We start from the raw sequence: 57,671 nt of genomic DNA on the forward strand, positions 1-57,671 counted from the left end.
GCGCAGGCCTTTCCGGCGTTGGCTGATACCTGTCTTATTGCTGCTGTTTATTATCGCGGTATTACTTTGGGGTAACCGAAACCCTGGCAGCTTTGCAGGCTACATCGTCCTGCGCAGCATGGCTATGGTTATCCTGCTGTTCTTTGTGTTGCGTCCCTTGCTCAACCGGCTGATCCTTTACTGGCTGCGTACCCGCGACAGCGGTACCCGGCAGCAGGCCGCAGAGCTGATCGGTATGCTGCCCGGGCTGCAGCGCTTCCTGCGGCCCTCCTGGCAGCTGGCCCGCAACCATGGCGGCAAAATACGCCGGCTGTCTTTTTTTATCCTGAGCCTTGTTATTCTTTCCCTTTATGAAGAAGCCCGACCTGATCCATATCCTGGCCGGCCCGGTACGCTCGGGTAAGACAACACAGCTGCAACGCTGGCTGGAAAGCGGCGTCAGCGCTGCCGGTATCCTGACACCCGATGCCGAAGGCGTTCGTATGCTTTACGATATCGGGCGGAAGCAATATCATCGCTTCGAAGTATCCGAAACCTATGGGGGGGAAAAAGTGACCATCGGCCGGTTCTGCTTTGCCCGGCAGGCTTTCGACCGGGGCAAGGCCATACTGGAGCGCCCTTATCCCGCCACTGCCGCCTGGCTGGTCATCGACGAGGTAGGAAAGCTGGAAATAGCACAGGGAGAGGGCTGGGAGCCCATGGTCCTGCGCAGCATAGCTGCCTGCCGGGAAGGCCGCCTGGGCTGCCGTTTGCTGCTGGTGGTACGGGATAGCCTGCTGGGGCAGGCCTTGCGGAAATATGACCTGGAAACATCGGCGGTGATCACCACGCAATTTCCCTTATGACAGATCCATCCTGCATCGGCATCGTGGTCTGTGGCGGGCAAAGCCGCCGCATGGGGCAAGACAAAAGCCTGATGATCTATCACGAGCTGCCGCAACGTTACCACCTGGCGGCGATGCTGCAGTCCTGCTGTAACAAAGTGCTGCTTTCGCTCAACCCGGTACAGGAAGACAATAGCGCATACCCGGTGCTGGTGGATGCCGCGCCCTATCACTACGCCGGCCCGGCAGCCGCTCTGCTGACGGCGTCGGCCGCTTTTCCGGGGCGTGATTTCCTGCTGCTGGGCTGCGATTATCCCTTGCTGGATGAACAGGAGCTTCATCGTTTTATAAAGACCTTGCAACAACAAACTATTGCGGCGGCCTTTTATAATGAAGCGGCTGGGCTCTATGAGCCGCTCCTGGCCTACTATTCAGCCGCCGCTGCCCACCTGCTGCACGCGCAATACCTTGAGGGGCAGAGCTCCCTGCAGCGGCTGCTGCACAAGGTCGGCGCCGATCGCTATTTTCCGGGGCACAGCGATACCATCTTCAGCGCCGATAACCCCGATGCTGCGCGGCAAGCCCGGGTGCTGCTGGCTCAAAGAAAAAAGGGCGGGGACCTGCAATAATGCGGAACTAATCCTACTTTTGGTTTATGCTGAAGGACTGCGTTGCGAAGACCGGCATTATCCGGGTAAGCGGCTGCCGGCAGGCGGTAGCAGAGGATGTGCTGGCGGTGGAAGAGCCGCTGGAGATCCGGCTGCTGTATCACGATCCGCAACCGGTATTGCGCAAGCTATCGGTAACGATGCGTACACCCGGCCATGATGCCGACCTGGCTGCAGGCTTCCTGTTTACCGAAGGCATTCTGCAAAGCAACGCCCAGATCGAAGCGCTGACCCAACCGGAGGAGAACGTCATACAGGTAGCGCTGGTTCCCGGGGCCAGGCCCGTGCTCTCCCGGGCGGACCGCAATTTTTATACGACTTCCAGCTGCGGCGTTTGCGGCAAGTCCAGCATCGATGCGATACGTACGGTATCGGCTTATGCCGAGCAGCCTGATACGCTTTCGGTCCCGGCTGCGCTGCTGTACCGCTTGCCGGAGCTATTGCGGGCACAGCAGGAAGTATTTGAAAGCACCGGTGGCCTGCATGCTTCGGCTTTGTTTGATACAGAAGGCAGGTTCCTCGACCTGAGAGAGGATGTGGGGCGGCACAATGCCCTGGACAAGCTGATCGGCGCGGCTTTCAGGGTACAGCGCCTGCCACTGGACCAGGTGATCCTGCTGCTGAGCGGAAGGGCCAGCTTTGAGCTGGTGCAGAAGGCTGCCATGGCGGGCATCCGCGTGGTTGCTGCTGTGGGCGCGCCTTCCAGCCTGGCAGTAGCGCTGGCGGAAGAGCAGGGGATGACCCTCGCCGGCTTCCTGAGAGAAGAACGTTTTAATATTTATACCGGCGGGCATCGGATCACTTTTCCTGCCGGCGCTTAAATGGTTTTATGAAAATAAGGATCAAAGGAAATTCAGTGCGTTACAGGCTGTCCAAAACAGATGTTGCCCTGCTGACCGAACAAGGTTATTGTGAAGAGCAAACGGTTTTCGGACCTTCGACGCTGACCTATACCCTGGTGCGCAAAGCAGAGAATGACGGGCTGACGGCCACCTATACTGATCATAAAATTACCGTAGCTATACCGGATGCCCTGCTACAGGGCTGGGCCGATAACCAGGTGGTGGGCTTTGACCGGCATATGCCTTTAGGTAATGATGCTTCCCTGTACCTGCTGGTCGAAAAGGATTTCAAATGCCTGGACGATACTACCGAAGATCAATCCGATAACTACGACAACCCCAACCAAACCTGCTGATCTATGGAAGAGGAGCTGAGTGCCTTGCCCGATGCGGAAAACCCGGAGGAATTCACCGGCCTGAAGCTGGGCCGGATCAAAAAAACGGCGGCCGGCGTACCGGCGGTGCTGTCTGCATTTAAAATGATGCTTTCCGAAGCCGGGCTCTTCCGGGGCAACAAAGCCTTGTCCCATCTCAATAAAAAAGGCGGCTTTGACTGTCCCAGCTGCGCCTGGCCCGATCCTGACGATGAGCGTTCCGGCATTGCCGAGTATTGCGAGAACGGCGCCAGGGCTGTGGCAGAAGAAGCAACAACCAAAAAGCTGACACCGACATTTTTTGCCGAACATTCCGTATCCGATCTTTCGCTGCTTTCCGATTACGAGATCGGCGGCAAGGGACGCATTGCGCAGCCCATGTACCTGCCCAAAGGGGGCAGCCACTACCAGCCTGTCACCTGGAAAGAGGCTTTTGAAAAGATCGCTTTGCACCTCAATATCCTGTCTTCGCCCGACGAAGCGGCCTTCTATACTTCGGGTCGCACCAGCAATGAGGCTGCTTTCCTGTACCAGCTGTTTGTAAGGGAATACGGTACCAATAACCTTCCCGATTGCAGCAATATGTGCCACGAGAGCAGCGGCGTGGCGCTGGGCGAATCGCTGGGCATCGGTAAAGGCTCGGTAAAGCTGGAAGATTTTTATGAAGCGGAAGTGATCCTGATCCTGGGCCAGAATCCCGGGACCAACCATCCGCGTATGCTGTCGGCGCTGCAAAAGGCCAAACGTAACGGCGCCACCATTATTTCAGTCAATCCCCTGCCGGAGACAGGCCTTATGCGCTTCAACAATCCGCAGCAGCTGAAAGGCGTGCTGGGAATAGATTCGGCGCTTACCGATCTTTTCCTGCAGGTGCGTATCAATGGCGATATGGCTTTGCTGCAGGCGATCAGCCAGCTTTTGTTTGAAGAAGAGCTGCGGCATCCCGGTACCGTATTCGATCCCGCTTTCATAGACAAGCATACGGAAGGTTATGCCGCCTACGCCCAACATATAGCTGAGCTCGATTTCCATGCGCTGGTGCAGGCATCGGGTGTGGCGGAAGATGAGGTGCGGGAAGCGGCTGCACTGCTCCGCAATAAAAAGAAGATCATCGCCTGCTGGGCTATGGGCCTTACCCAGCACAGGAATGCGGTGGATACGATCAAGGAGGTCGTTAACCTGCTCTTGCTTAAAGGCAGCATTGGTAAGCCCGGCGCCGGTACCTGCCCGGTGCGTGGGCACAGCAATGTGCAGGGCGACCGCACCATGGGCATCTATGAAAAGCCTTCCGAGCGCTTCCTGCAGGCGATCGCCGGGCAGTTCGGCTTTACGCCGCCGCAGAAGCATGGTTATGATGTGGTGGAGAGCATCAAGGCGATGCATGAGGGCAAGGTGAAAGTGTTTATCGCCATGGGCGGTAATTTCCTGAGCGCAACCCCCGACACGGTATATACGGCGGAAGCCCTCCGCCGCTGCAGGCTTACCGTTCATGTGTCGACCAAGCTGAACCGGAGCCACCTGGTGCACGGCGGGGAAGCGCTGATACTGCCCTGCCTGGGGCGGAGCGATAAGGACATGATCAATGGCGAAAACCAGTTTGTGACCTGCGAGAATTCCATGGGTGTGGTGCAGGCTTCCAAAGGTGTGCTGAAACCGGTATCGCCCAGGCTGCTGAGCGAGCCGGTGATCGTAAGCCGCATGGCCCGCGCGGTGCTGGGTGGCTTCAGTAAGGTGAACTGGGAAAAGTATGCCCAGCATTACGACAATATCCGAGACGATATCGAAAAGACCATACCCGGCTTTGAAGATTATAACCGCAGGGCACGTGAGGACGGCGGCTTCTACCTTCCCAATTGCAACCGCGACGGCCGCTTCGATACCTTCAGCGGCAAGGCGCAGTTCAATATCGCCCAGCCGGAGCATATGGCGCTGGCCGATGACGAGCTGATGATGATGACCATCAGGAGCCACGATCAGTTCAATACGACCATCTACGGGCTCAATGATCGTTACCGGGGTATTTATAACGAGCGCAGGATAATCCTCATGAACCAGGCCGATATGAACGAACGCGGTCTGCAGCAGGGCGATGTGGTCGACCTGTTCAACCACTACGGTGGCAGCACGCGCGTAGCCCATAAATTTATTGTGGTGCCTTATCCTATACCCCGGAAATGTACCGCTACCTATTTTCCCGAAGCCAATGTACTGGTGCCTGTAGACAGCGTTGCCGACAAAAGCAATACGCCTACTTCCAAAATGGTGATACTTACCTTGCGTAAGCATGAGGAACTGCCGGCTTCCTTCACAGGTAGCCAGGCATAGTCCGGCCGCGCCCGGTTTAATGCTGCCCGGCCCGGGCATTCTGCTTACATTTGGGTGCGTATATTGTCCATGGACCAAAGCCAGCATACTTTAAGGAAGATCATCCATATCGACATGGATGCTTTCTATGCTTCCGTAGAGCAGCGAGACCATCCCGAATACCGGGGCCGGCCTATCGTGGTCGGCGGTGCGCCCGACCGGAGAGGCGTTGTGGCTACAGCCAGCTATGAGGCCCGCAAGTTTGGTATCCGTTCGGCAATGTCGAGCCGCAAGGCGCAGCAGCTTTGCCCCGAAGTCCTTTTTGTTGTTCCCAGGTTCGATGTCTATAAAACCGTCTCCCGGCAGATCAGGGACATCTTTCACCGTTATACCGACGTCATTGAGCCGCTGTCGCTCGATGAAGCTTTTCTTGATGTGACCAGCGACAAGCAGGGCATCGGTTCCGCGCTCGAGATTGCCGGTCTTATCCGGAAAGCGATCAGGGAAGAACTGCAGCTTACCGCTTCTGCCGGCGTATCGGTCAATAAGTTTGTGGCAAAGATCGCATCGGACATGAACAAGCCCGACGGGCTTACGTTTATCGGTCCCTCCCGGGTCGTTGCTTTTATGGAGCAGCTGCCGGTAGAAAAATTCTTTGGCGTGGGCAGGGTAACGGCGGAAAAAATGAAGCGTATGGGTTTGTTCACCGGCGCCGATCTGAAACGGTTATCCGAAGAAGAGCTGATCCGGCATTTCGGTAAATCCGGAGGCTTTTATTACCGCATGGTGCGGGGCATAGACAACCGGCCGGTACAGCCGCACCGCGAGATCAAATCGGTGGCTTCCGAAGATACTTTTGAACGGGACCTGGACCAGCCGGAAGACCTTGACCGGGAGCTGGAGAAGATCGCGGGCAGGGTAGTGCAGCGGCTGCAGCGCTACGAGCTCAAAGGCCGCACCATTACGCTGAAAGTAAAGTTCGGCGATTTCAAACAGCTGACCCGCAACCAATCTTATCCTCAGCCGGTCAGCGATTACGATACCATCCTCGATGCAGCCAGGACACTGCTGCAGCGCCTCGACCTGGAAGGCCGGAAAATACGGCTGCTCGGCATCTCGCTGTCTCATTTCGAAGCGCCGGGCAGCGGCCCGGAAAAGCCGGGCGCTACCCAACAGTTGACGTTATTCTGAAGATGACCCCGTTCCCGTTCAGTCTTGGGCGAAAGCCAGTATCTTTAGGCAAAAAAGACATGATCGTAAAAACACTACTGGGTGAGTTCCTGCACGAAGCAGAGAATACCCGCCGCCTGCTGAAAGCCATTCCAGACAGCGCTTTGGGCTGGAAGCCTGCTGAGCACAGCTGGACTACGGCGCAGCTGGCCTCACATATCGCCGAAATCTATAACTGGTACCCGGTTACACTGCAGCAAAAGGTATTTGATATGGGCAATTACCGTTATGACAAAGGCGATATCAGCAATATGGCCACCATTGTGGCTAAGTTTGAAGAAAATGTAAGTAAAGCGCAGGAAGCATTGCAGTCGGCGAGCGAGGAATCGATGATGGAGACCTGGCGCATGGAACGCGAAGGTCAGCTGCTGATGCCTGAGCTGCCCCGTGCAGCAGTAGCCCGCGGTTTCCTGATGAATCACCTGTACCATCACCGGGGCGAGATGATCGTTTACCTCAGGTCGACCGGCAACAGGGTTCCCGGCTTATACGGGCCGGTATGGGAGGACCGCCAGTCTTGACAGCCTGGTCTGCCAGGACAGGGGAGAACTTGCAGCCGGGATCGCTACATGGATTCGTGATTTCATGCTTTTTTTCTTTGTTAGTTTCTATTTTGTTGATAACTAGCAGCTTGATTTTGACTATCCCTTCTGGTAAGGACGATAATCTGTTTTTGGCACGCTTTTTGTTCTTATAATCTTGGTTAAATTTTCATAACACCATCCTCTGGTGTGTTTGGTTTATTGGTTTTTGGTTTCGCCCTCCCTCCAAGGAGGGCTACCTTTTTGGGGTATGTCCTGATGAAAATCCGGGGGCATCGGTTCAGAGCCCAGAGGATGGAACGCTTCACTCTTATGGGTGTACTTGTACCCCACCTGCACGGTCAGGCTGGTCGGGACGGGCAATGCCTGAACGGCGGCAGGTTACAGATTTTTCTTAACTGCTTGATTTTGCTTCTACGGAGCAAGTTTATGTTTGTTCATGGTGATGCTACAAACGTTTGGCTCCTACGGAGCTGTAGCGTGGACGGACAGTACAGCTGTCATCCAGGCCGCTGTCGCGTCCCCGACCGGCTTGCCGGGTGAGGCTCGAGTGAGCCAAACGTTTGTACGCAATAAGGAATCGCGTTCTTACCTCGTAGGAGCAAAACAAAAAAGAAGGAGGATACCGTGCTCAATTGCCGGATGTACAGGGCAAACCTTTCCGCAGCCCTATACCAAAAAAGTCCCGCAGCAAACCGCTGCGGGATCTTCTGATGAAAATTCAAAACATGTTATTGCTTCACAAAGCGCCAGGAGCCTTGCTGCGGGCCGCTGACCACACGGAAGGTGTACACGCCCTGTGCGAGTGTGCTGACGTCGACTTTTTGCGGGTTTTGGGTAATGATTACTTTTTGCAAACATTTGCCGGTGACGTCGAAGAGCGCCAGTTCGGTACCCGGCTGCGCCCGTTCGACAATAACGGTTTGCAGCGCCGGGTTGGGATAAAGCAGGATATCCGTTGTGCTGGTAATGTTGTCTATGCCTACACCATTTTGAACGGTAACCTGCCGGCAGTTGCTGTCCACGCCGCAGGTATTGCTGCTCTCGACACAAATCCTGTAGTCGCCTGCGTTACTGTAGGTATGGCTTGCCGTGGCTCCTGTTGCCGACTGGCCGTCGCCGAAACGCCATTTGATCGCAATTGCCGGCGTGGTACCGGTATAGGTGAACTGCAGCGCTTTCCCGTTGGCAGTATAGCTGAAATCGGCTTCAGGCGGGGGACAGGTGAGGGTTACCGGCTGGCATGCAGTATCGCTGCCGCAACCTTTATAGGCGATCAGGCAAATGGTATAGGTGCCGGCGGTATTATAGTTATAGCTGGCAGTATTGCCGGTAGCCGTTTGTCCTGGGGCAAAGATCCAGCGGACACTATCTACTGGTGTGCTACCGGTGTAGCTTACATTGACGGTAGTATTGCTGGCGCTGTGCGTAAAGGCAGCGTTGGGTTGGGGACAGCTGATGGTCACCGGCTGGCAGGTGGTATCGCTGCCGCAGCCCCTGAATGCCCTTACGCAGATGGTGTAGGTTCCGGCTGTATTGTAATTGTAGCTGGCGGTATTGCCGCTAGCAGTCTGTCCCGGTGCAAAGACCCAGCGGATGCTGTCTGTTGGGGTGCTGCCGGTATAGGTCACATTCACTGTAGTATTGGTTATGGTATAGCTGAAGCTGGCATTGGGTTGCGGACAGGTGATCACTACAGCCTGGCAGCTTGTGTCCCTGCCGCATTCTTTATAGGCGATCGCGCAAACGGTGTAGGAGCCGGCTGTGCCATAGTTATACGACGCAGTATTGCCGCTAGCCGTTTGTCCCGGTGCAAAGATCCAACGGACGCTGTCTACAGGTGTGCTGCCCGTATAGGTTGTATTGACCGTAGTGTTGGCGATGGCATAGGTAAAAGCTGCTGTGGGTTGGGGACAGGTGATATTAATGGGCTGACAGCTTTGGGTACCGCCGCAGGCATTATAGACGGTAAGGCATACGCTATGGTTGCCTGTGCTGAAGGTATGGCTGGGGTTAAGCGCAGTGCTGGTGCCGCCGTCGCCGAAGTTCCAGCGTACGCTGTCGGCGCCGGGTGTGCCCGTGTAGGTAAAGTTCACCAGGCCCGCGGCATTGGGCGTCGTATGGGTAAATGCCGATACCGGCGGTGTACAATTGCAGTTGTAGCCATACTTGGCGAGGAAAAAGTCGGTAGGGCCGCCATGGGTCTTGTAGCCCGAATTGCCCAGCCAGATGCTGTCCTTCATAGCGCCGCCGATATAAATATTATCATTGAAGCAGGCAATTTCTACGCCATTTTCTCCGCCTCCTTGTCCTGCAGGATCATTGTTGCGGATGTAATCCATCTTCTGGACATTGCCCATCGTATCCAGGATCACAATGGGGATCTTGCCGGTAACGCCGGGTGTCGTCATTGAATCGTTCCCGATGATAATATCTTTAGCAAAACCGGTAATGATCAGTTTGCCATTGCTTAAGTTTTCATACATAGTAGTAGGGCCCGAGCCGGCAATGCCGATGCCGTCGATCTCTTTTCTCCAGATAAGATTATTGCTAAGGTCCATCTTCATCAGGAAGCCGAACCGGCCGAGGCTGCCGCCGGGGTTGATAAAGCTTTGACCTTTGAACGTACAGTCGGCACCGAAATAGCTCCCGAAATAATATTGCGCATTGCCGTACCGGAAGCCGCAGGCCTTTTGGCCTATGTATGCCATACCGGTTGTAGTGAAGGTATCCAGGGCAATCAGGTTTCTTGATGCATCAAAAGTGGCTACACCGTAGGAACCGGTCTGCGACTCGTCTACGATAGGAACATAAAGGGTATTGCTGGGCTCATGGAGGGAACAGGGATTGTCCATATTGATGATCACCATCGAGTCGTTGATAGGAAGTCTGGTGGCGCTTAGCAAGTTGCCCTGCGGCGTATAGACAAAATCGTAAATACCCCGCTGGCTGATAACGGAAGGCATAAGCGGCACACCGCTGGCCCTGACCACCTTGATGTAATGGACCAATGTATCGCGGAGCAGCAGCTTGCTGTAGTCATTGCCCAATGCAGCGGCGGAATTGATGGAATTATCGCCCAGGGTCCGCATCCATTGGTAATGGCCGGAAGTGTCGTACTTAATGAGCCAGGAGCTGTAGAAGCTGGAGCTCATGGTGCTGTCGGGACCAAAATAACGGATATTGGTGGTGCCTCCGCCGGGCGATGAGCCGGAAATATAAACATTACCGTCTTTGCAGGTTAGCCCCGCAAACCGGATATCGTTGGTGCCCTCCAGTATTTTTCCCCAACGGATACGCCCTTCGCAATTATAGCTGAGCAAGGCTGTTTTGGCCCGGAACTGCTGTGCGAGACCGGTTTGGATAGGAAAGGTAATGCTGTCGATCGTGATGCTGCCGTATCCCATCAATTCGGTGAGCATGTAGACATTGCCGTTTGCATCTGTAGCTACTTCCTTTGGCAATTCTCTAGCTGTATAGCCTGATGGAGCGGTAAGCGCAGTGCCTCCTCCCGATACCCATTTACCTTGCTGCGCGTGCGTGGAAAACGTTCGGGGTACGAACAAAGACAGGCATAGGAAACATGCCTTTATTGAAAAGTGTAGCTTTTTTGCCATTCGGGGTTTGGTTTGGTCCTATAAAAATAAAATAACAAAACCGCTTAGACAAGCGGTTTTGTTATTTTTTTAGGTACTAAGACTAGTGGGTTACAGACAATCGTTGAACGTGCAGGGTCTCTCCGTCCGCCTCCATGCGGATCAGGTACATACCCGATATCCATTCGTGGGTTCCCATAATCCATTTACCTCTGGACTCAGTTACCTTATGCTCTGCTACTTTGCGTCCGGCAATGTCGTACACTACGATCGAGCGTTCGCCCTTGGTGTGAGCACCATAGTCGTAAGATACGGTGGCTTGCTGGCCGGCAGGGTTGGGATAGAGCTCCATAGCATCCAGAACAGTGAAGCGCTGGCTGTCGTCGCCGGTTTCTGCTTCACCTGCAGGACGCTGGGGATCCCAGCTGCATTGCGGTACTTTTACGTCAACAGAACGGTAGCATTTCCGTCCGTCGTCGTACATAAACAACAGCTGGATCTTGATCGTCGCCGGAGGCGGGATCGAAAGACTGTTGAACGCTATGTTAAGCGAAACGCTGCTGAAAGGTCCAACACCGCCGACAGACGGCAGAACAGGTCCATAGTCGCTGCCCAGGTAGAAAGTGCCAGGCAGGCCGTAGTTGTTGAAGATGGAGATATCGAGGAAATACCTGCCTGGGATGCTGGGATCGCACTTGAGCCTTACTTCCCTTATTGCACCTTCACAATCCATACACTGAGCATCGCTGATATCCATAATGCCGGATTTATCGGCGCACATGCCGTTGTCCAGCATTTCCTGGTACTGGCCGAAGCTGGGTACTTTGTAAGGCAGCACGGTGCTGTTGAAGCCGTTCATGTCCACGCCGCCGTTCCTAAGCCACTCCCATTGCTGGAACGCGATACCCGGAGGGCCATAGAGATAGAGGTCGGCAACCTGCGCCTTACACATTGAATAGCAGCCTGAGGGGAAGTATTCGAAATACTTCTCCGGAGCCTGGGGTACATAGATGTCCCTGTGGCTGCGGCAGCCCACGCTGTTGGTATACCATACGCGGTAAGGTCCGCCCTGGTAAATGGTGTTCACTGCTCCGTTGGTGCCGTTGCTCCAGGTAAAGGTGCCCGGGCTGCCATGGCTGGCGGTCAGGGTCATCTCGTTGGTAGCGCAGTTGACGATTACCGGGCCGCTGATAGACGGAGGTCCGGGCAGCGGGTTGATGGTCACCGAGATAGATGCATTGTCGCTGCAGCTGACACCACTGATCGGATCAGTATTGGTTACCTTCAGCTGGTAAGTGTAAGTACCCGGGCTGAGGCCGGCATCGCTGAGGGTAGCTGCGGTGCTGATCACCGAACCGCCATTGCGGCGCCATTCATAAGTAGTGCCTGCGCCTACGAAGCCGTTCAGCTCTACAGCATCGCCGTCGCAATAATCCACATCGCCGCGTATCGTAGCAACAGGGCTCTTGATGATCATGACGTTATCGGTACCTGTGTTCAGGCGGCACTTATGCACATCGAACACCTGCACCCAATATGCACCGGATTGTGTCGCACTGAATGTAGGGGTTGCAGATGGCACTGAATTGTTATCCCAGTTCCAGAAGTATGGTGCAACAGGAGTTCCTGTGTTGCTGACATAACTAAGCGGTACGGGTGTGCCGGAGCATACAGTATCGCCGCCTGTTACAAACCCACTCAGGTTGTTGGCGAAAATATTCACCCCGGTATTGCCTGTTGCAGTACAGCCGTAAGCATCGGTAATGGTCAGGGATATCGGCACCGGACCTGCAGGAGGGAAGGCCGTTGACGGGAACTGTACTGTGCTGGTACCGTAACCCGCTCCTGAGTTGAAATTCCACAGGTAGCTGGAAACCACTGTAGACGACGGTGTCACTACTGGTGCAAAAGAAACCGGAAGTCCCTCGCAGCTATTGGGGCCAAAGCTGGTAATATTGATCCCCACTGTAGGTTTGGTCGGCATTGTAATGGTACGGGTCGCTGTACAGAAGGTGGTGGTGCTGCCCGGAGGAGGACTGGTCACCCCTACTGTTTCGGTAATGGTATAGGTCACGCCTTGCTGCAGTGCGGAAACAAAGGTATTACCGGTACCAGTAGCCGGAGATGCGCTGCCGGCAGGGGTAATGCTCCAGCTGACGGGGCCGATCACAAAGCCGGTAAGATAGGCCGTACGGTCTTCAAACGTCACGTTATAGGTATTACCCGGTCCGCAGGCGATCTTATGGTAGAAGTCGGCTTTGGCGCCAATCTTCACCTGTACGGAGGCCCTGGAAGCGCAAGTCGTTCCGCCCCAGCTTTCAGTGTACGTGATCGTATAAATACCAGGAGTGGTATAGCCTACAGTGGTGGTATTGATACCTGATGTGGGCAGGGTGGAATAAGACCAGGACTGGGTAGCGCCGGGATTCGCGCTGGGTGTCAGGGTCACTACATTACAGTTAACCGTTGCGCTCAGGGTAGCGGCATTGGCAGGAGGCGTACAGCCGGGACCGCCAGGTCCGCCGCCGGAGCCGCAGCTGCTCAGCGTTGTGATGTTCACCGCATCAGAAGTATCGGTACAGCCATTGGCAGCCGTGGCGATGAATACGAAAGAGCCGCCGATCGAGGTAGCCGTATCGGGGCTGGCCGTAGTCGGTACCGTATAAGGGCTACCGTTGCGGAGCCACCTGAAGGTCAGCGGCGGGGCGGCATTATTGGTATAGGTACCAATGAGCTGGGTCACCGCACCGGGGCACAGGGCCAGCGGGCCGGGTGAGCTGGCATAGGCTACAGGGCCAGGCAGTATATTGATCGTGGTCGCTACAGTACCCTGGGGCGGGCAGGCAACCATTGAAGCGGTTCCTGAAGCCGTTACCGAAATGGTATACACCACAGGGGTGGAACCATTATTATAGGGGAACGGAACCGTGATCGTGTTGGAAGTGGTCAGGCCGGAGAATACGCCGGGGATGTTCCAGGTATAGTTGGCCGCACCAGGTGTAGCGGACAAGGTTACGAAACCGGGACAGGCATTGACCGGTGAGGTCAGTACAGGCAGCGGTGAAGGATTGACAGTTACGTTGTAAGTAGTCGTATCGGTCTTTCCACATTTGGTTACGACAAGAGAAACCGTCGCTGCGGTAGGCGCGCCTACATTTTTCCAGAGAACGGTTGCGCTCTGTCCGTAAACAGGGCCCGTAACGCTTCCTGCGCCTACAGGTGTTACACTCCAGTAATAGGTGTCGCCGCTGGTATAAGCGGTTGTGTAATTGCTATAACCGTTGCCGCAGCCTGTGGCAGGACCGGAAATGGTTGGGTTGAACGGATCCTGGGTAATGGTCATGGATTTAACCGGGCCGGCACAATGAGGGTCTTCGATCTGCTCGCGCCATACGTTCAGCTGCTTGAAGCCGCCGGAGGTCCATACCACAGTTACCTCGTCACCGTTGCCGGGGGTTACGGTACCGCCGACCGCCTGCCAGGTAAATACCGAGTTGGGATCGTTGGCTGTAGCCTTATACGTGTAGGGGACATTGAGACACACCGTGTCTTCGCCGGTCATGGTATTTACGATGCCGGGCAGTTTCTGTACTTTGATCGTAATCGGATCGGAGCAGAAGTTGCCGATAGCGTTCAGCACATAAGTACCGGGAAGCGGGAAGGAGGCCGAGAAGTTGGTACCGCTGCCGGATTGCGGCGCGGGGCCGTCCAGTATCCAGGTGGCAAAGTCGCCGGTATTGAGCGTATAATTCTTGCTCTCACCCTGGCAGGCAAAGTCGTCGCCTAAGATCACGGAAGGATCAACTACAGTTACCTTCAGCTGGGCATCGCCGCCACAGAGGGTTACTCCGTTCTGATAAGTACCATGGATGGTATAGCTGCCGGGGTTGGTGAATTTTACCACAACCCTGTAGTCGGTACGGATACCCTGCACAGCGCCGGGCTCGTTGATCACACCCCAGTTCCAACGGGTGCCGGGCCACAGTGGCAATGTGTATTCATACTCTTTATTGGTACAAATGACCAGCGGGCCGTTGATCTGGGCGTTAAGGCTAACAATCGGCACTTTAATGGTGGTTGTGCCGGGACAGACAGCGCCACAGCCGGGAGTCGTAAGGCTTACATAGCCAAAGTCAACGCCGCCCCAGACCACTTCAACAAAAGGATCGCCGGGGCCGCCGCCGTTAACGATGCTGCCGCCGGTTACCTGCCATTGATAGTTGCCGCAGGAAACACTGGTCTTATAAATTGCTTTTTGCTTTTCGCACACCACCGAGGGACAGATGATGTCGGGACCCTGCAGCGGGCTAACGTCCACTTTAACCTGGTAAACATCGGTACAGTTACAGGCATTTTTAACCGTAAGTGTAATGAGGTAAGTACCCGCGGTGTTGTAGGCATGGCTTGGGTTTTGCTGGGCCGAGGTATTGCCGTCGCCAAAATCCCAGTACCAGCTGACGATGGGCGATTGCGGTGTGCCCACAGACAGGTCCTGGAATTGGATCAGGTTATTGACGCAGGCCTGGAAATCATGTGCAGGGTTGGGATCGGGCATTACGGCAAAAGCTGCTTTGGGCTTGGCCGTTACCTGTACACACAATTCCTTGTCGTAATCGGCGCAAGGCGTTACAGCATGCAGCGATATGGAGCCGGAAGTTCCGGGCGCTCCCCACTGCACTTCGATGCTGTCGCCCCAGTTGTTGAGCACGGTCGCGCCTACCACGTTCCAGGTGAAGGAACCGCCGGTAACGCCGGTGGCATAATAACGTACAATGCTGAATTCACAAACTTTAATACAGGGACCATCGGGTTCCATGTCCTGGTTATTGCCTCCCTGCTCCTCTTTGCGTACCGAGTCGATCGCAAGACTCTGGCAGCCTACCTCGAAATTGGAGGTAATGGCCAGGTCGGGAGCCGGAATAACAACAACAGTTTTGGTGGCATAGCCTGGTGGCGGACTGAAACCGGGAAACAGGACGGTAACGTTGCCTGTGGTGGTAGGGGCATTGAAAGTGATCGTTGCCGTACTGGTGGTAGACGTCGGCGTTACGGCAGGATTAGCCAGCCAGGTATAGGCACCCGTTACACTGGGTGTTGCGGTGAATACCGACGGCACACCTACGCACACCGTGTCCGGCCCCGTGACCACTTGTCCCCGGGTGGTATGCCCCAATGCCGTAAGAAGGCAAAGGAGGAGCACATGCCTGGTGAATAAGATAATTTTTCTCATGAGGTTTTATGTTTTGGTGAAAATGTTATTTTCTGTTTGGTTTTTTCAGGCACGCCCGCGTCAGGGAGGATGGCTGCTGAGCGAGGGTGCGGGAATATTGATCCTGATCCCTTGCTGCTGACGGTTGTTGCGGTTGAGCAGGCAGCAGGGCGGGGTGGAGCAAGCTGCATTGGAGATATGAAAGGCCCGGCGCCACCGGTAGCGGTAGAAGAGGATTTTACAACTGGAGCAGAAAAGCTGTAAAATGGTGATCGCCTGTATAGTATGCAAGGCATGCTGATACATGAGCCTGGTTTTTGGTGTTCTTGCTGCTTTGCTGGCTTACCGGAAGGCACAGCGGCAAGTATAGGATTAGGTTAATGATCATTTACTGATGGAAATCAATAAAAATGATATAGCCGGATATTTTTATCCGATAAGCAGGTGTCAATGGGTTTTGTTAAGTAAACCTTATTGAACTGTAAAAATATAAATCAATAATTGCATTCAATACAGATATTAAACTTGATTTTTTTCAGGCTTTTGCCTTTGAATATTATGCAATTTTCAACTACATGAAACATGCTCTATAACGATCTCTTATATGTTGAAATGATGTCTGATAGCGAATTAAGGTTATTGTCGCGAGCAGACTAAAGCATGAAGTCGAGATATAATGCAAGCAATCTGGTAACACGGAATTGTTAGGAGAACTTAAAGGCCCTGTTTATTATAAGCAAAGGGCATGGTAAACTACCGTTAAGAGAGAGCCAGACTTTTAACATTTTTGCGAATGCTGAGAAAAAGGGCAAATATCACCTGGATCTGAACCGGCTTTGTAACTGGGTATTGCCTGGTCCGGATTGCCGTATTGGTTTGCTATGCGGATAACAATCGTTTTTGAATGTCACCGTAAATAGGCTTTTGGTTTTTATACTGTCTTTCACTGCATATTTCCTGCAGCGCTGATCCTGATCTTTAGACCTCACATTAAAAACCAAAACCGAATGAAAAAGAAAGTTTTAAGTACCAAGTTGTCTCTCAAGAAAATGAAAATTGTAGCATTGGACAGTGAAAAAGGTAGCGCCATTCTTGGTGGTACCGGCAATGATCTCTGCATCGAAACCCTGCAGTGTCCCACCGCCCAGCTGTGCCCGACAAACGACTGCCCTGTGCAAACAGCCGATTGTCCTTTCACTCAAACCTGTCAGCCTACCTGGCAGCGGTATTGCTCGGTCCAGCTGTGCCCCACGCCGACAACGATCAGAGGTTGCGCTTCTTATCCGCAAATTTGTACGATATAATCAGTCGTAATTTATCTTGCATTGCCTCCGATAAGCAGATGCTTATTGGGGGCATTGTTGTTTACACGAGATCGTCTCTTTTTGTAATGGGATGGAACGCTTCACTACTTAAGGGTAAGCAAGTACCGCAGCTGCACGGCCGGGCCGGTCGGGACGCGCAGCGGCCTGAACGGCGGCTGGATGCATATTTTGCTTAGCAATCCTGGTTTTGCTCCTACGGAGCAATTTATGTTTTTTCATGGCGCTGCAAACATTTGGCTCCGTAGGAGCCCTATAACGCGAATAACTATAAGATCATCTGCAAACCTTTTTCCGATCCTTTGGGACTAAGAAGTTTTGAGTATATGCAGTCTGGGCCGGAGCGCGCTATCTTATTTGATTGAATAACCTTTCGTACGCCTTCTGTAATCCCCAGATTTTCCGATTGATCCGCGATACCGCTGTGCATTCACGCGGTGCTGTTGCTGTCAGACCTGTAGAAGCCATTCACCGGTTTGTAAAAAGAAAAAAGCCGCAGATGCGGCTTTAAGGAAAATTGCTGGTGGCCTCGTCAGGAATCGAACCTGAATCTGGAGCTTCGGAAACTCTTATACTATCCATTGTACTACGAGGCCGGTACCGGAAGTCCGCAAAGGTAAGGTTTCGTATTTATATCACCAGCAAAAATTTTATACCGTCCATATTTTTTATCCGGACTGATGAAAGTGCTGGAAGGGTGTCTCCGGAACTATTTGTTTCTTCTTAACTTCAAAGCTGCGGTATTTTTTAAAACAACCGATCACCTATGAAAATAAGGCGAAGCATAATGGGTATTGCCGGCATCTCATTGCTTAGTGTCGCCCTGCTGGCGGCCAAACCTGCTGAAGAATCCGACCGGATAAAAACAGGAGATAAAACCCTTTTCAGAGGACATACTTTTTCATGGACACCAGAAAGCCGGGACACGGATATCGTAGAAGATCCGGTTACCGGGGAGATGGTAAATGTAATAATGGTCGGGCTACCGAGAATCGATGCGATGGACGACGATAAAGTTTATCGCAATAACGATGAGACGCTTCAGCCGGCAGGCTTCGGCGGTAAGGATGCTGATGCCTTCTATGCTTATGTTGCCGCGCAGTTCAGCGCGCGGTTCGGACAGCTCCCCGATGACCTGCACAATATCTATATTGACAACCTCGTGATCGATGAGCGGGGAAAAGTCAGGTATTACGAGATCAAATGCAATACCGGACAGAACACCTATGATATCAGCCAGGGCGATTCTCCTTACCAGCGCTACGCGGCGGCCATCAGAGGCATTATCGATGCGAGCCCTGGCTGGCAGCCTGCTGCATTGCGGCGCCGGCTGGTTAAATCGGGCCTGGAGGGCTTTTACGTTTTTAACCGGTCTACTACACGCTAAGCCTTAAGGGGCAAGGCTTAGCGGTTCAACGCTCAGCATCTTCATCCTACTGTAACAATTATAACGTCAAAGGGTAAAATTTTTTGAAAAAAGTTGCCCTTTGACGTTTTTATTCGTTTTATAACGTATTTTTACGTCAATAAACTAAAGAAAGCGTTATGCAAGCACTTACCAAAGCAGAGGAACAGGTAATGCAGGTGATCTGGCAAAAAGAGCGTTGCCTGGTCCGGGATATTATCGAAGCTCTTGGTGATCCCGATATCCCTCACAGCACGGTGTCTTCGGTGGTCCGTATTCTCGAAAAGAAGGGATTTGTAGGACATAAGGCCTATGGCAAGACCCATGAGTACTTTCCCCTGATCGCGAAAGAAGATTATACCAAAACGGGGCTGAAACAATGGATCGGCAGCTATTTCGACGGTTCGCCCAGGCAGCTGGTGTCTTTCCTGGTGGAAGAAAACCAGATCAACCTTAAAGAGCTGAGCCAGCTGATGAAGCAGCTGGAAGCGCTTAAATCTAAAAAGTAACGGTTGCAAGAAAAAGGCCGTAGCCGGAATGGCTTCAAAATACAGCGCATCTGAGCTACCTGCTGAGCATGCCGTACAGCCTGTATATGTGGCTGATGCCGGTATGAGCGTGCTTGATTCTACGGCGCCGGATCTCAGGGCTACAGTATCGCAAAAACCACTTCTAAAAACTTTCAAACACCTCCTACACTATGGCAACCTATCTCATCCAGGTTACTTTCACATGGGCCCTGCTGCTGGCGCTTTATGAATTGCTTTATCGCAGCCGCCCGGCGTTCACGCTCAACCGGCTGTATTTGCTGTCGGCTTTACTCGCCGGCGCGCTCTTGCCCCTGGTCCCTATTACATTGCCGGGATCGGCTGCGGCTGCCACCGGCAATATTGCTGCCAATGTGCTGCAGTCTGCGGATCCTGTTGTTCAGAAGGCCACACCGGTGCCGGGGACCGGCATGGCCGGTATGAGCTGGGCTGCGGTGGCCGGTTGGATTTATCTTACCGGAGCGCTCCTGATGGCCGTGGTCAGCCTGCGCGGCCTCGTCTATATCCTGCGTACGGCTATTTACGGCAGCTTCAGGCAGGTGAAAGGCTATCGCATCTTTCACAGCAGCCGGAGCGTGCATGCGCCGTTCTCCTTCATGGGCTGGATCTTTATTGCCGATCCGGATCAGTACAGCCAGCAGGAATTGCTCTTTGTGCTGCGGCATGAAGATGCGCACAACCGGCGTCGGCATTGGCTGGATGTCTTGCTGGTACAGCTTTTCTGTGTCGTCTTCTGGTTCCATCCCCTGGTATGGCGTTACCGCCATTGTCTGAAGCTCGTTCATGAATATGAGGCCGATCGCATTACCGCTGGTAGTGCCGGTTATGATTACGGCCATTTTTTGCTGCGGCAAACTTTAATGAAAGGAGTTCCCCCCATTGCGCATTCTTTTCACTTTTCACCAATAAAAAACAGGATCACTATGTTAACACAACCAAGAAAAAAACAAATATGGAAGTATAGCTTCTGGCTGCCCGCTATCTGTGCCTGCCTGCTGCTGGCGGCCCGTCCGTCCGAAAGCGATGAGCGGGTAAGGGTAGGCGATAAGACCCGTTTCAGAGGACACGATTTTTACTGGGCACCTAATGCTGTTGACAGCGTAATGATAGAGGATCCCAGAACCGGCGAAATCATTGTAAAGCGTCTTGAAAGAGAAGGCGGGATCAGCCGGATGGATAAGGATAGCGTATACAGCAATGATGATCCGGCGGTTGTAAAGGCACATTTTAATAAAAATGGAAAAGAGATTTACGACTATGCAAATGATTTGTTCCATCGTCAATTTCCCAATATTCCTGATAGCTTTTTCACCATTGCTGTACACAATATTGTGATCGACGAAAAAGGAAAGATCCGCTATTATGATATACAGTGTGTAACCGATAACGCAGCTTTTGAGAATGGAAGCACGCAGCCGCTTATTGCCGGTTATATCCGAACACTGGGAAAGATCATGGATGAGAGTCCGGCCTGGCAACCCGGAAAGGTTGGCAATAAAGAAGTTAAAGTTCGCCTGGAAGGAGGGTTTAATGTCCATTTCAAGCCGCTTACCATAATGCCGGTTGAAAACATAAAGCGGTAGCGATGCCGGATATCAGGCTTCTTCTTCCTCAATGGCGGGGATGCCCATAATCTCGGGGTCCTTCTTGGCGCGAAACGAAATATGCCTTTGGAAAAAATAGCTGAATACCGCAAGGATAGCCGTGGTCAGCGTTTGTGATGGTGTGGCCCAAAAGCCGCACCATCCTGCAAAAAAGTGCAGCAGGTAATAGTTGAGCACGATATTGAGGAATTGCAGCGTGGCATAGCGGAACAGCTGCACCCTTCCTTTAAGATGGGATTCCTGGAAAACGACAAACTTCGACAGGAAGAAGCCGACGGGAAAACCGACCACGAAGGAAACGACATAAGCGGCGATATATCGCGTCATTGTAAGGCCGTCGCCCAGCGGTAATACCTCCTCGCTTTTGCCATTGACGATCCGGGTCTGGAGATAAGGTGGAATCAGGTAATTGTAGCTGATGAAAAACAGCAAGAGACCAAGCACGGTTACGCCGCCGCCGCAGGCAAGGTAGCGGAAGGTCTGGATGGGTATCCAGCGGCGGAACGGAGGGTGGAAGAAATCGATCACCTTAAGGATCGTATTCCTTATAAAATGAAGCACCCGGCTGTCTTTATAATTTTTCACAGGTCGGCAAAAGTAAGAAAAATGCGATATTTTTGACCGGCCTGCCTGCGATTAACCAGGGTTAAACAAATGGCCGCCTCCCTTTGCCGGTACTAAAGTGGATATTGTACACCAGTCTTTTTGCTGCATGCTGTGCAGTGGGCTTATGCATGGCTACCGAAAAGCTGCTTACCGGTTATGCGCCTTCGCTTTGCTCTGCGCTCCATGGATTTGTGGCGGCCAATACGCTGAGCATCTATAATATCCACTACTATATCAAGAAGATCCCACCCGGTGTTTCCGACCGGGCCGATTGGTCGGCAAAGCATCGCTGGGTGCACCCGCTGCTGATCCTGGCCGGAGGGTTGCTTTCTTTGTTTTGTCTTTTCTTCCTGCCACTTAAAGTTATCGCCGTTAGCGTTGGACTCGGGCTGCTTTCGCTCGGCTATTCTTTGCCCGTATTGCCTTTCCCGCAAAAAAAAAGGTTGAAGGACTGGGGTATACTGAAGCTGATCCTGCTGTCGCTGGTATGGACCTGTGTTACGGTGCTGATGCCTATGTTTGACTACGGCAAGAGCTTCCGGGCCTACGAGGTGGAATTCCTCCTGCGCTTCGTGCTGATGCTGCCGCTCTGTATTGCCTTCGACATCCGCGATATGGAAACCGACCGTGAGAACAGCATTTATACCTTGCCCAACGCGATAGGCCTGCAGGCCAGCTTCCGCCTTATGGATGCCTGCCTGGTCGTCTTCTGCGCGCTGGCTGTATGGCAGTACCTCCGTTATCCTATTGTTTCAAGGCTGGTAGGTGGTTTTGTGATCACCTTATGCACCAAAGCGATGCTCCTGCTGTCGCGGAAGGTGAACACCGATGTGTTCTACCTGCTCTGCGTCGATGGCATGATGTTCCTGTATGCGGCATTCATTCTCCTGGCCTGAACGTTCTTCCGGCAAATTATAAGAAACCTTTAAGCCGTAAATCTGTTTTCAGCAGGTATGGCAGACAAGCACGGGACAGCGCAGGGAACAATCCACATCGGTACTTCGGGCTGGAGCTACAAGCACTGGAAAGGGGGCTTCTATCCCATTACGCTGCCGGCCAAACAATATCTCGCTTATTATACGGAGCATTACGACACCGTTGAGATCAACAGCAGCTTCTATCACCTGCCGCTGGAAACAACTGTGCTGAACTGGATAGCGCAGGTTCCCGAAGGCTTCCGGTTTTGTGTCAAAATGAGCCGCTTTCTTTCCCATATGAAGAAGCTTACTGAACCCGGCGAACCGCTTGCGCGGTTTTTTGACCTGTTTGCTCCCATGAAAGCATTTATGGGGCCGGTATTGATCCAGCTGCCGGCTAATCTTCCTTTTGACGCTGGTGTGGTGCATCCTTTCTATGAAGCGCTGCAGCGGGATTATAAAGATTACCGTTTTGCTATGGAAGTGCGGCATACCAGCTGGCTGGAGCGGGAGAGCTTTGCTTTAATGGAGCATTATGGTATCATCCTGGTCTTTGCACAGGCCCGGGGATTTCCATACACGGAGACGATTACCGCAAAGGATATTTACCTCCGCTTGCATGGACCGGGTAAGCTGTACGATTCCGGCTACGACGAAAAAGCGCTTGCGGCCTATGCCCGTAAAATAGAGCAATGGCAGGCACAGGGACAGGAGGTATGGGTATTCTTTAATAACGATATGCATCACCATGCGCTGGAAAATGCAGACCGGCTGAAACAATTGCTGAAACTGACCTGAATCTAAAACAATACAATCGTTATGCCGGAGGGACCATCAATAGTTATTCTGAAAGAAGCTGTACAGGCCCTGCACCTGGAGGGTAAGAAGATCGTCCATGCTGAAGGCAACAGCAAGATCGGGATCGATAGGCTGGAGGGACAGAAAGTGACAGCTTTCCGTTCCTGGGGCAAGCATTTCCTTATCTGCTTCGACGCTTTTTTTCTACGCATCCATTTCCTGCTCTTCGGTACCTACCGGATCAATGAACGCAAGGGTGTACCGGAGCGGCTGCGGCTGCAGTTTGCTAAAGACGAGCTGAACTTTTATGCCTGCTCAGTGCAGCTGGTCGAAAAGCCGGTGGACGAAGTATACGATTGGTCGGTAGATGTGATGTCGGAGCATTGGTCGCCGGGCCGGGCATTAAAGAAGCTGCAGGCGGCGCCGGAAATGCTGGCCTGCGATGCTTTGCTGGACCAGGACATTTTTGCGGGGAGCGGCAATATATTCAAGAATGAAGTGTTGTTCCGGATAAGGGTGCATCCCCTGAGCCGGATCGGTAAGCTGCCGGAGGCTAAAGTAAAGGCCATCGTAAGGGAGGCGCGGAAGTACGGTTTCCAGTTCCTGGAATGGAAGAAGCAATTTGTGCTGAAGCAGCACTGGAAAGCGCACCGGCAAAAAATATGTCCCCGATGCCATATCCCTTTTCATAAGGAATACCTGGGAAAGACAAACCGGGTCAGCTATTTCTGTACCGGCTGCCAGGTGAATTACCATTGACGATCATGTTGCTTTTGCCTCATAAGCAAAAGAGCTGTCCGTGATAGAACAGCTCTTTTATCGCATTAAAAGATAGAAGATCATTTCAGGTTATTCAGCTTGCTCCTGCGCCGGCTGTATCCAAAGTAGATAATAAAGCCGAGCAGCAGCCATACGATCAGGCGCAGCCAGTTTTCCCAACCCAGGCCGAAGATCATGAGGGCACAGGCAATAATGCCCAATATGGGCACCAGGGGCACCAGGGGTGTACGGAATTGCCGGGGCAGGTCGGGCGCGCTCTTGCGCAGGATGATCACGGCGGCGCATACCAGGATAAAGGCGAAGAGGGTACCGATGCTGGTCATGTGGCCGACAACACTACCGGGGATAAAGGCGGCAAAAGCACCCACCAGGATCAGGATCACCAGGTTGCCCAGGTAAGGGGTTTTGAATTTAGGATGCACTTTTGAGAATACGGCAGGAAGCAGACCGTCCCTGCTCATCGAGTAGAAAACACGGCTTTGTCCCAGCAACATTACCAGGATCACGGAAGAGAAGCCGGCCAGGATGGCTACGGTAACCGATTTGCTCAGCCAGCTGTAGCCGGCGGGCATCCCGGCGCGGATAGCAGCGACTACAGAAGCTTCTCCTCCTTTGTTGGGATCGCGGAAGAACTCCAGCGGTACGAGGCCGGTCAGCACATGGGCAAACAGGATATACAATACCGTACACACCAGCAGCGACCCCATAATGCCTACGGGCATGGCCTTCTTGGGATTTTTCGTCTCCTGGGCGGCTGTGCTTACAGCATCGAAGCCGATAAAGGCAAAGAACACCGTTCCGGCAGCACCGAGGATACCCAGGATGCCACCGAAGTTATGGCTCACACCTTCGTGGTCCACATATTTGGATGGCGGCGGGATATAAGGTACGTGATAGGAGGAATTGATATAACCCCAGCCCAGCACAATGATGAGCACTACGATGGTTACTTTGACGATCACGATGAGGTTATTGACCAGGGCCGATTCGTGCACGCCTTTAATCAGCAGCAGGCTGATCAGCGTCACAATGCCCAGCGCAGGTATGTTCATAATGCCGCGTACGCCATCCGGGGAGACCTGGAAGGGGCTGTGGCACCACTGATACGCAATAGGCTTCATATGGAGCACTTCGACCAGCAGGTTGTTGAGGTACTCGCTCCAGGCTATGCCTACCGTGGCGGCGCCAACGGCATATTCCAGCACGAGGTCCCAGCCGATGATCCAGGCCAGCAGCTCGCCCTGTGTGGCATAGGTATAGGTATAAGCGCTGCCGGAGATGGGGATGGACGAAGACAGCTCGGCATAGCACAAACCGGCCAAAGCACAGCCTATGGCGGCCAGGATAAACCCGATCGTAACGGAAGGACCTGCACTCTGCGCAGCAGCAGCAGCAGTCTGGACAAACAAGCCGGCGCCTATAATGGCGCCGATGCCCAGGGCGATCAATGCGCCGCCGCTGAGGGTACGTTTCAGCCCTTTTTCGTTGTCTGCCGCTTCCGCGAGCAAAAGATCAAGTGGTTTTCTTGTAAATAGACCCATCTGGTATTGTTTAATTGCAGATTTAAGCTTCAAACCTAATGTAAAATTGTCAAAAAACACAATTGTAGGCATCCCTAAAAACGGAAATGGTTTTAAGATCGGGTAAAATGCGGGAACGGATGGAAGGGGTAAAAAACAGCAGGCTGCCTTAAAGACAGCCTGCAGCCTATGGTACTCCATACTTCTCAATTCGCTACTTTGGTAATTTTGATCGTTGATCTTGTATTGCCGTATTGAACGATAATGCTATACACGCCATCGGCCATTCCCCTGGTGGATATCGTTGTGATGGCCGACGCTATTTTTGCGCGTTGATGCTCTTTTCCAAGCTGATCCAGCAGTATCAGCACAGCATTGCTGTTCAGGATACCTTGTGAAACGGTTACATTGAAGTTGTCATTGGAAGGATTGGGATACACTTTTAAGTCCTCTCCGTTTATCTCAGCTAAGTCTTTCGTTGCTTCAGCTAAGTTGCCTGCATTGTTCTGCGGCTGCTCGTCCGGGGCAGGGCGATTGACGACATACTCCCTGAGGTTGCGGTTGCCGTTCTCGTCGTAAGAGATCAGGATCTTAGGCGTTTGCGCTTTTGCAGCGAAGCAGCCTATGCTTAAAATCAAAATGGAAATTATCTTTTTCATAGGTTGTGGTTTATGATATTGAATGAATATAAACACTCCGTTGCCGATATACAGGGGCATGTACAGCGCAATCAATGTAACCTGCCATCATCTTCCATCTTCACAGTATAAGCATCAGGACGGGCATGCTTTATGCCGGGACCGGTAACGTCTGAAGCTATTGGATTGACTATCTTAAACTTATTTTTATGCCAGATGCTATAAGTATAATTGGAAAAACCGAGCAATAATAAATTGCGGGATAGTTCGATAATGGATACTACCTGTCTGTTCACCATGTTTACGCCCATCAGCAGCTTTAATTCCCGGCTATTGGCTTTGTCCTTGACTTCTATATAGAAGAGTTTGGTTAGCACATGTTCCCGGAGCTTAATTTCACCCATGGAATATATGGAGAACGGAACATCCTGCCGGAACAAAGCGGGATCGTATTGAAACCTGGCTATCCAATCCTTTATCATTTTAATGCCCGCAGGATCAGTCATTGCCTGTTTATTGGCCATGTCTTCGTCGTAAATGCTGAACTTTTTAGCAGTGTCACGCACATAAGGTACAGCCTGTGAAGCTTCCTGCAGCCATTGATACGTCGTTTCACCAGTTGAGCTATTAAAAAAATGGACGTAGTGCTGCGGGTCCCCTTTAAAAGAAAATAAAGCGGTTGTTATGAGGACGAGCAGGAGCGATCTTATTGCCATGGTCTTGTTGTTAATATCGGGAATCCTTCCAATTTATAAAAACTATACCGGGGTCTTAAATACCTGGATACTTCATTGTATACCTCTTGCAGCTCATTAACTTTATAATTCCATGCCTGTCCTTGTCTAAGCATCCACAGCCTGGCGCTGGCTTCTTGTTTGGCATCGTTTTTTAATTTCAGGTTGTTGAAAGTAACATGCATATATTCATGGCGCATCACCAGGTATAACTGTTCCTTTGAGCTGAATGCGGCTTTATACAGGTATACGTCCCATTTACCCCGAGCGGCAAGGTGTGTTATTCCCTGAACCTCCCCATTTTTACCAACGGCATAATCTCCGCTTAAAACATAACCTTTGGGAACACTGCCATCAGCGTATATATTGTTTAAGCCTTTCGGATCATAATAGATATACTTGCAGGAGAATTCTTTTGCCGATTCCGTTGAATATTCAACCGCCTCGCTTCCACCTTCAACCTGGAAATGTCCGCTAAGTTCAAAAGTGGCTCCGGTGCCGGTTAAAAAGTTTCCGCCATGGTCCATGGCGCGAACGCCGGCAATGGTTCCGCCCAGGATCGCACCTGTGCCCGCTCCGAGGGCAGCCCCTTTCAATCCACCCATAAAAGGATTGGACGATCCACTCAGCATAGCACTGTTGATCCCGCCTAAAAATCCGCCCACTGCTCCGGAGAAGGCCCCGGTGACAGCTCCCTGGTAAAACCCGATACCGATAGATTGGGGTAGTGAAGCACCCAAAGCAGCGCCCGCGCCACCCGAGATCAGACCGGTTATCATTCCGGTTCCCACCGAGTATCCGAATTGGCCCCAGTTCCAGTTGCTGAAGCCACCATCGCTCCATGCGACAGATGCCGTGTAGGAAAGGGCGCTGACAGCTGCGCCAATAGCCAAAGCAACGATTAGCGGGTGATCTCCGCTCGGATCGTTGTATTTCAAAGGATTGTTTAAAGCGTAGCTATACCGGTTGTATCCCTGGAAATTGTCGGCCCCGATAATATTGACATCCGGGCTGAACATCCGGCCCATCACCGGGTCGTACAGCCGGCTGTTCATATTGATAATACCATAGTAAGGTAAATGTTCATGGCTGGTATAACCCCGGTCAAAACGTTGTTGCGGCTGTCCGGCATCGATATTAGAGGCATAAGGTTCCCAGGTTTGCGGGTTGCGCAGGCGCCCCCAGGCATCAAAGCTTTTTTCTTCCACTAAATTGCCCCAGTCGTCTACGATCTGGGTAAAGCTGCCAAGATAGTCGGTCAGCACAAAATAATTGGCGATTCCCACGGGACCGCTGGCCTGCATCCCTACTATGATTCCTTCCGGGCTTTTAATATAGGTGTAAGCCCCTTCATCGCCCGAAGCCGTGCTGTATTTGAATTCCATATCGGCGGCATACATTTTGTATTCCCGGTCTCCCGTTACATTGTTAGTCGTAACCATCATGCTGCGGTTGCCGTCGGGCCAGTAATGAAAGTCCGTACGGTAAGGGCCTTCGTCAATAGTTTTTACCCGGTCAAATGCAGTATAGTCCAGCTTCTGGGTAACATGCGGTATGTTCTGCGGCAGCAAGGGGTCAAGGACGATCTTGCTCAGGCGATTGGCCTGGTCATAGCCAAAGCTGCCGCCGGCATCCGTTTTTTCCATGATGTTACCACGTTCATTGTATTGCATCTGTATATCCAGTGCAGGGTTGTTCGTATTGCTGATGTCTGTTAACCGTAGCAGGTTGTCATTATACCCGAACTTTTCTTCCAGTCCGTATTTGTTGTCCATGCGGCTCTGCAGGTTTCCGCTGGCGGGATCAAAGTCGTAGCTCATGTCCCTGATCGTACCAGCACTATTGGACGTTTTTTGCCCGGTCAGCAGGTTGGTAAAGGCATCATAGCCGTTTTCCGTAGTGAGGTCTGTACCGCCTGGACCACTTCTTTGCTTATAGCTCGTTGTTTTACCATCGGCATTATCGCTTAATTTTTCATAATAGGTCGTACCGGTGCTGGCATCGTTAATTGTAATTAGCTCGCCGTTGGCGCCATATTCATAAGTAAAGCCAAGCCCTGTCGAGTATTCCTTCGACATCAGCATACCGTAGCTATTGTAGCTGCAGTTATAGTTGTAGTTTCCATAATTGGGAACGCCGGTGAGCCCTGCGGCCAATCCGATATCATCATAGGTGGTGCTGTTTATTTTGCCACCCATACCGTAATCATAGACGATCTTGCCTTCAGGTCCTTTCAGGATAGTCAGCTTGTCACAATTTGGTCCGGGATTATTTTCGAATATATAATCATAAGCGCCTTCGGGACCTGTTTTCTGATACATCCTGCCCAAAGCATCGTATTTGAAGCTATACGCCTGATTCTTGGGATCGGTCTGGGTCAACAGCTGCCCATAGGTGTCGTAGGTATATTTATAGGTGCCGTAGTTGGGGTCCCAACGTTCCGTAAGACGGCCGAAATTATCATAAGTGTACGTCTGCAGCATATTGCTGCCATTGGATACGCTTTTAATACTGCCATTGCTATGGTAATTATAAGTCAGCACCTGATTATCCGCATCAGTAACATTTACTTTGGCGCCGCTGGCATCTGTTTTTACTGAGGTTACCTGTCCCGCCGGGTTGGTTGTCGTTACGGTAAGATAGTTACTGCCGGCTGGACTGTAGCTGAAGAGGGTCATACCCGACGGATCATCAGTCCAGGCTAATCTTCCGTAAACATCATATTCATTGTGAAGCTGAGTGCCGCCGCTACCGGGCGTAAAGTAAGCTTTTGAAATTGAGCTCAGCTGACCGATCGGGTTATATTGCTGATCAATATTCACCCATTGCCCCTGGAAATTTTTATACCTGGTTTTCAATTTCCGGCCCAAGCGGTCGTAAGCGGTATAAGTGACCGCCCCAGTGTTTGTTGATTCCGCTATATAGTATTTACCATTGGTAACGCCGCCGTTGCCGCCCGGAACGCTGGTTCCCCAGTTATAGGTTGTTGTTGAGCTTAAGCCGTTATTATCGCTTATTGAGGTTGCCCGGCCAAAGCCATCATAAGTATAAGTCTTCCTGAATCCGTCGGGCTCCGTTTCTGTCAGCTTATTGCCGGTAAGCGCATCAAAGGTGGCGCTATTCTGAATAGAAGGATATGCGGTAAAGTAAGAGTTGATAACATACCGGTTACTGGGATCATAGGTAAACTCTTCCTGCTTCATCAGCACGCCCGTGCCAAAAGTATTTTTGGTTTTGGTATTACCGTAATCATCATAAAAGAACATCTCATATAGCTCGTTAGCAGTATTGGGGTTGCTCACTTTCTGTGTCAGCAGGCCGGTAGCATTGTCATAGCTGAAGGTAGCAGTGCCGGTATAGCTGGGCTCGCCCTGGCGCGTATTGGTGGTTACTACCTTATACGGTTTTGAATTGATATAAGTCTGGCCTGCGTAAGGTTCTCCTGAATTGGCTGCTGCATTGGAGGGCAACCGCCAGGGAAAAGAAAAGGTTTGGGTCGAGATGTGTAAGCCGGACCCTTTATTGATGGTTATAGAGAATGGTTTGCCGCTGTAATTGCTTCCTGCATTTCCCTGGTCACCAAAGGAGCCGGGCGTATAAAAGGAATAATTATTGGTTGTCGTGGTAATTTCACCTGTTAAAGCATTACTCTCCTGGGTCGTTGTCAGGTAAGAAAAGATCCTCTTATTGCCGTAATGATAAACGCCATAAGTATTCGACTTTGATGTTAAAACTTCTTCTGTAATATTATTGGGCTGTAAATATTTAAGATAAGCCGTCTGCAGGTAGGATAGTGCATAAGTTGTATTTACAGCAAATTCCTTATCAGTAACCATGCGGGTAGAGACATCGAACGCTCTTACATTATCAAACCCTAATAAGCCCTTTCCATGTACATTATACTTTAACCCCCGGTAAGTATAATTGGTTGTATTGCCGGTAGTGTTGATGCCGTTGTCGTTATTGATGCTGGAAACAACCTTTATGGGTACAGGCTTCTTAATGTAAGGATAAGTGTAGGTGTTTACACTCTGGTTATTGTATACCGTATTATTGGTTAAGGGCAGGTAATTGACTGTAGTTATTGCGCCCAGGCCATTTTTTACCTGCGAAAGCAGATCACGCGTTTCATTTGGTCTGAATAGAAATTCGTAAGGCGTGTTGTTGTTTTCCTCCGACTTGGTAATAAAGTCGACCTGGCCATCACCGTTGAAATCGCCCATCCAGTAATTGTGGGACTTTTTACCGATTTCAAAAAGGTTGAATAAAGAAGGTATGTTCTCCTGGGCGAAAGTGTTGTTGCCGGTTGAGTAGAAAAATTTATAATTGGCGCCCAGGTTGCTGCTGTAGCCGCTATGGTTATTGTAGATATCGAAAATATCATCTTTCCCGTCCCCGTTGAAGTCGGCAATAATGATCGGCCTTGTCCCGTCAACAAAAGTCTGGCCGGGGTAATAAGGAGACTGCTGTATCATATTGGCAGGTGCAGCCACTATTTCGTTCATCATGCCATTACCCTTGCCATACGCAATCTTCCAGCTATCGCTGTTTTTGAACGTCAGGTAGTCGGTTATACGGTCACCGTTAAAGTCGCCGGTAAAAATATCGTGGCTTAAGGTAGGATAATTACAATCCGCTATTGTTATAAAAGCGGGGTTGCCGATGACGGGGTTGTTATTCGCATCAAAGGTCACATTCAGCGTCATGGTTTGTGCATGATCGGTGTTGGTGGCATTATCGTGCCATATAGACAGGATATCGCTTTTCCCGTCGCCATTATAATCGACAACAAGAATCTTGGACTCACCCGATGAAAGGTAGCTTGCATCGAAGCCGATGTTGCCCAGCTCCCTGGGCTTGAAGGCAGAATACCCATAGGTGCTGACGGGTGTACAATATTTTTCTCCGGCCAGGTAGTTATTGGGGCTTGGCGTGGGTTGATTGGGTATGGGCTGACGTGTGTTCAGCAGCAGCACTTCGCTTTTCCCGTCACCATCAAAATCGCCGGAGAACGGCAAGGTATAGCCAAATACATAAGGGTTGGTAACACCGGAAACACTTGTCCGTACCAGTTTTCCGAGACTGGAAATCGTACTGCCCGAGGAAGTATAGATCCAATAAGCTTGTTGCGACACGCCGGAACCATTGACAAATTTCTGCATCCGAACAAAGTCGGATTTTCCATCACCGTTATAGTCAAAGTACATGAGGTTGGAACGATCTTTATCAATGGCATTCTCAATGGCGTAGTTACCGAAGCCGTTCTCAAAATTTCCTATCTGCGCCTGGGTATAGCCCGATGACTGGTTCCTGAGCAATAACCGGAAATCGCCGCCATCAGCGGTCGAATAATCAATCACATCAGATAAGCCGTCGCCATTGTAGTCGCCAACGGCATAGCTCCTTCCCTGGGCAGCATATAAGTCGCTTTTGGCCGTTACATAGAGCGTAAAAGAAGAGCTGCCATAGGTAAATTCGGTCGGAGGCAATGCTTCAGCTTCATCCGTGCCTTTCTCCGTGATCTTTGTCAGATGGGTATAAAAGTCATTGATATAAGTAGGTGTATACGACCGGTAATACCGCCAGCTTGATCCTACTTTTTGAATGGAGGATATTTTATTGATCCTTTTTGTATTTTTAATATTACCCCCTGCAATATAAGCAAAGTTGGGATTCACGCCCGTTTCATAAGAGAAGGCGACGTAGGATTGAAAAGCAAGCCCTGTATTCTGGTTGCAGTTGTATTTGATGATCAGTGGTACCACTTCGCCATTGACATTGGTGTATTCATACGTCATATAATTGCCCTTCAGGTCCTTTACTTTATTCAGGTACCAGGTAGTGGCTTCTGTCTTGCCCACCGGCACCTGCCGCGAGTCGGCTGTATTGCCGTATTCGTAAGTCCAGCCGTTCTGGTCCGTTACCGTAAAGGATAGCGGGCCGTTACCCAATGACCCGTTGGCAGTAATATCCCTGAAGGTTTCTGATTCTGTCCTGTATGCTGAGGTTGCCGCACCGTAGGCGCCGAAGGTCAGGACAAGCCGGTTACCATCCAAAGCAAATTTATCTTCATTGGAGAGCGATACACCATCGACTTTACCATCATGATAAATGGTGCTCCCGGATCTTGAAATAGCGGAAAGGCCTGAAACGGACCAGCCCATTCCCAGTGGGCCGTTGCCGCCCTGGCTATTGTAGACCAGTGCCAGCGCGGGCTGCATACCATTAATACCATCAGGCACTTTGATCGGAATATTGTAATTGGCTGCTCCCAGGTCGGAAACATTAAAAACGCCTTCGGTAGTGCCCACAGATTGGGCGAAAGACGTACTGGCATACAATGCCATCAGCGTAAGCAGGATACTTATCTTTTTCATGGTGGTGTTGGGATTGTTGCATTAAAAATATAAATATCATTTAAAAAAACTAACTATATTTTGTATATTTTTAATTTAAAATTGTTTTCGACTGTGGTTAATCAGGGAAGCTGTCTCCTGCAAAAATGCTTAGCCCTTACAGGGCTAAGCATTTGATCGTCTCCCTACAATTGCAGGGTACAAGAGTCCACCTGTAACAATTTGGTTAGGGATAAATACAAAAGCAGCTGCCCGGCTTTGCGTGCAGCTGCTTTTGTATCGGATACAGAATTATAAAGGAATTATTTGGCGATCACCACTTTTTCTACCTTACGGCTATCGCCTGCATTGTAGATCAGGGAATAGATACCTGCAGGCAGATGACCCGTTGGGACCAGGATCTGTTGTTCGCGGGTCTGACGGGTATATACGATTTGGCCCAGGGCATTCACCAGGCTTACAGTTGCTTCTTTGCCACTGATACCTGACACGCTAATATGGATCTGGTCGCTGGCGGGGTTGGGGTATACCAAGATACCATAGCTGGTTGCCAGCTCGTCGATGCTGGATGTACCGGCGCTGGTGACATAGAAATACTGTGTGTATTCGCAGCCAAAATCATCATGCTCGCCCCGGTCGGTCAGGGTGCTGCCGGCATAGGTATAGCCTTTCATAGGCAGGTTGGTGCCTGTCAGGTCTTTTACGATCAGCGCACCGGGCTGCAGGCTGGAGCCGTCGTAGGGCCACCAATGGAAACCCATGCAGAAAGGGGTGCTCAGGGTTATCTTATAGAAGCCGGGGGCAGGCATCGCTACGGTATCGTTATAAGTAGCATTGCAGGAAGCGTCGTTACGTTGGCGCACCGTATTACCTGCCATATCGGTGATCTTCCACACACCGTGCCAGGGATTCTGGTTCAGGTTACCATTAGCGCCCAGGTTGCCGGTGCGCAGGTTGAGCACGACATCGCCGGGCCACTTAGGCGCTGCTACAAAGGTAGAAGAAAGCGAATCATTAGTGGCATCTTCATCCGCCTGGCCGTTCACGCTGGTGATCTTTGCACGGAAGCCGAAGGTGCCTGATGCGCCGCTATTAGATAAGCTGGTAAGGGTACTAAGCGCCGGGAAGCTGATCTCAGCATCGGCCAGCGGAGCCAGGGTGCCGTTCCAGGTATATTGCTGCTGCGCCGAATCTTTTACGCCGTAGGAGAATTGCAGCGAGGTGATGGGCGTGCTGCCGGAATTGTGCACTTTCACCTTAGGTGTATTGCTGTTGGGATTTTCCCGGAAATGATCGGGGTACACCGACGGATTGATGATATCTTCCAGGGAAGCGTCAAGCGTTTTGTTAATGGGACCATAGTAAATAACTGCAGCATGCGCTTCATAGCCGCCATAACCCTTAGTAGAAGGTGTGGCTGTGTAGTCGGCAAATTTAAGGTTGATGCTGTAGCTGCTACCGGCTGCTATACCGGGCAGCTTGTGCACGATAGGATCGACCAGGGCGCCGGGACACCAGTTGGAACGGTCGTAGACCCAGGTGCCGCCTTGCGGGTAAAGGGGATTAACGCCACAATTGTCGCGCCATATCGCTTTATTTGCAACTGATGTATTGTTCAGGAGCACATCATAAGTGCGGTTGTCGAATTCACAGCATTGGTTAATGGTATCGCTGCCATGCCCGGTAACCAGGAACTTCAGCTCTGCCGATGTGGTACCTGCGGGAGCAGTCTTGTTACGGACAGGGAAATGGTTATTGATGGGATCGGCTGGATTACCATACGCGAAATAGCCCTCGTACAACTTGTCATAACCAACTACGTTGCGGTCGGGTGTGCCTTCGATAAAGGCAAAACGGATGTTGGCAGTGAAGCCGCCGGAATAACCGGAATAATGGATGCGTATAGAAGCGGTATTTTTCAGCAGGGAAACATAATCGGTCACATCAAAAAGATAAGGCTGCTTCCAGGTGTTGGGAAAGCGGGACCAGCCTGAATTGGCAAAAGGGGTAATGAGCCTGCTGAGCTCGACAGTGTCGCCGGCAGGTGTCATCACATAGTTGAGCACAGTATAGTCCCATTGGTGGCAATACTGGGTACCGGCAGGGCAGGCATAGGAACCCAGGGTGAATTCCATCAGCACCTTACGGTAGGTAACGCTGCCATCGGGAAAAGTTACGGTTGTGTCAAAGTTGTTGAAGTAATCGAGCCGCACATTATTGGCCTGGACCCAGGTCGTGTCGCCCGGATTGGCCTGCGCAAAGCCCAGCACTGCAAAGAAAGCGATAAGACTTGTAGTAAATTTTTTCATGAAATGTTATTAAAATAAAAAACAAGACACTCCCTTTTTCAAGGGTAAATAAGAAGGAAAAGTTAAAAAGCAAAGATGAGTAAAAAGAAGAACGCGGCCTACTACATAATCATGTAATGCTGTCGTCGCCGGCGATGAATTTCAGGTTGCGCTGTATGCCTTTCCATTTGCTGCGCTTGAGCGGAGAGTGCCGTAGCAGCGTACGGAAAGTATCCTCGTCCATGGCTTCCCATTCGGATGTGCTCAGGTTCAGCAGCCGGGGTATGGGCTGTAGCTCCTCCTGCTGGTGCGGACGTGAAAAGCGGTTCCAGGGGCATACATCCTGGCAGATATCGCAGCCAAACATCCAGCCTTGCATTTTGTCCCTGAATTCGGGGGCAATCAGCTCCTCCTTCAGCTCTATGGTAAGGTAAGAAATGCACCGGCTGCCATCGACCACGGCCGGGGATACGATCGCATCGGTAGGGCAGGCGTCGATACAGCGCCGGCAGCTGCCGCAATAATCTTTAGCAAAAGGATCGTCGTATTCCAGCTCCAGGTCGGTGATCAATGTTGCGATAAAGAAATAGGAGCCGGCCTGCTTGTGGATCAGGTTGCCGTTCTTGGCCACCCATCCCAGGCCGCTGTTGACGGCCCAGCTGCGTTCGAGCACGGGCGCGCTGTCGACAAATCCGCGACCGTCAATATCGCCTACGGCTTCCCGCAGCATTGCCAGGAAGGTATTCATCCTGGCCCTGATCACCTCATGGTAATCCTGGCCGTAGGCATATTTGGCAATCTTAGGGCTGTCGTTCTCCTGTTTCTGCCCGGGGAAATAATTAAGCAGAACGGTGATCACCGATTTGGCGCCCGGTACCAGCTTTGTGGGGTCTATCCTCAGCTCGAAGTTTCGTTCCATATAGCCCATACCGCCCTGGTAGCCTTTCGTCAGCCATTGCTCCAGCCTGCGGGCATCTTCGTCCAGCTGGCGGGCACGGGCGATACCGCAGTAGTCGAAACCGAGCCTGCTGCTGATCTGCTTTACCAGGGCTGTATGTTGTCGGGCGTTTGAAATAGGATCTATTTTTTGGTTTTGGGTTGCCGGGGAAGGGGAGTTCAATGCCTTCCAGCAGCTTGTTCAGATAAGAGGAGCAACAGGAAAAGGACTATTTTTTCATGGGGGCATGTTCCGGTTAAAGGTACAGAATTTATTCCTGGTGCCCGATGTAGCGACGCCAGCGGTCGATTACCTGTTGCATATCATCGGGGATAGGAGAGGAGAAGAGCATTTTCTCTTTTGTGCGCGGATGGACAAATCCTAATTCCCTGGCGTGCAGGGCTTGGCGGGGTAGTATTTTAAAGCAATTCTCGACAAATTGCTTGTATTTCGCATGAACGGTGCCTTTAACAATGCGGCTGCCGCCATAGGTTTCATCATTGAACAGCGGATGCCCGATCAGGCGGGTATGCACCCTGATCTGGTGTGTTCGCCCGGTTTCCAGGCGGAATTCCAGCAAGCTGACATAGTGAAAACGCTCCAATACCTGATAATGGGTAACTGCATGCTTACCATGGTCGCCATCAGGAAAGGCATCCATTTTCTTACGGAAACGCAGGTTGCGGCCGATATGGGCAGTTATGGTGCCTTCATCCTCTTTGAAATCCCCCCAGGCCAGGGCTACATAACGGCGGTGTACAGTATGCTTTTTAAATTGCGCCGCCAGATCCTGCATCGCTATTTCACTTTTAGCAATAAGCAATAAACCACTGGTATCCTTATCAATACGATGTACTAAACCTACCCGTGGGAGGTCAATAATACGCGTTTTATCCTCAGCCGGATTGAGGTACCAGGCAATGCCGTTTACCAGTGTGCCGGTATAATTGCCGCTTCCCGGGTGTACAACCAGTCCCGCCGGCTTGTCGATCACCATCAGGTCTTCATCTTCGTAAACGATCTTCAGGGGCATCTCTTCCGGGATGATATCTGTTGGTATCGTTTCCCGGCTGTCGTAGATCACGATCTCTTCGTTCGGTCTGACCTTGTGGTTCGATTTGATCCTTTCCCCGTTGACCAGCACCATGCCTTCATCGATGGCCTGCTGGATCTTATTCCGGGTAGCGCCCTCGATCCGGTTCATCAGGTATTTATCGATGCGTATCGGTTCCTGCTTGCCGCTCAGCTGGATCCTCATTTTTTCCGTAGGCGTCCTGGGAGCCTCCGCCTCATCGGCATCTGCCTCTTCGTCGGCATCCCATTCCTCTTCCTGTGGAATATCCTGCTCTTCCGGATCGGTCATTTATTCTGTTTTAATTGATTTTAACTAATTTATCAATATCCATGTAAATCCAAATCTAAACATGGCATTCGGTCCCGGGTATATGGCGCCGGGGGTATCGCCAACCGCTTGTATCACATTGGTGCTGAAAAATTGCTGCAGTTGCTCGGCCAGTACAAAAGCCCTGAAGCTTTTGATCTTGAAATTGAAATAGGCGCTACATTCCGGCGCATTGTTGGGCTTATAGCTATTCTGATAGAAAAATTGGTTGAAATAAGGTGTATAACCCTCTACATAATAAGGTGTATGATATTTTGCTTCCAGGCCTACCGCCACATAAAGCGCTTTACGGAACATGGCTGTTTCTAAGCCGAGCTTATGACGCAGCAGCAAGGCAGGTATATTTACAGGCGCATTGCCCGTAGCTTGCTGCCAGGCTATTTCGTTGTCCAGGCTGAATATGCCAAGCCGGAACAGCTTTCTGCCAAAGACCTGGAGTACGGAAAAGGCTTCGCTCTGCTGTTTCGGCTTTAAGTCTGAATCAAAATATAAATAATTGGCGACCAGGTTGTTTTTTATACCTACTTCAAGATTAATGCTTTCAAGCCCTACCTTTGCCCAGAGCTGGGTAATGCTCATTTTATCGAAGCTGGCAGTACGGTCGTAGAAATCGGTCCGGAAGCTGGTATAGGTATACGGAGCATTGCTCAGGTTTTGCCTGAAGCCGCCGGAGAACATTCCCCATTTACCCAGGTCTTTGCCTGCAGATGCTTTAATATCGAAATTGCCGGTCGCGTCGCCGGTAAAGAAAAAGGTTCCGGAGGCGAGATAATTCCATTGCCCTGCTGTGAACGCTTCTTTTTTGAGTTCTCCGAAGAGATAATTGCCTACGCTGGACTGTGGGGCAGAACCGGTTACATAATCCGTATTGAAGCGATCTATGCGGTTGCCGATGCCTGCCTCCAGCTGCACAAGCTCCTTCCGTTTACCTATAAATCCGTTAAGGCTGAATTTATTATCGATATAGAACCAGTTTTGTATGCCAGTCACAGTATCTGTTCCGTTGAAAGGAATGCTGTCAATGAAGCGGTATCGTTCCGTTTCAGGATTCCTGTCCTTATAAATGTGCCGTTCCGTATGGAGCTGAAGCTGGTGCTTGACCCGGAAGCGGGGCGTGAACTGAAGGCTGATGCCTGTTGAATCTTTATTATACAAAGTGTCGGTCTTGCCAAAAGAATAATTGTTCTGGATATAGATATCCATGTTGCGCAATATATTGGTCACTGCTGCATTCCGCGATCCCTGGGTGGCGCCGGGCAGCACGGGCGGGATCAGCTGCCGGTCGGCATAGCTCGAAGAATCGAGGTAGCCAATACCGGGGATACCGCCATTCTCATTTTGCTTATTCCGGTTGTAGACCAGTCCTGCGGCAATATAATAGCGCTGGTTCTTGCTGGTGTAATTGGTGCTCAGGCTGCCGGCGATACCATTTGCCTTCTGAAAGTTGTAGTATCCCTGGGCGCTCTGGTAACGCAGGCGGGCAGCCACATTCCAACCCGGGCTGATGTTCTGGGTATGCAATATCTCAACATTCTGCTCCGATTTACTGCCCAGCATGAAGGAAAAGGCGGAATAAGGTCGGGTCGTGTTGAAGAACTGCAGGCTATCGAGTTTCAGCTGGTAAAGATCATAGATATGATAGCCCAGGCTGAGTCCCATAGGGATATCGGGTGTAAAAAAAGGGTTGCGGATTGCCGTCCCGTAATTGCCCAGGTCCTTGGCCCACCAGGGCTGTGTGGGCTGGTAGCGGTGAAAATTGGCTAAGGAGGTATCGGGATAGCGGGTGACGGCCGAATTCAGGTAATTGTAATAGATGCGCGCATGCTCCTCTTTCCAGTCGCCCTGGTCCTTAAATGTGCTGCTGTCCTTTCCTTGCCTGAACATGCTGGCCTGCTGAGCGGAAGGGTCTAGATTGGGGTTGATCACCTGGGCGCCTGCCGGAAGGCAGAACAGCAGCAGGAGCAACAATAGCGGACAGGAAGTGGATCGGGAGCTCAAGATTCCGGGTTTGCTTTTTAAACGGGCAAATTTAAGATAAGTCGTCGTGATTTACTGCTTTATCGCAAAGCTGTTTGCCGGCGACGCTGTTTTCTGTCACAAAATATCAATGGCAAGACTACCGGCACCGGTTGTGGTAGGTTATTCCCGAAGCGGGTTTCATGGTATTGCTGGTCTTCCCGTTGCCGGAATTGGCATTATTTCAGGTGCAAAAAGGCATGTTCTTTTTATCCGGCAGTCCGTTTTGACCATTGGCGCATAAAGATAGACTACTCTTTGTCACGGAAACTGACAATGTTTCATTTTTTGGCGGAATGGCATATAACTTGACAGGTAAGATAGTAGCAAAAAAACAAAAACCGGGTGTACAGATATACCCTTTAATCACATAATTATGAGCAAAATAATAGGAATAGACTTAGGAACCACGAACTCCTGCGTTGCCGTAATGGAAGGTAACGAGCCGGTAGTAATTGCCAACGATGAAGGTCGCCGCACAACACCTTCCATTGTGGCTTTTCTGAATAATGGAGAACGTAAGGTAGGTGATCCGGCCAAGCGCCAGGCGATCACGAATCCCACCAAGACCATTATGTCCATTAAACGTTATATGGGCCGCCGCTTCGACGAAGTAAGCGATGAAATGACCCATAACGCCTATAAAGTAGTCAAAGGGGATAACAATACCACCCGTGTTGACATCGATGGCCGCATGTATACCCCACAGGAAATCTCAGCCATGGTGCTTCAGAAAATGAAGAAAACAGCGGAGGACTTCCTGGGCCAGGAAGTAAAGGAAGCGGTGATTACCGTTCCGGCCTATTTCAACGACGCACAGCGCCAGGCCACCAAAGAAGCCGGTGAAATCGCCGGTCTGAATGTACGCCGTATCATTAACGAACCTACAGCAGCAGCCCTGGCTTATGGCCTGGACAAGCAGCATAAAGATAGCAAAGTAGCCGTATTTGACCTTGGCGGCGGTACCTTCGACGTATCGATCCTGGAGTTGGGCGACGGTGTGTTTGAAGTAAAGTCTACCAACGGTGATACGCACCTCGGTGGCGACGACTTCGATAAAGTGATCATGGACTGGCTGGCTGAGGAGTTCCGGAAGGACATGCCCACCATGGACTTGCATAAAGATCCTATGGCCTGGCAGCGTCTGAAGGAAGCTGCTGAAAAAGCCAAGATCGAGCTGTCCTCTTCACAGGAAACCGAGATCAACCTGCCTTATATTACGGCAGTGGACGGCGTGCCCCAGCACCTTGTGCGCAAGCTGAGCCGTGCTAAATTCGAGCAGCTGGCCGACAGTCTGATCGAACGCACGCTGGAGCCTTGCCGCAAAGCCCTGAAAGATGCCGGCATGTCTACCTCCGAAATCGACGAGGTGATCCTGGTGGGCGGTTCTACCCGTATCCCCAAGATACAGGAAGTGGTAGAAAAGTTCTTCGGTAAGAAACCCAACAAAAGCGTGAACCCGGATGAAGTTGTCGCTATCGGCGCAGCGATCCAGGGCGGTGTGCTCACCGGCGATGTGAAGGACGTGCTGCTGCTCGACGTTACCCCGCTGTCGCTGGGTATCGAAACTTACGGCGGCGTCATGACCAAGCTGATCGAATCCAATACTACTATCCCTACCAAGAAGAGCGAAACCTTCTCTACCGCCAGCGACAACCAGCCCAGCGTGGAGATCAATGTGCTGCAGGGCGAGCGTCCTATGGCCAATCAGAATAAATCCCTGGGCCGCTTTATCCTCGACGGCATACCGCCCGCACCCCGTGGCGTTCCCCAGGTAGAAGTGATCTTCGATATCGATGCCAACGGTATCCTGAGCGTAACTGCGAAAGATAAAGGTACCGGCAAGCAGCAGAATATCCGCATCGAAGCCGGTAGCGGCCTGAGCAAGGAAGAGATCGAAAAGATGAAGAACGAGGCCAAAGCCAATGAAGAAAGCGATAAGAAAGTGCGCGAGCAGGTAGAGAAGATGAACATGGCCGATGGTCTGATCTTCAATACCGAAAAGCAGCTGAAGGAATATGGCGATAAGATCCCTGCCGATAAGAAAGCAACAATCGAAAACGCTCTGAACAGCCTGAAAGAAGCGCACAAGAACCAGGACCACGATGCATTGGACAAGGCGATGGAAGAGCTGAACACTGCCTGGAGCGCAGCCAGCGAAGAGATCTACAAAGCCGGCCAGGAAGCAGGCGGCGCACAGCCCGGCGCCGATGCCGGTCAGCAGCAGAGCCAGGGCGGCCAGGCCAACCAGGGCGATAATGTAGCCGATGCCGACTATGAAGAAGTGAAATAAGCTGCATGGCAGCGATACGATAAAAGAGGTCCCGGCCCGGGGCCTCTTTTCTTTTTTAGTCGCCGCTTTACTGCATCTGTGCTGCAGTAGCGTCTGTTATCTTTGTTTTGGCTAAACAACTCCTCTATGAAAAAGAGAAAGACTTCCCTGCAAAGGCTCCGCCTGGACAAACGTATGATCGGTAGCCTGGGCGCCGGAACACAAAAGCTGTTCGGCGGTGCTTCCGGCGATCCGGCCTGCATTCCTACCTTATCGACCTGCACCATGTTTGCTACTTGTCCGCGGCCGGGCAATTGCTTTTGAGCCACCGGCGGAGACCATTGTTAAAGATCACGATTGACAAGCATAACAAGAAAGCCCGCAACAAATATTGCAGGCTTTCTGTATTGGGCTGGCTCCGTTACCATTTCACGGCGACATCTCTGAACTCTATTTCAGGTTCACGACCTGGCCCCGGATTATCGTCGTAGTAGGATATGGCTATGCTCTTCAGCATCTTTACACCAGGCAGCACTTTCTTAAATACGATCGTCGTTTTAATAGGCACTTCAGTTCTAATGGTATTACTGGTTTCTCTTCCGCCTATTGAGAATTTTCCGTAAGGATATTCATTACCTTCCATGTCAACTGCATCTGCGACACGGAATTGAAACTCACGGTTGGCGTCATGGTTCACCAGCATCAGGACAAGGGTGATGGTCTGGTCCTTTGCATCTCCCTTACACTCGACAAAATTAAAATCGATCTTGGACGAGGTAACCTTTGATACTGGCGTATTGATCTGCATGGCTTTTTTCAGGTACTCATTTTCCTTTTTCAACTCCTCGCAATTAGTTTGTGCAACGGCTGATAGCGGGAAAAGGAAACTGCAAACAACTGCCGCGGAAATGGTCGTATATTTCATAGTGTAAATGTTTGGTTTAAACGAATATACGCCGGCTTGGAATGCCTGTTGCTTATAGCGGAAAAAATTAAGAAATGATTTAGGATTAGTTATTAAGCGGAAAAGCGGCATGTGACCTGAGGCTATTAGTTCTTTTAAAAACCATTTTTATGAAAAAAGAGAATCCTGAAGCTTGAAAAGCTGCAACTGAACAAGGAAGCCATCATGAACCTGGACAAAGTAAAAGTGAAAGGCGGCGCCACTGCTGTAGGTACGCCAACCTGTCCTATTGAATGTATTATTTTTGCATCGCAGGGCAATGCCTGCGAAACGCTTAAGCCGGCTACTATCTGCTGCTCTAATTAGGCTGGTAAAAAATGTCAACACAATACCTTCAAAAAACCAGGCGCTTTTTGGGGTATTTCTTTATGCTATAGGAGCCAAAGCATAAGAGCCGGATGAGTACGCATTCAGTCGCCGTTCAGGGCGCTGCGCGTCCCGACCAGCTTGCCGGATCTGCGCGGTTATGTCCCCGTCAATTGAAGGCAAGCGGTTTCTCGGAAACTGTCTGTAGCGACAAAGGTTGCATTTTCGCAGCGTCCCTTCGGACATGCTGCGACGAAAAGAATCAATCAGTCATGGAATTGTCCCGTAGAAACAAAAGGTTTGTAGCAAGACGCAATCATCCATGAAATTGCTTTATAGGGGCAAAACCAAGGGCCCCCTGACTCATAATCAGGTGCTCCCTAAAACAAATAAGGTTCCAGACGAAAGTCTGAAACCTTATCTCGTGCTCCCACTCGGGCTTGAACCAAGGACCCCCTGATTATGAGTCAGGTGCTCTAACCAACTGAGCTATAGGAGCGATCACAATAAATGTGATTTCCCCCGAAGGGGCAGCAAAGGTAACGGTAATTTCCGGAAATAAAAAAGAGTATACCGCTTATAATTCAATACCGGCTTAAATTTTTTATTTCTTTTCATGTACCTTTGCAGCCAATTTTAAATCCTTAAAACTTAATAGCTATCCTTCGTTATGGCAAATAACAACATTGTAGAGCTTTTGGGCGCAGATGCCGAATCGTTGCTGAACCACCAGTGCAAAACCATCGAAGCCTCTTCTTTACATGCTCCCTCTCCCAATCACGTAGATGAGGTATGGGCCGGTTCCAATCGCAATATCCAGACCCTGCGCAGCATCCAGACCCTCCTGGGCCATGGTCGCCTGGCCAATTCCGGCTATGTGTCCATCCTTCCCGTTGACCAGGGTATCGAGCACAGCGCCGGTGCTTCTTTTGCTCCTAACCCCATCTATTTCGATCCCGAGAACATTGTGAAGCTGGCTATCGAAGGTGGCTGTAATGCAGTGGCTTCTACTTACGGCGTGCTGGGTGCTGTTGCCCGCAAGTATGCGCACAAGATCCCTTTCATCGTAAAGATCAACCATAACGAATTCATCTCTTACCCCAACCGCTTCGACCAGATCATGTTCGGCTCCATCCGCGATGCCTGGAACATGGGTGCTACTGCTGTAGGGGCTACCATCTACTTCGGTTCTGAAGAAAGCCACCACCAGATCATTGAAACAGCCAAGGCATTTGAATATGCGCACGAGCTGGGTATGGCAACTGTACTGTGGTGCTACCTGCGCAACAACAGCTTCAAGAAAGACGGCGTGGACTACCACACTGCTGCGGATCTTACGGCACAGGCCAATCACCTGGGCGTAACTATCCAGGCCGATATCATCAAGCAGAAATTACCGACCAACAACGGCGGTTACACTGCGATCAACTTTGGTAAAACCCATAAGGATGTTTATGGTAAGCTGACTACCGATCACCCTATCGATCTGTGTCGCTACCAGGTAGCCAATTGCTACATGGGCCGTGCCGGTCTGATCAACTCCGGTGGGGAATCCAAAGGTGCTTCCGATCTGGCAGAAGCGGTAACCACAGCCGTAATCAACAAGCGTGCCGGCGGTATGGGGCTTATCAGCGGCCGTAAAGCCTTCCAGAAACCCATGACAGAAGGCGTTCAGCTGCTGAACACCATCCAGGACGTTTACCTGGACAAGAGCATTACCCTTGCTTAATTTCCCTCAACGGAATACGGATAAACAGAATGGCTGCCGCAAGGCAGCCATTCTTATTTTTACAGCGAAATCGTGGTGTTGTCATTGTGCCAGGAAGGACATGACTTTTATATAATCGGCCTTGCCATTGCTGTTCAGCGGAATGGCTTCCAGCTGCTGTACCTTGACGGCCTGAGGGTGCACCTTCAGCCGGCTGCTGATCCACAGCCTGACATCCGCTTCAGCAACCGTTTTGCCTTCGTATAGGGCATACAGGAACTGGTCCTTGTCTCCCGCGCAGAGCCAGCTATTGCCGGGGAATTGTCCGCGCAGCAGGGATTCGGTTTCATCCAGGTTAATACGCAGGCCGAACAGCTTTACAAAACGCTTGATGCGGCCCTGTATATAAAAATCCCCTTCTTCATCCTGCACCGCGATGTCGCCGGTATGCAGCACATCCGGCTGCTCGTAACGGACCAGGTCTCCGGCGTTTTCGGCATAGCCGCCGAAGACATTCGGCCCGGAATAGAGCAGCTCGCTGCTTTCGGGATCGATGCTGAAATGGCCGTCCTTAATGGGCTTGCCGATAGCTCCTGCTTTATGTTCCAGGGCAGATGGCTCCAGCCAGGACATCCTTGCCGTCGCCTCCGTTTGTCCATACATGATATAAAAGGGAATGCCATGTTCCTTGCCCTGGGCTGCAAACTGTGAGGCCAGCGCAGGATTGAGCTTCCCTCCGGCTTGTGTGAGATAGCGCAGTGAAGGCAGCATCTTGGGCAGCAGGCCGAAACGCTGTACCATTTCGTATACATAAGGTACGCCGGCCAGGGAAGAACATTGGTATTGTTGCCAGTCTTCCCAGAATTCTTTCTGGATCAGGTCGCGGCAGGTGCACAGAATGCGGCCGCCGGCGATGGCATTGGTCGTGAATATAGAGAAGCCATAGGAATAAAACAAGGGCAGGTTCAGGGGAACAGTATCCGTGTCCTTTACCGGCAGATAGTCCAGGATGGATAAGGCATTGCTGATGATGTTCCGCTCGGACAGCTTGACCATCTTAGGCGATCCGGTGCTGCCCGAGGTGCTGAGCAGCAGCTTGATCTCCGGCGCAATGGGATAGGGTGCTGCACCGGTAAGGCCTTTCAGCGCTCGTGCCGGATCATGGATGTACCCGGGACAATAAGCCTGCTCCAAAGCCTGCTTTTCTGCTTCATCCAGCTTGGGGTTCAGCAGACACAGCGACCAATCGGAACGCAGGAAATGAAGGAGCACTTCAACAGAGCCGATACTATTGTCCAGGTAGAGAAAGCCCAGGCCTTTGCCTCCGGGTACCTTATACGATGCTTCAAAGTCAGCGACAGAAAAGCTATTGCCACTTAAGGGATCAAGGAAACGCAGGCCAGTATTGGCCCCGATAAGATCATAGATTTTAGTGCTCATGGCGATCAGGCTTCTTGTTCAAAAACGACCTGGTGCTGCGCCAGCTTTTTCCGGATGTTTTCCACACTGGTCATCTCCAGCATATCGGTTGTATCCAGGCTGATGCCGAAGGTTTGCTCGATCTCCGACATCAGGTACATATGCGCCATCGAGTCCCATTCCGGTATGCTCTGGTAAGACAAGCTTTCATCGATCATAGTTTCAGGTATAGCGAGGCCCTGCATCAGGACCTGGTTGAGCTTTGTGTTATTGTTCATTTGTCCGTGTTTTGTTGTTTATATCAGATAATATTGAGTGTTCAGATAGAAAGTTGTTGCCATTTTCCCCTCCGGAATACCAGTATGCAAGCTGTGGCCAATACCATTTCCGAAACCATAATGGCCGTGAAAATACCCCTGGCACCCCAGCCGGCAGTAATGGCCAATCCGTAGGCCAGCGGCAGCTGGATCACGTAGAACATGAGCACATGCAACAGGGTTATGGTATTGACTGCACCTGCAGCATTCAATGCGCGCGATATCACCATGGTATAGCCAAAGAAAAGATAAGCGACAGACATGTAATAAAGGTAGGTGCAGGCATAGGCAGCAGTGGCCTGGTGGCTGGTAAACACGCTGGTTACTTGCGCTGCGCAAAGCGATAAGGCCAGCGCCATCAGGGAAAGAAAGCACATATTGACCAGTCCGGTACGCCATACCGATGCCACGGCGCGCTGGGGCTGCCGCGCTCCCAGGTTCTGCCCGGTAAGCACACCGGCGGCATTGGCAATGCCCCAGGCTGGCAATACGGTGAACATGATGATCCGGTTGGCGACGATATAACCGGCCAGCACCTCTTCACCAAGCCGGGCAACGATCATGATCATAAAGAAGCGGCTGGACGAAGGCACCAGGTATTGCACGGTCCCGGCAAAAGCCAGCCGGATCAGCTGTTTCAGCGTACCGGGCGCCGGCAGGAACTGTTTTTTTTCAATGACGAACCGTTTCTTGCTGCTGCTGAAGCTGGCTAGCTGGAACAGCACCCCGGTCACGTTTGCGGTAAGTATCGCCAGCGCAGCCCCGGTAATCCCTAGAGCGGGTACAGGCCCCGGGCCGAAGATCAGCACCCAGCCCAGGAAAATGTTGACGCTGTTGGAAAGCATCAGGGTACGCATGGCGATCGCCGCATTGCCCGCCCCCCTGAAGATGCTGTTCAGCAGGATGCGCAGGATGATCAACGGCACTGTGGCAAACATGATCTTTGAGAAGAGATCGCCGTATTGCGACAGCTGCAGGGAAGCCCCGGCCAGCTGCAGGATCTGCCGGTTGGAAAGGCAGGTAGCGATACCGCAGATAATACCGGCAAGCAAACCCAGGTAAAGTACCTGTATCGCGACAAGTCCGGCAGCCTTTAGCTTCCGTTCGCCTATCCTTCGCGACACCAGCGCCGTGGCAGCTATGCCCAGCCCTGTAGCCAGCGACTGCAGCAGGATTACTACCGAGCTGGTGATTCCCACCACCGTAATGGCCAGTTCACCAAGCCTGCTCACATAAAGGAGGTCCACCAGCACAAACAGCGACTCCAGGCTCAGCTCCAGCATCGTAGGCACGGCCAGCAGGAAAGTAGCCCTGTTCACGCTTCCCGAGGTGAAATCCTTTTCGCTGCCCTTGAGCGCCAGCAGCAGGAGGCCGAAGAAATGCTGTATTTTAAGTAACATGATGTTGGGTTCTGGTTATGCCGGCTGCAATACTGCAGCGCCGGCTTCAAATTGCTGGAAGGCGATCTTTTGTTCGACCTTATAGATTTCTTTATCCATCACCTCGTTCAGGATAAAAGCATTGCGGTAAGCGCCCATGCCCAGGTCGGGGCTTACGAAGCCATGTGTATGCAGCTCGGCATTCTGTACATAGATACCGGAGGCATCCTGGTCGATGCTGTAATTGCGGTGCACGGCATAGCTGCCGTCGGGATTGCGTTTGATACGATCCTGTATGTTGCGCAGGAAGCCCGGTTCGCGATACTTGTAGCCGGTAGCCATAATGACGTAATCGCTGGACACTTCAAAGGAAACACCTTGCTCTTCCTGGTGGAAATGTAGCACATGCCTGCCATCATCTCCGGCATGGATGGCTTGCAGATTACTGTTGCACCGTAGGCTGGCATTGACTTTTCCGTCGGCAAGCTCTATCGCATACATACTGTTGTAGATCTCGTTGATCAGATCGTAATTGATGCCTTTGTACAGCGACTGCTGTGTAGCCAGCAGGTTCTTCCTTACGGCTTCCGGCAAGGCATAGAAGTAATCGACATAATCCGGAGAGGTCATTTCAAGGGTAAGCTTGGCGTGGTTTTCCAGGGGGAAAAATCTTCCCGAGCGCGTGATCCAATTGAGCTTCATGCCTTTCCTGGTCTCCGGCAGCAGGTCGCGGAAGATCTCCGCAGCGCTTTGGCCGGAACCCACAAGCGTCACCGAGCGTTGCTGTAAGACTTCTTCTTTCCGATGTAGATAATCGGCAGTATGTATAAGCCGGTCAGGGAGGGCGTGCTGGAGGACTTCCGGCAGGTAAGGCTGCGTGCCGGTACCCAATACCAGCTTGCGGCACCGGAAGCAGCTGATCGCACCGGAGGCAATATCTTCAGCTGTTACCTGGTAGATGCCGCCTTCGTAGTCGATCTGTATAACCCTTTGACCAAAGCGGCAATTGTCGAGCTGTTCAACAACCCACTGGCAATACTGGTTGTATTCGCGGCGATACACGAAGAAACTTTCGCGGATATAGAACTTATAGATGCGGTTGTTTTGCTTCAGGTAATTAAGCAGGCTGTAGGGGCTGGCAGGATTGGCCATGGTAACGAGATCGGCCATAAAAGGTACTTGTAGAGTGGCATCGTCCAGCATCAGGCCTGGATGCCAGTCGAAGGACGGAGACTGGTCCAGGAAAAGGGCATTTAAGCCTTCCATCGGTGCGCTAAGTGCGGCCAGGCCCAGGTTAAAGGGGCCGATGCCGATGCCGATGAGATCATATACTTGTGGGTTCATGTGCTGAAGTTTTTGTGTGTTTGTTCTGTTGAAATAAAATTTCTGTTCTCCGGAAAGCGCTCCCAGTACCATTCCCGGCGGCAGAAGTTGAGGTGGGAACGCTTATGAGGCATGTCCAGTATCTGGTCCAGGCGGAAACCGACATGCACCTTGTTCATCAGCGCAGCTACCGATTCAACCGATCCTTCGCCCACGAGCCGGTCGACCAACGGTTCGGCAAAAAGCCAGTCCAGTATGGTTTGCATGGTGGCTGATGGGAATTTCTTTCGCTTATCGGTAGGTGCGATCAACAGATGCGTTCCGTAATCGCCGGGCTGTACATCATAGTATTCGCCCAGCAGGTCCCTTGTCGCCCAGTACACTTCGAGGTTGAAGGTCGGCTCGCCGTTGATCTCCCCGATAAAGCTGTGTGCAGTTTCATTGGCCGTTATCGTACGATAGAACAATTCCAGCTGCGCCATCGGCCAGTCCATTTTCCAGATCGGTTTGGCATGTTCTGCATGGAACCATTCGTACACTCTTTCCATATCCTGCTCATGATCGAAAGGACGGATGCTTACGGTAAGCTCTTCTTTCGGGAAGTAACGCTGAAACACGGGCTGCCTGCCATTGGGTATCAGGATAGGCTCTGCCAGGAAATATTCCTGCAGCGGGTTCGGATAGGTTACCGTATAGTTTTCGCTGGCAAACAAACGGCCTTTACGCAGAATGTTCCGCTGTGAAAGCAACTGCCGCAACGGTTCTTCCATATCGCCGACTGCATAGTTTTGAAAAGAGATGTACAACGCTTTAAGCAGGCTACGCTCGCTGCTAAGCCCATGCCTGCCCATGGCAGCCACCAGCGGCATAAAGCAGGAAAGGATATGATGCATCCAGCTGTCTCCCGCATCCCTGCCTTTGGTGCACCGGCATTTGTCGGGGAAGCCTTCAGCATCGATATGGACTTCGATTAAAGGAAAGGTATAAGCTGCTGCTCCTGCCTGTGGTACGAGCAACGGCAGCACATGACGGATATAAAGCGCAAACCAGCGGTGCAGCTGCTCTTCAGACATTAGGGTGCCGGAAGCACTTGCAAACAGTGATACGATCAAAGGTGTATTGTCCTGCCTGGCGGCCAGCGCTCCCGGGCGATACCATCCGCTTGTACCGACAGCTGGTACTGCGGGCACCACTGCTGCGAAAGTACCGGTAAACAGCCTCTTCAGGCTATCAGAGGCATAGCCCGAAGCAAGCTCAAGAAGGCGTTCGGGGCTAAGCTCGTGTATGGAATTATCTTCAGGGAGGCGTTCCCATGCCGGCGAGGCAAACAGGTGATCGCCGGTAAGCGACCGGTAAGCGACCGGTACGAATACTTCGCTGCCCTGTGCGGTAAAGTCGATACGGAAATGCAAAGGGCATTCGTATTGACACATCTTATTCCGTAAGGCTTCATCGTATACAGCCGGTCCTATATACGGCGTCCAGTTGCGGAAGTCCCGGCAGTAAGCATTGAGCCAGATATCGATGGCGGTGCTGTGTTTAAGAGAGAGCATAGAAAGTGTCGCCATATTGCTTGATGGTTTGGAGAATACTCCGGATGTCTTCGATGGTCGTCACCGGATTAAGCAGGGTGAATTTCAGATAAAAGCGCCCATTCACTTTGGTGCTGGCTACCATGACCTCACCACTGCGAAACATTTCTTTTTTGATATAGCTGTTAAGCGTATCGCTTTCTTCATCTGTGATACCACCGGGTACGTAGCGGAACAGCAAGGCACTGATATCCGAATCACAAAGCAGCTCCAGCTCGGGGTCAGCTTCGATCAGCGCGGCAGTCTCGGCGGCAGTGTCGATAATAGTATCGATATACCTGCCCAGCTCTTCCTTGCCCAGCATGCGCAGCGTGCACCAGAGCTTGAGCGCATCGAAGCGCCGGGTCACCTGGGTCACTGTCTTATTCACCAGCGAAGGATGCTCTTCATAATCCTGGTCTTCAGGGTTGAGATAATCGGCATGATGCCTGATGATCTTGAGCAGGTTGCGGTGCCGTACGATAAAGGCGCTGCTGCTGACCGGCTGGAAGAAAGACTTGTGATAATCGATCGTTACGGAATCGGCCAGCTCGATACCCTGCAGCAGATCCCGATACTTGTTGCTGAGCAGCAGGCCGCAGCCGTAAGCGGCATCGACATGCATCCAGATATTGTAACGCCCGGCCAGGCGGGCGATCGGTTCCAGCGGATCGATATTGCCGAAGTCGGTAGTGCCTGCCGTCGCAATAACAGCGATGGGAATATTGCCCTGCGCCAGCTCAGCTTCTATAGCCGATTGCAGCGCAGCGACATCCATCCGGAAACGTTGATCGGTGCTGACTTTGACAATGCCCTGCTCTCCGAGACCGAGCAGGGAGGCGTTTTTAAGATTGCTGAAATGCGATTTTTCAGAGACGAATACCTTGAACCGTCCGGCTTCCGAAGGATTACCGTCCTTTTTGATATTATGGGCAAAGTGTTCCTGGGCAAAGTGATCCCGGGCCAGCAGCATACCCATCAGGTTGCTGAGGGTACCGCCCGAGGTGAAGACGCCATCGGCGTACGCGCCGAAGCCGATCTGCGTAGCCGTCCAGGCAATCAGGCGTTGCTCCATTAAGGTACCGCCGGCGCTCTGGTCCCAGGTATCCTGCGAAGAATTAATAGCACTGATGAGCACCTCCGCCACCAGTGCGGGGATCACCACGGGGCAGTTCAAATGCGCGATGTACTGCGGCAGGTGAAAAGCTGTAGCATGATTCACATAGAGCTCCTGCACTTCCTGAAGCAAGGCATCGTAGTCCTGTAGCGGCGTGTCGAAATCTACCGTGTCGAACAGCTCGTTCAGCTGCGCTACGCTGATGCCGCTGAAAGGCCGTTGCTGCTGTTCCAGGAATTGCAGCACCACCGCTTTTGCCTTTTGTATCGCCTTGCTGTAGGTATCTGCCGATTGTGCATTGAAGATGCCGGGATAGGCTTCTGCAGCGGCATCCAGGAGCGCAGCAGCCATTTGTACCGGAACGGGATAGCTTAATTGTTCCATAATTATGTTTGTCTGGTTGTTTTTATATCTGGGATTGTACTTGCTAGGTTGTGATTGCTGTTGTGGCAGTGACTGCTGTCCTTTGTTGCTGTTTATGGCCTGAAAGGGCCGATGCTATGCTGCACAGGGCATACTGTACGAGAAGCATCAATGTCCATATCCCGTACACGCCAGCCAGGGGGAAGCCATAGCCCTGCAGCACATTGCCGGGTTTATAGGAGGCCGCTGTGATGATCATGGCCTGCCAGGGCTTACCCTGCATCATCACAGCTGGCATGGCGGCAAGGTGAATAATAAGCGTGCTGACCAGGTACACCATCAGCGGCTGCCTGCCCAGTACGGAAAAGAACCGGAACGGCCGTGCAGAAGAAGCTTTGAGGGTAAAGGCAAAGAGGATCAGCAAGGGACCTGTGGTAATACACAGATAATCGAGCGAGGCGGGATACTTGGTCACGTTGAAAAAGGAGATCAGGGTTCCGCTCCAGGTATCCTGCGGAGTCCAGGGCGTCTTGTCGCCATAGAGATTGGCTGTTCTCAGTGCCAGGAAGACCAGGCACAGCAGCATACCCATGCGCATGGCTTTTTTCCTTATCGTTTTCGCCGGGGTATGACAGATATAATGCCCCAGAGTGTAAGCCAGGCAGAGCAGCGCCGACCAGGGTAGCAAGGTATAGTTGATGGTATAGAGACGATCGCCGGATAAGAGGTATTTCTGCTGGTGCAGGATATACCAGGCAATGGCTCCGGCCGAATGGCCTGTGGCCGTTAGCTTATCGAGGCAATCGTGCCCCGCGATGACCAGCAGCGCGATACCGACGAGCCAGCGCAAAGGCAGGTATTGCAATATAGCCAGCAGGATCATGCTGAGGCCAGTGATACCGATGATGTACAAGCCAAGCGTTCGGTAGTAAGGATCGAAGGTGTAAAGGAAATTGTTGATCCCTGCTTCTGTGAGGATCAGCAGCAAGCCGTTCCGGATCCATACCCCGGCATTTTGCGCTTTGCTCCGCTGCCGTCCTTTGATGTACAGCTCAATGCCCGTGAGCAGGAATGCCGCCGGCGCGAAGAAATGCGCGCTGAACCGGGTAAAGAACAGGGCCAGGTCGGGCTTCGTCATGTCGACCGGCGGGGTATTCCAGCAGTGGAAAAAAAGCCGGGTATGGTCCAGTATAGCCAGGGCTAAAACCATGCCTGCTATAAGGTTCCGTTGCCGTATCCAATCCCGTAGTCTGATAGCCATTGCTGTGGTATTGGACCGCTCAGGGTTGATGTAAAAATGCCCCTGAGCGGCCGGTATGATTAAGATGTCGGGTGGTTAGAATTTGTAAGCGACGCTCATCATAAAGTTCCTGGTTTTCTGCGGGCGGGAATAGAAGCCATCGCTTACCCAGTATTTTTCGTTAAGCATATTGTTCAGCTTAAAGCTGATGCGGTACTTAGGTCTGTTATAGAATATTGTAGCATCCACCATGGTGTAAGCGGGCAGGGTAAAGGTGTTCTGGTTGTCCTGGAAGACGTCGGAAACGTACATCACGCCACCACCGATGCCCAGGCCTTTCACGGCACTTTCAAGCAGCGTGTACGTCAGCCATACATTGCCTACATGTTCCGGGGTACCTAGTGCCCGCTTCCCTTCGATATTGACCGCCGCCCTGGTAAACTTGTTGTCGTTGTAGCCATAGCCTGCAATCAGGTTAAAGCCGGGGAAAGGGCTGGCGATCAGCTCGGCTTCAACGCCTTTGCTCTGCTGAGTGCCGTTCTGTACCGTAAAGGTTTTTCCGTCACGGAGCTCAGGCATGATCGCATTGGTTACGCGGATATCATAATAGCTTAGTGTAGCGCTCAGCTTGCCTTCCATCAGGGCAAGCTTGGCGCCGGCTTCCCATTGATTGGCTTGCTGAGGCTTGAACACGGAGGTGCTGCCATCCGGCTGGAGGGCATTGGCTACGTTCTTGAAGCCGTTCATATAGTTGGCAAACAAAGCGATCTTCTCTTTGACCGGCTGGTACACCAGGCCGAACTTGGGCGAAAGCGCTGTCTGGCTGTAGTCACCGGTCGTCATGCTGGTGAGGGTATTGTACACACCTTTGTTCACAAAATGATCGACGCGAAGACTTGCCATCGCCATCAGGTTATCTGTAAAATTGAGGACATCAGAGATATAAGCGCTGTAGGTGTACTGCTTGTACTGGTTCTCCGGTGTGCTCATATTGCCCAGCTTGTTTTCAATATCCTGGATACGGGCAGAGGGCGTGGCTTTGTTGATGTTCACGGTATCGGTGGGCAGGTAGGTGTATTTTACATTGCGGTACTGGGACATGTAGTCGGCGCCGATCACCACCCGGTTGCGCAACGAACCGATAGGAAAATCCCCGATAAAATTTTGCTGGATATGCTGCCTGCCGGATTTATCAGGAGAGAATGAGCGCATAGGGCGTGCTACAGTAGAGTCGCTGATCCAGGTCAGGTCATAAATAAACAGGTCGTTGTATTCACCCACACCCCAGGAGAAATGGGTTTGCGAGGTCCAGCTGTCCGATATTTTGTACGCGGCCTGCGCATATACATTGCCCGACATCTGGTTGCTTACCAGGGAATTGTCCTGCAGGGAGCGCTTGTAACCGAGCTTCAGCTCGTCAAAGCCTTTGGCCGTAACGCCTTTACCTATAGACCATCCGGCAGGAGTGGTGCCGCGGTAATGCTGCAGATCGGCATCCAGGCTGAAGGTGAGCCGTTCGTTCACTTTATAGGTAAGCGACGGTGCAACCACATAGGTCGAACCATTGCCCTGGTCCTGGAAGCTGTTCTCTTTCTGTGCGGCAAGATTGATACGGAACAATAAGGTCTTGTCTCTATTTACCGGCGTATTTAGATCCGCTGTAATGCGGCTCAGATCAAAGCTGCCATAGGTGTAAGAGACTTCTCCGCCAAAATATGCATAAGGCTTCTTGGTGATGTAGTTGACCACACCGCCAAATGAAGTCATCGTCGATCCGAAAAGGGTAGCGGAAGGACCTTTGATGGTTTCCACTCTTTCTACCAGGGAAAGGTCGATACCGGTACGGAGGTTTGTGGCCATACCGTTGCGGAGGTTTTCGCTGGCCTGGAAGCCCCTCGAGAAAAAGGCGGGCATGCCTGCACCGGTCTTGGAAGGTGCAGCGCCGGGCACATTGCGGAAGGATTCATCGAGCGTAAGCGCCATCTGCTCTTTGATCAGCTCCTTATCTACCACACTGTACACCTGGGGATTTTCGAGGTACTTCAGCGGCATGCGGGCCACATTGGGACTTTCTTTCCGTGAAGAAATGGTGTACTTGTTGCCCACAATCATGATCTCGTTCAGCTCCTGTCCCGAAGCGGACAAGGTGAAATCCTGTACCGCATCTTCTCCCGCGGCAACGGTAACAGCATGTGAAGAGCGTTGCTGGCCTACATAGCTTACGACAAGGGTATAAGTTCCCGGCTGCAGATCATCGAACTGGTAGTTCCCGTTTTCATCCACTGTTATGCTGGTAAGGCCTCCAATAGTGACATGGCAGTAGGCGGCGGGCTGACCATCGCTGGTAGTTACTTTTCCGTGTATCTGAGATCGTTCTTCAGATGCTGCAGCATGGTGGTCGAAGGGAAACAGGCTGAACAGGGTAAGCATACCAGGCAAAGCCAGCTTCAACAGGGGCTTGCAGCAATCGGGGTAAAATATCGGGGACATGCAGTGAATTGAGGAATTTAAATATGACTTGGTTAAGAAAAAACAGGATGGTCGCGGAAAGCCGCTACAGGATTGTCGAGCAGCCCCACCGTTGCCAGGTCCATAAAAGGATTAGCCCGGTTGCGCAGCTGCCGGTTATTGCTGAGCTGCAGCTTATTCAGTGCGTCCGGCCGGATATGCGGAACGAACAGGTCAAAGCGCTGATAAGCGGCTTCGTATTCGGGATGCGCCTTCTGGTAGTCGCGGATGCAGGCGGCAACGAGCGACCAGAAGGCGGTTTCGGAAAAGTCCGTATGCGCTACCAGTATAGCGGAGATAAAGCGCAGGATCGAATCGAATACCTGTGTGAAGAGCGGCAGCGTACGGGCCTCGTCGGTCACCGGTACTATCAGCCTAAGCGCGACTTCCGGCACCTCCATGTCCGGGTTCAGCAGGGAGATCTCTTCGCCGATATCTTTCATAATGGCTCTTACCGGCACATGGTCTTCTATGACCAGGATCAGGTTCTCGCCATGCGGCATAAAGACCAGGTCCCATTTATAGAAGCAATGCAGCAAGGGGCTGAAATAACATTCCAGGTAGCGTTTCAGCCAGGAGGCCGTGTCCAGCCCTGATGCCCGGATCAGCTCGGGCAGGAAAGCTGCACCATCGTTGTCGATATGAAGCAAGGCCGCCATGGTCATCAGTTGCTGTCCCGGTTTCAGCTTACTTCCCGGGCTTTCCCGCCAGAGGCAGGCCAGCATTTTCTTGTAGGGGCTGTCTTCGGGGATAGCTGCATTGAGCAGGCGATGTGCAAAGCTTACACTAGCTACTTCGCGCAGGATGCAGAAGCCTTTTTGCTGCAGGTAAGCGTCGTCTCCGGTAAGATTATGCAGCCATTCATTAATGCCGGGGTTGGTCTTCATAAAGTAAGGAGACAAGCCGCGGACATAGCCCATATTCAGTATCGCCAATGCGGTCTTGACGTAAAACCGTTCCGGGCGACTGGTATTGTAAAACGTGCGGATCGATTGCTGCGGCAGGTAGTTGTCTTTGCTGTAGCCCAGGCATACCAGGCGGTCCCCGGCGATGTCGGATGCAAAGATATTCGACAGCTTGTTGAACCATTGCCAGGGATGTACCGGCAACAATAAATAATCTCCGGGCTGTAGCCCTTTCGCTTCCAGCTGTGCATCGAAATCTGCCCGTGTCTCTTCGTCCAGCTCCTGCCGGATCACCTGCTCGTAAGTCAGTGTGCTGATACCGGAAAATACCGCTTCGTCCTTATGTCCCGCCAGCCATACCAGGGGAAAGGGCTGCGCCGCTTCGGGAGCATAGCGGCGGTAATCTTCCGCATCGAAGCCGATGCGGCCGTTGTTGGCGATAAAGCGGGGATGACCGGTCATTGTCCCTTCGATCTGCTGGTAATCTGCTTTCAGCAGGACTTTCACAGAGGGCTTGCCGTAATGTTGCATATAAGCAGCGCCGCAAAGAGTGCTGCTTACTTCTTCCATATACACCGGAAGCATGCTTTCGGCGATGCCCATGTCTTCCCTGAACTCGGATATGAAGGCCATGACATCCGGCGTTGCTGTCTCGCCCAGGTATTCCCTGCTGATGGATGCCGTATCGATATACCAATGATTTAAGACCAGGATACGTGCCCTGAAATGATACACGGTATGACCATTACGGCTGCTGAGCCGGTAGCGGCCCCATCCGTCTTCCTGCCCGGTAAGCTCCGGTGTGATGATACGTTCGTG

At 51.7% G+C, this 57,671-nt stretch carries 41 protein-coding genes and 2 tRNA genes (2 of these 43 cut by a window edge); 19 read left to right on the forward strand and 24 right to left on the reverse strand.

Features of this window, described 5'->3' with window-relative positions:
* The 8 genes from DZC79_RS16030 to DZC79_RS16065 all read left to right on the forward strand — a co-directional run.
* Positions 1-403, forward strand: partial view of a hypothetical protein gene (locus DZC79_RS16030; RefSeq protein WP_157977201.1) — the 3' end only. Its footprint begins 683 nt before the window's first position; the window shows 403 of its 1,086 coding nt (coding positions 684-1,086); its start codon lies off the left edge, out of view; its stop codon occupies positions 401-403.
* A complete protein-coding gene (locus DZC79_RS16035; protein WP_118952623.1) occupies positions 351-845 on the forward strand; it encodes a nucleoside-triphosphatase in 495 nt (164 codons plus the stop codon). The genes DZC79_RS16030 and DZC79_RS16035 overlap by 53 nt, the downstream gene beginning before the upstream one ends.
* Positions 842-1,453 (forward strand): NTP transferase domain-containing protein, encoded by a 612-nt coding sequence (locus tag DZC79_RS16040; protein ID WP_118952624.1) that lies wholly within the window; start codon positions 842-844, stop codon positions 1,451-1,453. Before DZC79_RS16035 ends, DZC79_RS16040 begins: the two co-directional genes overlap by 4 nt.
* Positions 1,454-1,479: 26 nt before the next feature.
* Positions 1,480-2,313: a formate dehydrogenase accessory sulfurtransferase FdhD gene (gene fdhD, locus DZC79_RS16045; protein ID WP_118952625.1), complete on the forward strand. Its 834-nt coding sequence runs from the start codon at positions 1,480-1,482 to the stop codon at positions 2,311-2,313.
* Between the two features lie 8 nt (positions 2,314-2,321).
* Entirely contained in the window at positions 2,322-2,690 is a 369-nt protein-coding gene (locus DZC79_RS16050) for a DUF7009 family protein (protein ID WP_118952626.1), read from the forward strand.
* A 3-nt stretch (positions 2,691-2,693) separates the two neighbouring features.
* The gene (locus DZC79_RS16055; RefSeq protein ID WP_118952627.1) at positions 2,694-5,033 is read left to right on the forward strand and encodes an FdhF/YdeP family oxidoreductase; all 2,340 of its coding nucleotides are present in this window, start codon (positions 2,694-2,696) and stop codon (positions 5,031-5,033) included.
* A gap of 69 nt (positions 5,034-5,102) precedes the next feature.
* Positions 5,103-6,203 (forward strand): DNA polymerase IV, encoded by a 1,101-nt coding sequence (gene dinB, locus DZC79_RS16060; RefSeq protein WP_118952628.1) that lies wholly within the window; start codon positions 5,103-5,105, stop codon positions 6,201-6,203.
* Positions 6,204-6,262: 59 nt separating this feature from the next.
* Positions 6,263-6,763 carry a DinB family protein gene (locus DZC79_RS16065; RefSeq protein ID WP_118952629.1) on the forward strand — a complete coding sequence of 167 codons (501 nt, stop codon included), beginning with the start codon at positions 6,263-6,265 and terminating at the stop codon, positions 6,761-6,763.
* Positions 6,764-7,515: 752 nt separating this feature from the next.
* On the opposite strand, the gene DZC79_RS16075 is transcribed toward DZC79_RS16065, so the two are convergent.
* From DZC79_RS16075 to DZC79_RS21325, 3 genes are all read right to left on the reverse strand, one after another.
* On the reverse strand, positions 7,516-10,401 hold the full coding sequence (locus tag DZC79_RS16075; RefSeq protein WP_118952631.1) for a PKD domain-containing protein: 2,886 nt from the start codon (positions 10,399-10,401) through the stop codon (positions 7,516-7,518).
* 82 nt (positions 10,402-10,483) lie between these two features.
* Positions 10,484-15,610: a PKD domain-containing protein gene (locus DZC79_RS16080; RefSeq protein WP_118952632.1), complete on the reverse strand. Its 5,127-nt coding sequence runs from the start codon at positions 15,608-15,610 to the stop codon at positions 10,484-10,486.
* A 60-nt stretch (positions 15,611-15,670) separates the two neighbouring features.
* Positions 15,671-15,895, reverse strand: coding sequence for a hypothetical protein (locus DZC79_RS21325; RefSeq protein ID WP_157977202.1), 225 nt, complete (start codon positions 15,893-15,895; stop codon positions 15,671-15,673).
* 701 nt (positions 15,896-16,596) lie between these two features.
* Between DZC79_RS21325 and DZC79_RS21330 the strand changes: the two genes are divergently transcribed.
* Positions 16,597-16,893, forward strand: a complete 297-nt coding sequence (locus tag DZC79_RS21330) for a hypothetical protein (protein WP_157977203.1) — start codon at positions 16,597-16,599, stop codon at positions 16,891-16,893.
* Positions 16,894-17,432: 539 nt separating this feature from the next.
* Here DZC79_RS21330 and DZC79_RS16085 read toward each other — a convergent pair.
* Positions 17,433-17,507, reverse strand: a tRNA-Arg gene (locus tag DZC79_RS16085).
* A 170-nt stretch (positions 17,508-17,677) separates the two neighbouring features.
* Between DZC79_RS16085 and DZC79_RS16090 the strand changes: the two genes are divergently transcribed.
* The 3 genes from DZC79_RS16090 (at position 17,678) to DZC79_RS16100 (ending at position 20,447) form a co-directional block, all read left to right on the forward strand.
* A complete protein-coding gene (locus DZC79_RS16090; RefSeq protein ID WP_157977204.1) occupies positions 17,678-18,298 on the forward strand; it encodes a hypothetical protein in 621 nt (206 codons plus the stop codon).
* 158 nt (positions 18,299-18,456) lie between these two features.
* Positions 18,457-18,825 (forward strand): BlaI/MecI/CopY family transcriptional regulator, encoded by a 369-nt coding sequence (locus tag DZC79_RS16095; RefSeq protein WP_118952634.1) that lies wholly within the window; start codon positions 18,457-18,459, stop codon positions 18,823-18,825.
* Between the two features lie 191 nt (positions 18,826-19,016).
* Positions 19,017-20,447, forward strand: coding sequence for a M56 family metallopeptidase (locus DZC79_RS16100; RefSeq protein WP_118952635.1), 1,431 nt, complete (start codon positions 19,017-19,019; stop codon positions 20,445-20,447).
* Between the two features lie 12 nt (positions 20,448-20,459).
* Here the strand turns inward: DZC79_RS16100 and DZC79_RS16105 are convergent, their stop codons facing one another.
* Positions 20,460-21,053, reverse strand: coding sequence for a GtrA family protein (locus DZC79_RS16105; RefSeq protein ID WP_157977205.1), 594 nt, complete (start codon positions 21,051-21,053; stop codon positions 20,460-20,462).
* Between the two features lie 149 nt (positions 21,054-21,202).
* Here DZC79_RS16105 and DZC79_RS16110 point away from each other — a divergent pair, with 149 nt between their 5' ends.
* From DZC79_RS16110 to DZC79_RS16120, 3 genes are read left to right on the forward strand one after another with little or no spacing between them, the layout of a single operon-like run.
* On the forward strand, positions 21,203-21,970 hold the full coding sequence (locus DZC79_RS16110) for a UbiA family prenyltransferase (RefSeq protein ID WP_118952637.1): 768 nt from the start codon (positions 21,203-21,205) through the stop codon (positions 21,968-21,970).
* Between the two features lie 57 nt (positions 21,971-22,027).
* The gene (locus DZC79_RS16115; RefSeq protein ID WP_118952638.1) at positions 22,028-22,789 is read left to right on the forward strand and encodes a DUF72 domain-containing protein; all 762 of its coding nucleotides are present in this window, start codon (positions 22,028-22,030) and stop codon (positions 22,787-22,789) included.
* 21 nt (positions 22,790-22,810) lie between these two features.
* A complete protein-coding gene (locus DZC79_RS16120) occupies positions 22,811-23,548 on the forward strand; it encodes a DNA-formamidopyrimidine glycosylase family protein (protein ID WP_118952639.1) in 738 nt (245 codons plus the stop codon).
* Between the two features lie 80 nt (positions 23,549-23,628).
* On the opposite strand, the gene DZC79_RS16125 is transcribed toward DZC79_RS16120, so the two are convergent.
* From DZC79_RS16125 to DZC79_RS16160, 8 genes are all read right to left on the reverse strand, one after another.
* Positions 23,629-25,110, reverse strand: coding sequence for an amino acid permease (locus tag DZC79_RS16125; RefSeq protein WP_118952669.1), 1,482 nt, complete (start codon positions 25,108-25,110; stop codon positions 23,629-23,631).
* A gap of 185 nt (positions 25,111-25,295) precedes the next feature.
* A complete protein-coding gene (locus DZC79_RS16130; protein WP_157977206.1) occupies positions 25,296-25,748 on the reverse strand; it encodes a T9SS type A sorting domain-containing protein in 453 nt (150 codons plus the stop codon).
* 71 nt (positions 25,749-25,819) lie between these two features.
* The gene (locus DZC79_RS16135) at positions 25,820-26,443 is read right to left on the reverse strand and encodes a hypothetical protein (protein ID WP_118952641.1); all 624 of its coding nucleotides are present in this window, start codon (positions 26,441-26,443) and stop codon (positions 25,820-25,822) included.
* Positions 26,434-32,838 carry a toxin TcdB middle/N-terminal domain-containing protein gene (locus tag DZC79_RS16140; protein WP_118952642.1) on the reverse strand — a complete coding sequence of 2,135 codons (6,405 nt, stop codon included), beginning with the start codon at positions 32,836-32,838 and terminating at the stop codon, positions 26,434-26,436. Before DZC79_RS16140 ends, DZC79_RS16135 begins: the two co-directional genes overlap by 10 nt.
* A gap of 281 nt (positions 32,839-33,119) precedes the next feature.
* Entirely contained in the window at positions 33,120-35,126 is a 2,007-nt protein-coding gene (locus DZC79_RS16145) for a peptide-N-glycosidase F-related protein (RefSeq protein WP_118952643.1), read from the reverse strand.
* 109 nt (positions 35,127-35,235) lie between these two features.
* Positions 35,236-36,225, reverse strand: coding sequence for a tRNA epoxyqueuosine(34) reductase QueG (gene queG / locus DZC79_RS16150; RefSeq protein WP_232831853.1), 990 nt, complete (start codon positions 36,223-36,225; stop codon positions 35,236-35,238).
* An 88-nt stretch (positions 36,226-36,313) separates the two neighbouring features.
* The gene (locus DZC79_RS16155; protein WP_232831854.1) at positions 36,314-37,405 is read right to left on the reverse strand and encodes an RluA family pseudouridine synthase; all 1,092 of its coding nucleotides are present in this window, start codon (positions 37,403-37,405) and stop codon (positions 36,314-36,316) included.
* 24 nt (positions 37,406-37,429) lie between these two features.
* Positions 37,430-39,442, reverse strand: a complete 2,013-nt coding sequence (locus DZC79_RS16160; protein ID WP_157977207.1) for a putative porin — start codon at positions 39,440-39,442, stop codon at positions 37,430-37,432.
* A 394-nt stretch (positions 39,443-39,836) separates the two neighbouring features.
* Here DZC79_RS16160 and dnaK point away from each other — a divergent pair, with 394 nt between their 5' ends.
* Both dnaK and DZC79_RS21335 read left to right on the forward strand, forming a co-directional pair.
* Positions 39,837-41,753, forward strand: a complete 1,917-nt coding sequence (gene dnaK, locus DZC79_RS16165) for a molecular chaperone DnaK (protein ID WP_118952645.1) — start codon at positions 39,837-39,839, stop codon at positions 41,751-41,753.
* 126 nt (positions 41,754-41,879) lie between these two features.
* Positions 41,880-42,056 carry a hypothetical protein gene (locus DZC79_RS21335; protein ID WP_157977208.1) on the forward strand — a complete coding sequence of 59 codons (177 nt, stop codon included), beginning with the start codon at positions 41,880-41,882 and terminating at the stop codon, positions 42,054-42,056.
* A gap of 97 nt (positions 42,057-42,153) precedes the next feature.
* On the opposite strand, the gene DZC79_RS16170 is transcribed toward DZC79_RS21335, so the two are convergent.
* Positions 42,154-42,657, reverse strand: a complete 504-nt coding sequence (locus DZC79_RS16170; protein ID WP_157977209.1) for a hypothetical protein — start codon at positions 42,655-42,657, stop codon at positions 42,154-42,156.
* 204 nt (positions 42,658-42,861) lie between these two features.
* Between DZC79_RS16170 and DZC79_RS21340 the strand changes: the two genes are divergently transcribed.
* Positions 42,862-43,002 (forward strand): hypothetical protein, encoded by a 141-nt coding sequence (locus DZC79_RS21340; RefSeq protein ID WP_157977210.1) that lies wholly within the window; start codon positions 42,862-42,864, stop codon positions 43,000-43,002.
* A gap of 425 nt (positions 43,003-43,427) precedes the next feature.
* Here DZC79_RS21340 and DZC79_RS16175 read toward each other — a convergent pair.
* Positions 43,428-43,501 (reverse strand) — tRNA-Ile (locus DZC79_RS16175).
* A 171-nt stretch (positions 43,502-43,672) separates the two neighbouring features.
* Here DZC79_RS16175 and DZC79_RS16180 point away from each other — a divergent pair.
* Entirely contained in the window at positions 43,673-44,731 is a 1,059-nt protein-coding gene (locus DZC79_RS16180) for a class I fructose-bisphosphate aldolase (RefSeq protein WP_118952647.1), read from the forward strand.
* Positions 44,732-44,812: 81 nt separating this feature from the next.
* On the opposite strand, the gene DZC79_RS16185 is transcribed toward DZC79_RS16180, so the two are convergent.
* The 9 genes from DZC79_RS16185 to DZC79_RS16225 form a co-directional block, all read right to left on the reverse strand.
* Positions 44,813-46,150, reverse strand: coding sequence for an AMP-binding protein (locus DZC79_RS16185; protein ID WP_118952648.1), 1,338 nt, complete (start codon positions 46,148-46,150; stop codon positions 44,813-44,815).
* Between the two features lie 5 nt (positions 46,151-46,155).
* Positions 46,156-46,407 carry an acyl carrier protein gene (locus DZC79_RS16190; RefSeq protein ID WP_198666918.1) on the reverse strand — a complete coding sequence of 84 codons (252 nt, stop codon included), beginning with the start codon at positions 46,405-46,407 and terminating at the stop codon, positions 46,156-46,158.
* Positions 46,408-46,448: 41 nt separating this feature from the next.
* Positions 46,449-47,846 (reverse strand): MATE family efflux transporter, encoded by a 1,398-nt coding sequence (locus DZC79_RS16195; protein ID WP_118952649.1) that lies wholly within the window; start codon positions 47,844-47,846, stop codon positions 46,449-46,451.
* A gap of 15 nt (positions 47,847-47,861) precedes the next feature.
* Positions 47,862-49,169 (reverse strand): lysine N(6)-hydroxylase/L-ornithine N(5)-oxygenase family protein, encoded by a 1,308-nt coding sequence (locus tag DZC79_RS16200; RefSeq protein ID WP_118952650.1) that lies wholly within the window; start codon positions 49,167-49,169, stop codon positions 47,862-47,864.
* Complete coding sequence (locus tag DZC79_RS16205; RefSeq protein ID WP_118952651.1) at positions 49,166-50,716, reverse strand: GNAT family N-acetyltransferase; 1,551 nt, start codon at positions 50,714-50,716, stop codon at positions 49,166-49,168. Before DZC79_RS16205 ends, DZC79_RS16200 begins: the two co-directional genes overlap by 4 nt.
* Positions 50,688-52,220 (reverse strand): pyridoxal phosphate-dependent decarboxylase family protein, encoded by a 1,533-nt coding sequence (locus DZC79_RS16210; protein ID WP_198666919.1) that lies wholly within the window; start codon positions 52,218-52,220, stop codon positions 50,688-50,690. Before DZC79_RS16210 ends, DZC79_RS16205 begins: the two co-directional genes overlap by 29 nt.
* A 43-nt stretch (positions 52,221-52,263) precedes the next feature.
* Positions 52,264-53,460, reverse strand: a complete 1,197-nt coding sequence (locus DZC79_RS16215; RefSeq protein WP_118952653.1) for a hypothetical protein — start codon at positions 53,458-53,460, stop codon at positions 52,264-52,266.
* A gap of 75 nt (positions 53,461-53,535) precedes the next feature.
* Entirely contained in the window at positions 53,536-55,929 is a 2,394-nt protein-coding gene (locus tag DZC79_RS16220) for a TonB-dependent receptor (RefSeq protein ID WP_118952654.1), read from the reverse strand.
* Positions 55,930-55,961: 32 nt separating this feature from the next.
* Positions 55,962-57,671: the 3' portion of an IucA/IucC family protein gene (locus DZC79_RS16225; protein WP_118952655.1), read on the reverse strand. The gene runs 111 nt beyond the window's last position; only the last 1,710 of its 1,821 coding nucleotides appear in the window; its start codon lies off the right edge, out of view — the gene reads right to left on this strand; the stop codon is at positions 55,962-55,964.

Origin of the sequence: Taibaiella helva (assembly GCF_003545695.1) — a bacterium.
GTDB classification, from domain to species: domain Bacteria; phylum Bacteroidota; class Bacteroidia; order Chitinophagales; family Chitinophagaceae; genus Taibaiella; species Taibaiella helva.

Bases quoted from the DNA above. Each gene is read 5' to 3' on its own strand.
- DZC79_RS16035 (WP_118952623.1), top strand. From the start codon at position 351: ATGAAGAAGCCCGACCTGATCCATATCCTGGCCGGCCCGGTACGCTCG.
- DZC79_RS16040 (WP_118952624.1), top strand. From the start codon at position 842: ATGACAGATCCATCCTGCATCGGCATCGTGGTCTGTGGCGGGCAAAGC.
- fdhD (WP_118952625.1), top strand. From the start codon at position 1,480: ATGCTGAAGGACTGCGTTGCGAAGACCGGCATTATCCGGGTAAGCGGC.
- DZC79_RS16050 (WP_118952626.1), top strand. From the start codon at position 2,322: ATGAAAATAAGGATCAAAGGAAATTCAGTGCGTTACAGGCTGTCCAAA.
- DZC79_RS16055 (WP_118952627.1), top strand. From the start codon at position 2,694: ATGGAAGAGGAGCTGAGTGCCTTGCCCGATGCGGAAAACCCGGAGGAA.
- dinB (WP_118952628.1), top strand. From the start codon at position 5,103: ATGGACCAAAGCCAGCATACTTTAAGGAAGATCATCCATATCGACATG.
- DZC79_RS16065 (WP_118952629.1), top strand. From the start codon at position 6,263: ATGATCGTAAAAACACTACTGGGTGAGTTCCTGCACGAAGCAGAGAAT.
- DZC79_RS16075 (WP_118952631.1), bottom strand. From the start codon at position 10,401: ATGGCAAAAAAGCTACACTTTTCAATAAAGGCATGTTTCCTATGCCTG.
- DZC79_RS16080 (WP_118952632.1), bottom strand. From the start codon at position 15,610: ATGAGAAAAATTATCTTATTCACCAGGCATGTGCTCCTCCTTTGCCTT.
- DZC79_RS21325 (WP_157977202.1), bottom strand. From the start codon at position 15,895: ATGTATCAGCATGCCTTGCATACTATACAGGCGATCACCATTTTACAG.
- DZC79_RS21330 (WP_157977203.1), top strand. From the start codon at position 16,597: ATGAAAAAGAAAGTTTTAAGTACCAAGTTGTCTCTCAAGAAAATGAAA.
- DZC79_RS16090 (WP_157977204.1), top strand. From the start codon at position 17,678: ATGAAAATAAGGCGAAGCATAATGGGTATTGCCGGCATCTCATTGCTT.
- DZC79_RS16095 (WP_118952634.1), top strand. From the start codon at position 18,457: ATGCAAGCACTTACCAAAGCAGAGGAACAGGTAATGCAGGTGATCTGG.
- DZC79_RS16100 (WP_118952635.1), top strand. From the start codon at position 19,017: ATGGCAACCTATCTCATCCAGGTTACTTTCACATGGGCCCTGCTGCTG.
- DZC79_RS16110 (WP_118952637.1), top strand. From the start codon at position 21,203: ATGGCTACCGAAAAGCTGCTTACCGGTTATGCGCCTTCGCTTTGCTCT.
- DZC79_RS16115 (WP_118952638.1), top strand. From the start codon at position 22,028: ATGGCAGACAAGCACGGGACAGCGCAGGGAACAATCCACATCGGTACT.
- DZC79_RS16120 (WP_118952639.1), top strand. From the start codon at position 22,811: ATGCCGGAGGGACCATCAATAGTTATTCTGAAAGAAGCTGTACAGGCC.
- DZC79_RS16125 (WP_118952669.1), bottom strand. From the start codon at position 25,110: ATGGGTCTATTTACAAGAAAACCACTTGATCTTTTGCTCGCGGAAGCG.
- DZC79_RS16130 (WP_157977206.1), bottom strand. From the start codon at position 25,748: ATGAAAAAGATAATTTCCATTTTGATTTTAAGCATAGGCTGCTTCGCT.
- DZC79_RS16135 (WP_118952641.1), bottom strand. From the start codon at position 26,443: ATGGCAATAAGATCGCTCCTGCTCGTCCTCATAACAACCGCTTTATTT.
- DZC79_RS16140 (WP_118952642.1), bottom strand. From the start codon at position 32,838: ATGAAAAAGATAAGTATCCTGCTTACGCTGATGGCATTGTATGCCAGT.
- DZC79_RS16145 (WP_118952643.1), bottom strand. From the start codon at position 35,126: ATGAAAAAATTTACTACAAGTCTTATCGCTTTCTTTGCAGTGCTGGGC.
- DZC79_RS16155 (WP_232831854.1), bottom strand. From the start codon at position 37,405: ATGACCGATCCGGAAGAGCAGGATATTCCACAGGAAGAGGAATGGGAT.
- dnaK (WP_118952645.1), top strand. From the start codon at position 39,837: ATGAGCAAAATAATAGGAATAGACTTAGGAACCACGAACTCCTGCGTT.
- DZC79_RS21335 (WP_157977208.1), top strand. From the start codon at position 41,880: ATGAAAAAGAGAAAGACTTCCCTGCAAAGGCTCCGCCTGGACAAACGT.
- DZC79_RS16170 (WP_157977209.1), bottom strand. From the start codon at position 42,657: ATGAAATATACGACCATTTCCGCGGCAGTTGTTTGCAGTTTCCTTTTC.
- DZC79_RS21340 (WP_157977210.1), top strand. From the start codon at position 42,862: ATGAACCTGGACAAAGTAAAAGTGAAAGGCGGCGCCACTGCTGTAGGT.
- DZC79_RS16180 (WP_118952647.1), top strand. From the start codon at position 43,673: ATGGCAAATAACAACATTGTAGAGCTTTTGGGCGCAGATGCCGAATCG.
- DZC79_RS16185 (WP_118952648.1), bottom strand. From the start codon at position 46,150: ATGAGCACTAAAATCTATGATCTTATCGGGGCCAATACTGGCCTGCGT.
- DZC79_RS16190 (WP_198666918.1), bottom strand. From the start codon at position 46,407: ATGAACAATAACACAAAGCTCAACCAGGTCCTGATGCAGGGCCTCGCT.
- DZC79_RS16195 (WP_118952649.1), bottom strand. From the start codon at position 47,846: ATGTTACTTAAAATACAGCATTTCTTCGGCCTCCTGCTGCTGGCGCTC.
- DZC79_RS16200 (WP_118952650.1), bottom strand. From the start codon at position 49,169: ATGAACCCACAAGTATATGATCTCATCGGCATCGGCATCGGCCCCTTT.
- DZC79_RS16205 (WP_118952651.1), bottom strand. From the start codon at position 50,716: ATGGCGACACTTTCTATGCTCTCTCTTAAACACAGCACCGCCATCGAT.
- DZC79_RS16210 (WP_198666919.1), bottom strand. From the start codon at position 52,220: ATGGAACAATTAAGCTATCCCGTTCCGGTACAAATGGCTGCTGCGCTC.
- DZC79_RS16215 (WP_118952653.1), bottom strand. From the start codon at position 53,460: ATGGCTATCAGACTACGGGATTGGATACGGCAACGGAACCTTATAGCA.
- DZC79_RS16220 (WP_118952654.1), bottom strand. From the start codon at position 55,929: ATGTCCCCGATATTTTACCCCGATTGCTGCAAGCCCCTGTTGAAGCTG.